We start from the raw sequence: 57,671 nt of genomic DNA on the forward strand, positions 1-57,671 counted from the left end.
GTTCCCACACATCAACACCAAGAATAGGTTGCGCATTATGGACCAGAGGGTTTTCGCCATTAGGCGTTTTCATGATTTCAAGTTTACCATCTTTAACAGCAATCCATGCCCATCCGGAACCAAATTGGGCAACAGCAGTAGCGATAAAATCAGCACGGAATTTATCATAACCACCCAAGTCAGATTCGATAGCTTTTGCTAATTTTTCAGGTAGGTTTTGACCACCCCCCCCTTTTTTCATCCAATGCCAAAAATGATTATGATTGTAGTATTGGGCTGCATTATTAAACAAACCAATATTCTGGCCAAAGCTTTTTTTTACAATATCTTCAAGGCTTTCGTTTTCTAATCCTAAATTTTTCACGAAATTGTTAGTATTGGTCAGATAAGCGAGGTGATGCTTATCATGATGATATTCAAGTGTTTCGCGTGACATATAAGGCGAAAGGGCGTCATAATCATAAGGCAAAGGTGCCAGTTCAAAAGCCATTTAAAAATCTCCTCGATTCTAATTGTTAAGCTCACTTCAAAATCCTAGTCTGCCATTTACAGCACCTAAAATCAAATGTTGAAGTGTGTTTGTATCAATTTAGTTTTCGTGATCATTTCTTTATAAAGATGCTTTTTCTTGCTGTATCTGCTTAATCAATCAAAGTACCATTGATTGATTTAGTCCTACTCCTGCAGGAACGCACAAACCCCGCCGTCTAACAGAAAACACAAATATCTTCAAATTTAAGTTAGTGTACAGAATGAAAAGACACTTAAACAGCTATCGGTTAGTGAACATATTCGCTAAAATATTTCTTCAACATTTAATACTCTGCAAAAATATCTTTATTTAATTTTACAAAGATTTTTTTAGCCTATTCGATGTTAAATATGGTAGAATTTTTGTCAAATTTTTCAATAGGTTGGTAGAGATTTTTTGATCTATTACTCATTTCGTACAGATTTAGAAGATTTCAGAAATCGAATTGTGACTGATAGTGTACGCATATTGGCCAAAATAGGATTTGCCATGATGATCTCATTACATTTGCCCTATATTTTCAGCACAATCTTTGAATGCTGGAAGAGCAAGCTTTTATGCACTGAACAAGTGAAAATCAAGTGCACGGTCAAGAAGACAAAAAATCATTAACACACAAAACTTTTACATTCTCCTTATTTTATCTGAAGAGCTTAAGTGTGAATGCATCAAGAAAAGAGGCCATAATAAGGGATAGTCAACAATAGGCTTTAAATATGGCAGTAAAATATAAATTTAAATTTGATGTTATGGATGGAGGGGGATGAGCAGATAAAATATAAAAACATAAAAAGTGCAAAATAACGGATAGATAATTGACCCTTGTTTTAGGAATCTACATAAGAATAAGTTTTTATTGCAAATTTTGTATCAACGTGTCACTAATGAAATTGCAAAACTCTATGATAAAAAAATAAGAGCTTTGATTTTCAGATATTGCGCACAATCACAGAAATCGCTATAAGGTGCAAAAACAGCTGTGAGCGTGTTTTTTTTGGGGTATAGCCAAGCGGTAAGGCACCGGTTTTTGGTACCGGCATTCCCTGGTTCGAATCCAGGTACCCCAGCCAGTTCCTGATAATAATAATAAGTTATGGAAAAGTTCTGGGATTTATTTCTATTGACTCTTTTACTTATTTCTGTCTATCCTGAACTTATAGCTCATTCTCAGCTTATCCAGATGTGAAACCAGAATTGTCAGTATGGTGCTTTATTCTTATCTTTATTGACCGTATAGGAATGATATACGATAGGGGGGTGGTAATGGCAATTGTGAGTTTCAAACATAAGGGCTTAAAATTATTTTATACAATGGATTCTAGAAAAACTATTTGATCAGATTATGTAAAAAAATTACGTGTTATCGTAACAGCTTTAACAAGTGCTACTGCGCCTGAGATGTGGAAAGCGTTTGCCTTTAAAATGTACCCTCTTAGAATTGAACATGCAGGATTTATATGGGTCAACAGCAATTGGCGTGTTACTTTTCGCTTTATAGGAACAGATATGGGGCTTGTTGATTGTTAAGATTACCATTGATGAAAGAAACAAAAACAAATGATGTATAACCCGGTACATCCAGGAGAAGTTCTAAAAGTAGCTTTTTTGGAAGAAATGGGGCTAACAATACAAAAATGAGCTGACCATTTTATATGACAAAAACTTCTTCAAGAGTGGTTAACGAACATGCTTCTATAAGTACCGAGCTTACAGTTAAATTAGAATTAGCCGATTTTAGTAAAGCGAAATTTTTGTTGGATATGCAAGAAAATTTATAATTTATGGCAAACAATGCAACAGGTGCAACTACCTATTTCTTCTCTGCTGTCTGATGTTATTCAAACGTCACTTTGATTTCGTTAATAATTTTGATGGTATTTTGGTTTGTTTTTTAGCTGCAGCCCCCGTTACTCTAGCTTTTTTGAAGTTTCTTAATTGCTTCTATTCCTAGGCGTTTTCCATCAGCTGTTTTGGTATAAAGGAAGCTATTTTATCTTCTGTCCAACCAAAAAGCATTTTCATTTGTAAAACTGTAGCACCAGCATTGGCTGCACGTGTTGTTGCTGAATTTTATGATCAATGTGTTGACTTTTTTTTAAGATCTGCCGCATTATATCCTTTACGAAACAGGTTTTCAAAGCTTTCTTTAGTTAATTTTTTTACCTTCTTTACTACCACAAATAAATGTTTTATCACCAATAGGATCAATTTGAAGAGTTTCTGTAAGTTCTGGTAAAATAGGAAGAAAAACATCCATTTTAAATTGGCTCTTTTCTGTTTTGAGATGGATAATAGTATCTTTGATGTTTTTTCAGTCGATATAAATCGCATCATTATGATGCAAGCGCGTATAACAAAATATTCAATCCATTGTTGAGAGAGCTTTCTATGGATAATTGATAGTATTTGTCAATAATATCTTCTTCTAGCCATAGAGTGAAGCGTTTTGCGTTAAAGGATTTTAGCAGTTTTAAAAGCAGGATTTCTGTTTAAAAGAGCATTCTCAACCGCTTAAAGCCTGTTAAGAAGTTTTTTGCTGCTGCTGGTGTTGCATGTTTTCTTGCTACGGCATCAAGAATATGTTGTTTTTCTATGTTTTTATAAGTACGATCACCAATATGTTTAGAAACATTGTTCAGAATTCTATACTTAACTTTTTCGTGGTTTTTGATTGATTATGCCATTGCATGCTTTGTAAATATTGATGCAAACACCAATCGAAAGAGTTTTCTGGAAGTCTGGTTTGTATTATTTTATTTAATGGCAAGCATATGATTGTCAACAAATTCTTTCGTTCCATAGGTTTCTTCAACTCGAAGTCATGGTCCATGATTAATACGTACATATTAATTTTACCATGACGTTTATGAATAAGATGTGGTAGACGAGGCTTTGGCATAGCTAAATTTTATGCCATCAACAGAGGGGCAGGGTAGATTGCTACTATATTCTTCTTGTTCGTTTTCCAGTGGAGGAAAATCGTTGATACTATAAACGTGACCTATTGTTGTTGATGCTATGGTTTTATTGAGATGAATGAATAATTTCCCTGTAGGTTTGATTTCTATGAGTTCGCATCCTTGCTTTTTAGCTTTTCTTAAAGCGCGTGCAATGGTTGGCTGGATGATGGTAGGTAGACAATGCGCCATGTCTGTTCCCCTTGATTTTAGGTACAATTCACTTGTGTTATGAATCATACATATGTTGAAAGTTGTGATAAGGGGTGGGGATGCTGGGAGGAGAAAGTATCTCCATAACTTCAAGTGGCTTGTGTCAAGATCTGCTTCATGTCTTGCTCTATTTTTTTTAAAAAGACTTCGATAGCTTTATTGATCTGTTTAATTTGTGTCTCATCACGGCCGATGCGTTTGATTTTCATGCGTGAGCAAGAAGGTCTGCCTACAAAATAAAGGCGGGTAAAAAGTGTACCTAATAAAACAACACGCCTTTTAAAAGAAGCAGTCATTAAATTAGCCGAAAAAAAAAACAATGAACGGTTGTTTTCAGTGGAAATAATTTTTCTCAAACGTTTGCCAATTCGTGCCATCCATTGGGGAGGATCTTTTATGTCAATTCCTAGGTTAGCAGCATCTGAAAGGGTATCAAATGATAATTGTTGATAAATAAGTTGTATCTGGGGTTCAAACTTTATTCCTGCTATGCCTGTGGCAAATTCTTTACCAACGGTGGCAGAAGCACTGAATGTTTTCGTATCATTCAATTTTGCGGTATTCTTGATGAAAGCAGTGGTAATATCTCCGTTTAGCATACCATAGAATTCCAGGATATCGACATATAAACCATTGTTATGTTGTAGACTTCTGTCAACTGTGAGCGTCCATTTGTTGAGTGTACTCTTCGGCATCCTCCATATCTTTTGGGGTGAAGGAGAGTTGCCCATAGGTTTCCATAAGTCCAAAATGTAATATTTTGGCTTTCCATTTCAGCTAATGCACCACCTGCGTGGACAGCAGCATAGCAAATATCAGCTAAAACTTCATTTTGTTTAGCAATGTCGCTGAAACCAGCGTAGAAGAGAGCATTGGGCATCACGACGTAGCTTGCTACTTGTGGGAAGAAGGCTTTCATCATTGAGACAGGGTCAATAAATACATTTTGCAAGGGGAAATCCCAGAAATTTTCATTCTTTTCATCAAACAGGTTTCGTTTAATATTGGCTGATTGATTCATGGCTTGATGTTGGTCCATAGGTCATCAGCGTATATTTATAAGGCAAACTCTTTACTGTGTTATAGTTCTTGGCTAATTTGAAGGAATTTTCCTTCGCTTTATCAGAAGCTTGAATAAGTGAAAAACCACATGTATTCAAAAGAGCAGAAGTATTTTTTTGTACACCGTCATTTCCTAATTGGCTTTTGAAATAGAGGGTTGTTGTGTTTGATGCGTTACCATGAATGATAACTCGATTGGTTTTTTGAGTGATTTTTTTCACTCAATTCTATGTTAAAATAAATCTTTACATTACCGGTTGCATTATAGACTTTTGTGGTATCGAGTTTTCCAGATCCTACATGCAGTGTTTGATAGTAGTTTTTCAGTGACTCATTAAAAGTAATTGTGCTATCATTGAGATTAAGTACAGAAACATCAGAACGTGATCTCTTCTCGATATCAAGCTTTGTCTGTTTTTTTTTGTACTGGTTTTTAAGAGCTATGTTGTGTTGTTTTTTAAATTCAAAAGTATCGTGGGATCATCTATAATTTTTGCTCTACCTTTTAAGGTATAGGAATCAGCGTTCAGGTTAAAAATACCTCTAGGTGGTTTTGTTTCTCTTTCACTTCGCTCAGGTTCTGTAATTTGGCCAATTAATAAAGTATCAACATAAATTAATGAATTTTTGAGGTTAAGTGTGTCCATTTGTGAATTTGTAAAATACCAATACCATTTTCAACGAAGAGCCTTGTATTGGCCAAACTAATCTCTGATTCTGAATATTGATTTCTGATATCTTTTTTGCGCCTCAATCTTATGCTACTGCTCTTTGCTTTCGTAGAAAAAATATCTGTTACATTAATTGTCCGCCATCTGTTACAACAAATGCAGCCTTTTTCCCCTCTATTGTTCTTCCAGTCATCTACGATTTTTCCGTTATAGGCACAGAGTGCGTTACCATTAGATATGACGTAAACATTATCGTCCAAAATGATAGTAGATCTTTGTATAGCCCATATCCCAATGTCATATCCTTGCAAGAATCCACTGGATGCCGTTATTAACGCATCATCAACTGAAAATGAACGTATAGCTTAATTCCACTCGTAATAGTTACGTTTTTTAAAATAGCATTATAATTATTGTTATTTTTTCCGAATTTGCTGACATTAATTTTTACATTTTCCAGCTTAATACTTTCTAATTGAGTATTGGCAGGATCCATTGATAAAGAGTTCAACGCCATTGTTTTCAGCAGTGATGCTCCTCCCTGACATATACCTATACTATTTAGTGTATACTAAAACCTATGTATCCTGCATTAATGGTTATATTATCTAACTGAATAAAGGCATTTTTGTTTTACGCTGCTATTGATGATTTTGAATCAATAGTACCGTTGATTATTTTAATCGTACCATTATCGTATGCAGCAAGACCGTTTACAGATCTTTTAAGTTGTATTTCCATATAATTCAATCGTGATTCTAGGTGCGTTAACATCAAGACTGTTATAGTAAGCAGTTACAACACCACTCTCCCTGGGGTACCAGAATCTATGAGAATTAAACCAATATCATAGATTTTCCCACCGTTTGTGCAGAAATAGATTCATAACTTTTTCCGGAATCCATGATTGTTTTCCTTTCTTGATCTTTAAAAATTTCAGTTTATGTGCTGAGAAACGTTTCTTTATATAAAGGAGGTTATTATTGAAAAGCTTTATATTGAAATTGAGAGAGTGAAACTCTCTTTAAAAATAATAGTGGAAGCAAATGATAGATTGATAAGGAGTTTGCTGTTGGAAGTAAGCTCATCTTTGTACAAGTTTTTACAACATGAGGAAGAGGAGTAGTAGGACGTTATTTGGAAAAAATAAGAAACGACAGTGAGAAAGTTGTTGCGCTTTAGATCTAAAACAGATTTTATACTTTGGCTAAAAACACTGATTGATGCTTTATAAAACTTTTTCTCTTCTTTTCTAAGTGTTTTGGATAAATTAGGGGTGGAGTATTTTGTTGTGCTTGGTTTGAGTAGATAATGTCTTTATTTTCAATACTATTAAAATAGCTGCTGCGATTTATGCTTGAAAGGTTTGTTGTGCGATATCTGCTTGATACGTGTCATTCATTGAGGGTTTCATGTTGGTCTCGTTGAATAAGGAGAGTACTGAATAAAAAATTTTTTGATGAAAAAACAGTTCTTCTTTACAAAATTTTCTCAATGAAATCTGTATTTGCATTTGAACCAGATGAACATAGACGGTGGTGATAAATGTTCTTTTTTCCCGTACAATATTTCTGTTTTTATGATAGTGCTATCGTTTACAATAAAATTGTAGGATGTCTAAATAGGCGAAACAGTTGGCATTGGATTCAGCGATGGAACAGGAGTTCTTGTGGATTTTGGATATAAGACCTACACGCGTTGGTGATAATTTATAAAATATTTAGAAATATCTTTAAAGTTACTCTGGTATTGTAGAAATATTTTAATAAATATAAATCTTAATATATCTACAGAGGTTAATAAAAAAGATTTTATATATTCTATTTTACTTTATTGTAGCTAATAATTTTTGTAATTTATAGTATTGATAGTAATGGATTTATAATTTTTTATTAGTGTATTTATTTATATTAAAAATAATATAATATACTTCTAAGTTTCTACTCATCATCTTTAGAAAGAGAGAGTGAGGCAATTTCTGTATCAAGTGCATCCATAAAGTCGATAATAAAAGTAGCATTGGTACCTAAATCTCTTGGCAAATAACGTGAAGCAGAACGCATATCAACAAAAGTTGTATCCCCTTCATCAGTTAAACGAATGACAATGTCCGAAATAAATCCAAAATAAAAAGTTTTTGCTACTGTTTCAATATAAAACATACTCTCTTCACCTTTAAATGCTCTTTGAGCTACAACAGGCCAATTGTAGGCTTCTAAAACATTGAGAACAGACTCGCGAATATGATCAGGTGAACCGTCATAACGACGTCCCGACATTTCCGGCCATTTCGACATCTGTAAAACCGCTTGCTCAGTTAAAACACTCTTAAGCGGTAACGCATCCCTGGGACGTATCGTGTGGAAAAAAGCTGGTGGTTTTTGTGTATCGGTGGAAATATCATAAAGAGCTGGCAAAGCAAACCAAAATCCGAAAAAAAACACCAATGGCGTAGCAGTTATCAATGAATAAATAATACCTCTTAAAGCTTTCATTCCACCTAGAGCACCATATACCCACAAACTATAAAGTGCTTTTACAGAAAGAAAAAGAGAAATAATAGCACAGCAAACAGAGATTATTATCAAAATCATAAAGTCAGTTACGTTAATCATGGCAAAGCGTTGTAAAAGGATTGAAAATAATAAAATCAGGAATGCCAATCCACCAAAACGGGGGGACCATATTGCTGCCCTTGAGACTAACCGAACATATGTATTCTTCATGAAGTTCTCTTCCCCCCAATTACGGACTAGAAGCAAAATTTCTCTTAGATTTCATATCTTAGAAAGCTACTAGTTACATAAAAAAATAAAGCACTTATTTTTAAAATCAAGTAAGGTCTATACTCCATCAACTTTCTTGCTAATGAGGGTGGATAATTTTTATCTCCTCCATGGATTTATCAATGTAATGGATTAAACTTTATCAGAGCTGATTGTAACAACGCGAAAATAAATTCAAATGACAAGCTTTATGATAAGTGTAATTGCCAAAAAAAATTTTGACACTTTATTCTCATTGTTTTCTTCTGGTTGAAGATAGGTTTTACTATCGAACATGATATGCTTTCAGTGCAATAAGAGCTCCATTGTATTTCACGTTTATTATCGTGCTTATTTGTTATACGGAGTTGTATAGCAGATTATTGTCTCAACAAAAGAGTATTGCACAGATCATTTTGGGTGATTTTTATCGAAAGAAAAAATTCAGATACTAAAAAATTGGAATGAGGATTACAATTCGAATTCTAATGTTTAGCAGATTGTATTTGAAACTTGATATTTGAGTATGCTTTCGTTCAATTGTATAAAGAGTGAGTTTGTTGTACAGTCGTAAGGCAGTATGATTTTATTTATTCAATATTCGACAAGTTGCAGATGAAAAGAAAGCTTCACTTTCTTTCTTTGCAAGTAAAGAAGGGGAAAAGATGCGTAAGATCACAAAACCTTTCTTTAAGTTTTTAGCGATCAAAACTGAATTGGCGTTATTTTTAAGCTTTGACTGTTTGAGTTCTAGGATTTGTATCGACTTTCCAATGATGAGATCAAGTGTAGCATCAGGGGCTGTTCGGTCATTCAGGCTGTAGAAAATAATTCCGTTCTGTGTATAAGCTGCTAGTGACCAAAATTGATTTGTTTTCATAGCCTTTAAATGAACAGGGCCATTTTCGAGATCAAATCTGCAGACTTTAAGAAGGAAGAATGGATCAGTAGTCTTCTGAATAGAATTACGCGCATCCAAGTTAACAAATTGATAAGATGCTCCTGATTTTTTAAGTTCTATCCATATATTATTTTTTGCCCAATAGGGTATCAGAAAGAGAACGCAAATATGGACAATGATAGCGCCAATGACTGTAAGAAGTGAGGCGTGAAAGAATTTAATCACAGTTTATTTGTCCTGATGGAATTTGTTCTACAGATGGCATGATAAGCTTTTGCAATGCCGTTACAGAGATAATTGGGGTATCGTATAGAGTAAGAATAAGCCCGAATTCTCTTTGACTAACTGTCGCAAGCCAATTACCAATTTGCGGTGTTGGTGAAATATTGATGCGTAATGAGCCATCACTTTCATAGATAATATTGTTGGTGTAGAGTTCGAAAGGTATTTTCTTGGATGAAGTGTATGGTTTGAGTGATCTGTCAGCTGTATAAAGTGTAAAGAGGCGGGTTTCAGGGATGTGGCCTTTAAGTAGATAATGGCAATTTGGTTGTAGTAGACGGCCGTGGTTATCTTTCCAAATTTGAAAAATAAGTCCTTCAGTGCGCCCAATTGAAATATCACTTCGTTTGGCAGCACGTGCGCGCGTATATGGATCAGTGTTGGATGTTCCTACTTGAGGATAAGCATTCCATTCTCCAATTGTGAAGCGTCCAAAATGATTAAAGGAATTGAGGACGTAATCAACACTCAGTGTCCCACATAAAATGGAAAAAGCAAAAATGAAAAAGAGAATAATGATCTTAACAAACATGAGTAGGATATTTCAAATTTAAAGTTTTGAAGCTTCGATAGTTTCCCTTTTCAAAGAGATTACAGATGGCTTTTTCAGATCGTTGTTAATCAGACGTAGAATATTCAATGTTTCAGGGGAGAGCGTATAGGGTAAGGGTATTGGGGGGGAGGCAAGTTCAGAATCATTATTGTAAGGACGTGTCAGTGGTTGATAAGGAAGAAGAGAATCTTTAACACCATAGAGTTGTTTGAGCATGATATTTTGGTGTGCAGAGAGCATAATGTTGTGCCATATCATGGCAGGAACACCACCACCAAAAGCCCGATTCATCGGTGAAAAATCATCATTGCCCATCCACACAGCTCCAGTATAATTACCAGTAAAGCCAACAAACCACGCATCACGATAGGATTGTGATGTTCCAGTTTTTCCGGCAACAAGAGTCATGGGGAGAGTGGCACGTTTACCGGATCCTCGTGTTGTAACACCAACCATCATTTGATTCATATAAGCTGCTGATTGACTACTGAGGACTCGATGTGGTTTATTCCCGTTATACTTAAAGTCCCAGAGCAAGTGTCCATCTGTTGTCCTGATTTGCGTAAAACCGTGGTGATTTCCAGCTATTCCTCCATTAGCAAAAACATTAAAACCGATTGCTTGATCCATAGGGGTCATATTGGATGTGCCTAAAACCATGGTTTTGTGTGATGAAATATGTGCATGAATCCCCATATTTTTGATCAAATTTATGATAAATTGGGTACTGCGGTTAAGATATTGATAGGTAAGATAGACAGGCACTGTATTAATGGAAAAAGCTAAAGCAGTTGCTAAATCGATTTTACCGAGATAACGGCCTGAGTTATTTTTCGGTGACCAGCCTCCCCAATTGATAGGAGCATCTAGGACGATTGTTGAGGGAGACAGACCATGTTCCATTGCAGCGGCATAAACATAAGGTTTGAATGAAGAGCCAGGTTGCCGGCCGCCTTGTGTTGCTCTATTAAATTGGCTTTTGTTATAATCCACTCCTCCAACAATTGCACATACAGCGCCGTTATTGTCGAGTATGACGGTGGCAGCTTGTGTGACACGATATTGTTGACCATATTGCTGTAAATGATACGCGATTGATTCCTCTGCTGCTTTTTGAATATTCGGATCGAGAGTGGTTTGAACGATTAAAGTATGGCTTGGAAGTTGGTCCCTCATTTTTTTGACTTCGTCGAATGCCCAATCAAGAAAATAATCAGGTTGAGTATTTTTTATTTTTGGAAGTACTTTGGCGGGATGACGATGGGCGTTGATAATTTGGCTCTCAGTCATAAAACCACTATTAACAAGATTAGCCAGTACCACATTGGCACGTGTTTGAGCGGCAAAAAGGTGACTATGAGGAGCATATTTGGTTGGGGCCTTAAAGAGTCCTGCTAACATAGCGGATTCGCTAAGAGATATATTGCGTATGTTTTTCCCAAAATAAAATTTTGCAGCTGCTGCAATACCGAAATTGTTTCCTCCCATATAGGCACGTTCAAGATAAAGTTGCAAAATTTGTTTTTTGCTGAAATTAGCTTCTAGCCAAAGAGCAAGATAGGCTTCTTTGATTTTGCGTGTTATGGTTCTCTCATTTGTTAAGAACAAATTTTTAGCCAGTTGTTGTGTAATGGTTGAACCACCTTGAACTACACTCTTAGCTTGCATATTTTGGGAAATTGCTCGCGTCAGTCCTTGCAAATCAATACCCCAGTGATCAAAAAAACGACGGTCTTCTGTGGCAAGAACCGCTTTAATAACATAATCAGGCATTTCTTCAATGGAGACAGATACAGCTGGTAATGCACCACGATAACCAATGGGATTCCCGTATCGATCTAAAAAAAGAATGGAAAAATTTTTAGGAGAATACCAATTTTTTTTGGTTAATTCAAAAACAGAAACGCCAACAATAGTAAAAAGAGTAAAACCAATCAATCCTAATGTGAGGGTTTCATCAAGAACTTCGATTATAAATCGTTTCCATCCTTGGATATGAAAACATTGTGAGGTGATTTTTGCCTTTTTCCAGAAGAAACTATTAGCAGAGCGGAGGCGATAAAGTACTGTGTCGAAAAGTGCGTCTAGTTCAATGAGTGCAGGACTATGAAAGGATCTATTTTGTTGTGCTTTCTTTTTTTTAAAAAAGTCAAACATTGAAAGGAAACCTATGACAAAGTGATGTAAACAAACAACTCTGTAATAGTTATATGGAGTAAAAATACTTTTTTCCTATATTTTTGACAAAGAAATAGCTTAATTGAGGAAAAAGTTTACTTTAAGATAACTGTTTTAGCTTCTGTAGATTGTATCTTCATCTTTTATGGCTTGTTTAAAAAATTTTGCTTCTAATTATTGTATAATCTTTGAAGCAGATTTTATTTTGAAGTTATTCAAATTTAGGGTAATATTGAGTGATTATTCTGTTATACAGAATGGAGGGTGTTTCTCATGCGTGATTTTTGGATAGACAAAAAAGACATTGTTCATTCTATATTCACCCAAAATAGATTATAAAATATCTATGATGAAAAAAGTTTTTTTGTTTCTAATGATAGTAGTTTTTCTAGGTACAAATTCTGTTCGAGCGGCTGAGTGTGCTAAAGTTGGAAAGGAACTTGCGACCCAAAAGAAGGCCGTTTTAGTACGTTCAACACCAGTTGTTCAGGAAGGAAGAGATATATGTTTGGTTGTAGTCGTAGTACCTGCCCGTGATGGTAAAAAACTGCGCCGTGTTGAAATTTCGGTTCCCGCCGATTAGTTTTTGGCAGATGTTTTGATGCGTATCTTAATTGTTGAAGATGACCGAAATCTCAATCGTCAATTAGCAGAAGCTGTAAGAAATGCAGGATATGTTTCGGATAGTGCTTTCAATGGTGAAGATGCTTATTTTTTAGGCAGTACAGAGTCTTATGATGCTGTGATACTTGATATTGGTTTGCCGCGTCTAGATGGAATTTGTGTTGTTGAAAAATGGCGCAAAGAAGGTCATCTTATGCCTGTTTTAATGCTAACAGCCCGAGATCGTTGGTCGGATAAGGTGCTTGGCATTGATGCAGGTGCTGATGATTATGTTGTGAAGCCTTTTCATTTAGAAGAATTGATGGCACGGTTGCGGGCGTTAATTCGCCGATCTACGGGTCATGCAACAAGCACGTTATGTTGCGGTAAAGTTTTGTTGGATACGAAAACTTCTCGTGTTTTTGTTGATGGTCAATTGATTAAATTGACGTCATATGAATTCAGACTTCTTTCATATCTCATGCACCATGGCGATAGAATAGTTTCAAGAACGGAACTTACCGAACATCTTTATGATCAAGATTTTGACAAAGATTCGAATACAGTTGAAGTCTTTGTAGGGCGTTTGCGTAAAAAACTTGGGGTGGATTTAATTGAGACCATTCGTGGAATGGGCTATCGAGTAAGAATGCCAGGTGATCAATGAGTGTTCTAAAGAACAATGATTGGCTTAAGGGTGTGTTTTTTCTCGTCAGTAGATCTCTCAGTTTACGCGTTATGATCTTATCAACATTATGGGTTGTTATTTCGCTTTCATCGATTTCTGCAGTCAGTATTTTATTTTATCAGCGTTCAAGTGAACAAAGCCTAGAGCGTATCCTTTCTGCTCAGCTTTACAGTCTTATTGCGACAGTGACTGTGTCACCTGAAGGGGAATTAAAAGGAAATTTGGGGATTAATGATATTCGTTATTCAGATCCAACATCAGGTTGGTATTGGGAAGTTGTTGCTGTATCACCTAACCTAAAAGGAAGACTGACATCTCCATCATTGGGAAGCAGAAAAATATTTTCGCCCAGTGATACTGATATACTTTTTGACAATAAATTTTTTCGTTCTTATCGAATAAAAGGGTTCAATAATCAGAAGTTACAAGTGATTGAAAGTGATGTTGTTCTTGATAATCAGGATCACATTGCGCGTTTTCGTCTCATTGGGAATATTGATGAAGCACATGCACAAGTGCAAGAATTTAAACAAATTTTGCAAATTTTTCTTTGGAGTTTTGGTATAGGCAGTGTTCTTATAAACATTGCGATTATTCTCTTTAGTTTTCAACCTTTGAAGCTTATCCGACAAGCATTGAATGATATTCGCGAAGGTAGGGTTAATTATGTTAATACGGATTTAGTAAGCGAAGTTTTGCCGTTAGTACAAGAGATGAATGCTCTCATTCATAATAATCAGCGTATTATTGAACGGTTTCGGACTCAGGTTGGTAATCTTGCGCATTCCTTAAAGACACCTTTATCAGTTGTTATGAATGAGGCTGATAAAATGTGCGGAGAACAAGCAATTTTATTGAAAGAGCAGACTAAAATAATGCAGGACCAAATAAATCATTATACACAGCGTGCTCGCATTGCTGCGCAGTGCGACAGTGTAATTTATCACACATCTGTTCGCAAAGTAGTTGATCGTTTGGTGCGAGCTATGGAGAAGCTTAATCCTGAAAAACGGTTTCGTTTTGTTATGGATGTCAATGATATTATTTTTTCTGGTGAAAAGGAAGATTTAGAGGAAGTTGTGGGTAATTTGATTGAAAACGCTGCTCAGTGGTCTCGCACCAAAGTTCTAATCTCTTGTTATTTAGAAAAAAATATTGAAGAAGCAAAATTCTTTAGCCTTCTTGTAGAAGATGATGGTTCTGGTTTAACAGAAGAACAAACTGATGAAGCTGTTAAAAGAGGTCGTCGATTTGATGAAGGTAAGCCGGGGACAGGTTTAGGGTTAGCAATTGTTTCTGATATGGTTAAAGAATATGGCGGAAGCCTTTTCTTATCGCGTTCTGATTTGGGAGGTTTATATGCAAAAGTTTTATTACCACGAAGGTAAAAATGTTTTATCTTTGTAGAGCATATATATTAGAATTTATAAAAACGGCAATATTTTTACATGTAATACACAAGACAGAAAATTATTTCAGGATGTTGAAGGGTGACATCTGTTTGTAATCAGAATTTAGAAGTGAAGTTTTATTTTTATGCCTTTATACGTGTTGGAAAAAGTGATGATGAATTTTACCATATTACAGATAAAACAGTGTTTTTCTATCATTTTACATCAGTGTTTTTATAAATAAAGGGGGAGAATAAATTAGTTCCGCTTGTTGATTTTTATATTGGTAACAAAATAATATGTTCTTATTAGTTTTGGCAGCAGTTTTTCTCATTTTTCTGGCGAGTATACTTTTTCTTTCTCTATATAATTATGGGGCCAAAAAAGAATTGAGAGCTCAAGGCATTGAGAGTGAAAGAAGCCGTATGTATTCGGTTAGGTTTGATAAGCCTTACACATATTATAAAAAAAGGCGTACTCTTATAGCTTTGAGTATTTTTTTTGTTCTTCTTATAACTTTGGGCATTTACGGTTTTACAGGTAATCCAGAAGTTAAAAGTTATTTTTTTAGCGAACTCATGGATAAAGAGCCGAAGACACTGAATAAACGTGAACACCTTGTTCGTCTACAAGTACTTTTTTTGCGTTTACCTCATGATGGCAAGCTAGCAGATGCATTAGCAGTAGGATACCTCGAGGAGGGATATTTTCAGGATGCTGTGAACATTTATTTAGAGGCGCTTCGCTTAAATGGAGAATCGGCTCCAAGGCTTGTGGGATATGGGTTGGCATTGATTGGTTATGAAGGCGGAATAATTACACAAGAAGCACAAAATGCTTTCCAAAAAGCAGCAGATTTAGCGCCAAATGATTTTTATCCTCGTTTATTACTAGCGGAAACGCTTCATCAGGCTGGAAAATCTGTACAGGCGGTTCAGTTTTTACAAAATTTTCTTGATACAATGCCTGAGGATTTTACAGGACGATCACATATTGAAGCTATGATCGTTCAGTTACGTGATGCATCTGACTAGAATCTTAAGAAAGGTGACTGTAGTCAGTTTAGAGTATGAAATTAGAGGGGATATCTTAGAGTGTAAAGATATTGATAAAAAGTTGCGCCCATATAGCAGAATATACCATGCGATCTTCAAAAGATAGGGCTATGTGAATAATGAATATTGATATACCGTATTTATAAAAGAATTTTCTTAGAAAGTTTATGAACAGTCAATCATTCCATAACTCCCCTTCATTGAGAGTCATTTTAAAGCAACGAAAAAAAAAGCGATTGCTGATAGTTTTATTTTGTTGTTTGATTATAGCAATTGCAACAAGTCTTATTATGTATGCACTACGTGATGCAGTAAGTTTTTTTCGAATGCCATCTCAAATTACAAAAGAAGATATTTTAATGGGGCGTTCTTTGCGTTTAGGTGGTTTTGTTGAAAAGGGGACTATTGAATATGTTGGAGAGAGGGGTGTTATTTTTTTCGTAACGGATAACGTAAAACATGAAAAAGTAATTTTCAATGGTGCTTTACCTGATCTTTTTCGTGAAGGTCAGGGTGTTATCGTAGAAGGATATTTTGATAAACAGGGTTTTTTTGTAGGTACGCGTATTTTAGCAAAACATGATGAGACTTATATGTCTAAAGAAACAGCTAATCGTTTGAACAAACGTCACAGAGTGGAGAAATAATTCGATTGTGCTTGTCGAGCTAGGACATCTTTTTTTATCTGCTGCCTTTGCAGTGAGTTTATTAGGGGCTTTTTTACCCGCTTTAGTTTTTTTGTGGGGAGAGCGTTCGTTAATGCAAACAGTCGTTCCCCTAACATATATTACTTTTACATTATTATTCTTATCTTTTTTGATTATTATTCATGCCCATATTGTTTCTGATTTTTCTGTTTTGAATGTGGTTGAGAACTCTCATTCAGAAAAGCCAATACTGTATAAAATTACTGGTGTTTGGGGAAATCACGAAGGATCTATGTTTTTATGGGTTTTAAGTCTCGCTTTTTTTAGTACATTGGTGGCGTTATTTAGCCAGCATTTGCCAGAACAGTTTAAAGTACTAATTTTAATGTGCCAAAGCTGGATGACAAGCGCTTTTCTTTTATTTATTCTTTTTATGTCCAATCCATTTTTACGTATTAATCCACCCGCCTTGCAAGGAAAAGATCTTAATCCTCTTTTACAGGATATCGCGTTAGCAATACATCCACCACTTCTTTATTTAGGTTATGTTGGTTTTTCACTTTGTTTTTCTTTTGCAGTAGCTGCATTGATTATGGGATATGTCGATGGACTTTGGGCGCGTTGGGTTCGTCCTTGGCTTCTACTTGCTTGGTGTTTTTTGACATTAGGTATTATGGTTGGGTCTTATTGGGCTTATTATGAGTTAGGATGGGGTGGTTATTGGTTTTGGGATCCAGTGGAAAATGTTGCGTTTATGCCCTGGCTTTCAGGAACGGCTCTTTTACATTCCGCTCTTGTTCTTGAAAAACGGGGAATATTGAAAAGTTGGACTTTATTTTTGTGCATTCTTACTTTTTCCCTTTCTCTTATGGGAACTTTTCTTGTTCGTTCTGGTCTTTTAATGTCAGTTCATAGTTTTGCTATTGATCCAGCACAAGGGCAAGCAATTCTCGCAATTTTATTGTTATTCACAGGAGGGGCTTTGCTTCTTTTTGCTTTGCGTGTACCTGTTTTGACACCGGGAAGATTTTTTCAGCCAATTTCGCGTGAAGGTTTTATTGTTTTAAATAATTTGTTACTCACAACAATAACAGCAACAGTTTTGATTGGTACGCTCTACCCCTATTTTATTGAGGTATTAACAGGGCAAAAAATTTCTGTAGGAGCGGATTTTTTTAACCTTACCTGTGGGCCTTTAATGATGTTATTATTATTATTGGTTCCATTTGGATCAATGATAGCGTGGAAACACGATGATTTTCTCGCAGTTTTTGAACGGCTGTGGTTTGTTTTTGCATTAGTCGCTACAGTTTGTTTTATCACATTTTATGTAGCGTCTTTGCGTGATATTTTTGCTATTTTAGGAATTGGACTTTCAGTTTTTGTTTTCTTAGGCAGTTTAGCTGATCTTTGGGCGAAGAGCGGACATCGCAAGATGGCTTTGTTAGCACGGGTTAAGAAATTTATTGGATTACCATGGTCCGTTTTTGGTGCAGCAATAGCGCATATGGGATTAGGTGTTACATTGTTTGGTATTATCTGTGTCGCAACTTTTGGGCAAGAGCGTATTCTTATTATGCATAGAGGAGATATGGTAACGATAGCAGATAAAACTCTTCATTTGAATGAAGTGCGCGATGAAACTGGTCCGAATTATTCGGCAATGGAGTTTTATTTTACAATATATGAAAATAAAAATACGGTGGGTAAAGTAACAGCATCAAAGCGGTTTTATTTAAGTCAAAATACATCAACAACGGAAGTTGGTATTCAAAATCATGGTTTATCTCAGCTCTATATTGTTCCAGGACGGATAGATGAACGAGGGCTCGTTTTACATGTATGGTGGAAGCCTTACATAATATGTGTTTGGTTAGGGGCATTGATGATGGCTATGGGCGGATGTTTTTCTCTTTTTGGTTATTGGTTCCGCATTGGGGTGCATCAACGGAGAGTCTTTCATTTTAAATTTTCTGAAAAGGCATTGAGATGAAAAAAAAACTATTTTGCACTTTGCTTTTTTTAATTACTGCTTTTTCTTTGTCATTAGCAATAGCAGTGGAGCCAGATGAAGTTTTAAAGGATACAGTTCTTGAAGCGCGTGCGCGTGATATTTCATCGCATTTGCGTTGTCCAGTTTGCCAAAATCAATCAATTGATGATTCGGATGCTTCATTAGCACGTGATTTACGGCTTTTAATTCGTGAACGTTTGAAAATGGGTGAGAGAGATCAGCAGGTTATTGATTTTCTTGTTGAGCGATATGGTGAATTTATCCTCTTGAGACCACCATTTAATAAAACAACTTGGTTTTTGTGGTTATCGCCTTTGATAATTATCATTATTGGTGCAAAAGTCATATTTTTCCGAATAAATGGTACAAGAACGAAAAAGTAATTACTTTAAATGTTGATGAAGAAAAGCAGTCAAGAATATTCTTTCGCTAACACGGATGTTACAGGAAAAAAATAAGGTACATTTAAATTGATATCAGCTTTCTTTATCAGTGATGCATTGTTGTGTCCTTAAACCTTACAAAACTTTAACAATTTAGACAGAAAACGGTAAGATTTGTTATTTTATAAAAGGACGAAATTGAAATATAATATGATTAAATAGGAGCGTATACCAAATGGTTAAAAAAACTTTCTTCACAACATTAGTCGCAGTAAGTTTTTCTGCTGGTTTAGAAACTGCACTGTTTTTTAGTGGATGTGGATCAAGCTTGTGGACGACAAAAGCTCATGCAGATTCTGTATTTAGTTCATTAATACAACAGAAGGGATTTGCAGATATTGTTTCTCAAGTAAAGCCTGCTGTTGTTTCGGTACAGGTGAAGAGCAATAAAAAGAAAAAAGAGTGGTTTTTTAGTGATTTTTTTAGTACTCCGGGCTTTGACCAATTACCAGATCAACATCCTTTGAAAAAGTTTTTTCAAGAATTTTATAATCGTGATAAGCCTAGTAACAAATCTTTGCAACGTTCGTATAGACTACGCCCTATAGCTTTTGGATCGGGCTTTTTTATCTCGTCTGATGGTTATATTGTGACCAATAATCATGTGATTTCTGATGGCACAAGTTACGCTGTTGTTCTTGATGATGGTACAGAACTGAGTGCAAAACTCATTGGAACGGATCCACGAACCGATCTTGCAGTATTAAAAGTAAATGAAAAAAGAAAATTTTCGTATGTCGATTTTGGTGATGATTCAAAGCTTCGTGTTGGTGATTGGGTTGTTGCTATTGGTAATCCATTTGGCCTTGGTGGAACTGTGACAGCAGGTATCGTTTCGGCACGTGGACGTGATATTGGTACCGGTGTTTATGATGATTTCATTCAGATTGATGCTGCTGTTAATCGAGGAAATTCTGGAGGTCCAACTTTTGATCTTAACGGAAAGGTTGTTGGAGTGAATACGGCAATTTTTTCTCCTTCTGGAGGCAATGTTGGGATTGCTTTTGCTATTCCAGCAGCAACAGCGAAACAGGTTGTGCAACAACTTATCGAAAAAGGTTTAGTTCAGCGTGGTTGGCTTGGGGTTCAGATTCAGCCTGTAACGAAAGAAATCTCTGACTCAATTGGTTTGAAAGAGGCTAAAGGTGCTTTAATTACGGATCCATTAAAGGGGCCAGCCGCAAAAGCTGGTATCAAGGCAGGTGACGTTATTATTTCTGTGAATGGTGAGAAGATTAATGATGTTCGCGATCTAGCAAAGCGTATTGCAAATATGAGCCCGGGAGAAACAGTGATCTTAGGTGTATGGAAATCTGGTAAGGAAGATAATGTGAAAGTTAAACTTGATTCGATGCCTGAAGATGAAAGTATGAAGGACAGCTCAAAACATTCAAATGAGCACAGTAATTCAGATGAAACATTGGAAGATTATGGTTTGATTGTTGCTCCTTCTGATGATGGAGTAGGATTGGTCGTAACTGATGTAGATCCAGATTCCGATGCTGCAGATAAAGGAATACGTCCTGGTGATGTGATTGTGACAGTTAATAATAAATCTGTTAAAAAGGTCTCTGATATTACTGGCACTATCAAAAATGCCCAAAAATTAGGACGAAAAGCCATACTTCTACAAGTGCGAACAAATGATCAAAATCGTTTTGTCGCTCTTCCTATTTTCAAAAAATAACACTTGATTAATGGTAGGGCAGAGGTTTTGTAAACTTTTGTCCTACAACGTGATTTGATAAAATAACGGAGATGCCTTTTATGAAGATACTCGTTATCGAGGATGATCATGAGACGGGGCGTTATCTTGAAAAAGCTTTTGGGGAGGCAGGGCATTCGGTTGATGTTGCGTATGACGGTGAAACTGGATACGCTTTAGCTGAAACAGAAAATTATGATGTTATGGTCGTTGATCGGATGCTTTTGCATCGTGATGGTCTTTCTATTATTGCTGAATTGCGTGCTAAAGGTAATGAAACACCAGCTCTTATCCTTTCAGCTTTAGGACAAGTGAATGATCGTGTGATGGGACTGCGTGCAGGAGGTGATGATTATTTGACAAAGCCTTATGCCTTTTCTGAACTTCTTGCTCGTGTTGAAGTGTTGCAACGACGGAAAAATCCTAAAGAAGCAGAAACTGTTTATTGTGTAGGCAATCTTGAACTTGATCGGCTAGCACATACAGTAAAACGGGGTGATAGAAATATTATATTACAGCCACGAGAGTTTCGTTTACTTGAATATTTGATGCGATATGCTGGGCAGGTTGTTACCCGTACTATGCTTTTAGAAAATGTTTGGGATTACCATTTTGATCCACAAACAAATGTCATTGACGTTCATATATCTCGTTTAAGAGCAAAAATTGAGAAAGATTTTGATGTTCCACTTCTCTATACTATACGTGGAGCTGGATACATGCTGAAAGCACCAGATAACAAAATATGAATCGTCTACTCAATATGATGCGCACGACTGCGCTAAGGCTTTCAGCACTGTATATTCTACTATTTGGGTTAGTTGCAACAGGGCTTTCTATTTATATAACGGCATTTTCTGTTTCATTATTAACTGAGCAAACGGAACAGGCTTTACGTGAAGAGTTAAGACGTATCGAAAACGCTTATAATTATGGTGGGCTCCCTTTATTAATACGTACTATTGATTATCGTTCACGACAACCTGGAGCTTTTCTTTATCTTGTTACTGATTCTATGGGACGCGCTCTAGCAGGTAATGTTGCACGTATTGAAGTTGGGCTTTTGAATCATAATGGTTTTCTTTCGAATTCTTTTTTGTATTCGCGTTTTGGAGAACATGGCAAAACAAGTGAACATCGGGCGTTGGCAATTATTGTTAATTTGCCTAATGCTATGAAAATTCTTGTGGGGCGGGACTTAGATGAACCAGAACGTTTTGCAGCGGTTATTCGTAAAGCAGTTGTGATTGCTCTTGCAGCAATGGTTGGAGGGGCTTTACTTATATGGTTTTTTGTTGGTAGACGTGCATTGCAGAGGATTGATCATGTAACGGCTGCATCACAGCGTTTGATGGAGGGTGATTTCAGTGGGCGTTTACCTGTTTCTGGGGTAGGGGATGAGTTTGATCGATTGTCTGCTAATCTTAATGTTATGTTAGACCGCATTGAAGAATTAAATATTGGTTTGCGTCAAGTATCAGATAATATTGCTCATGATCTAAAAACACCGCTAACACGTCTTAGAAATTGCGCTGAAGCGGCACTTTCTGGGCAAAAGAAAAATTTTGAATATCGTCAAGCACTTTATGGTATCATTGCTGAATCAGATCAACTTATTCGTACTTTTAATGCTATCTTAATGATTTCACGCATTGAAGCTAGCAATGCAATTGAGCATCTTGAAACTATGAATATGAAGCTAATCCTTGAAGATGCTGTTGAAATCTACGAACCTTTTGCTGAAGAGTCTGGTGTTTTGCTTCGATTAGGGGAGACATTTGATAAAGAGTTGAAATTGAATCGTGAACTTGTTGCGCAATCAATTTTTAATCTTATCGATAATGCGATTAAATATGCCTCTAAAGGTGGAAGGAGAGCGAAAGTTTGCTTATCAATGGAATATCGTGGTGAACATTTATTAGTTGTCGTTAGCGATAATGGTCCGGGAATTGCAGCGAATAAACGTGACAAAGTAACAGAACGTTTTTTTCGTCTTGAAGAAAGCCGAACACGGCCTGGTTTTGGTATTGGTTTAAGTATAGCAAAAGCTGTCATGAAACTTCATGGTGGTGAACTTTTACTTGAAGATGCTAATCCAGGGCTTAGAGCTGTTTTATTATTTCCTTAAAGGCAATGTACTTAATCGTTCTGTTTTGACACGTAACAACTGTTTTTTTTTAAATATAATGCAATAGAAAGAAAAATTAAACCTTTTTCAAGTGAGTGCAGATAAAAAATGCTTTTTTAAAAACACAGCTTCTCCCTTTACGTCCTCTTGATGAAAGCGGTTCTCAATGGCTAAAAGATATTGAAGAACAAACCAGGAAAGAAAATTTAGAGTCGCTTGTTTTCTCTATTTCAAATCAGGGAAAGCAGATTGATTTTATAAGCGCAGTTATGACTTTATCTCCTTTTTTGCGTGAGGCTTTAATAGCCAATCCCTCGTATCTTACTCCTTTATTACATGTTGATATAGAAACAAGATTGAGCGAAATTATAGATGATATTGTACTTATTGATAAGAGTGAATCTACACATGAAACTGCATTGATGGCGGCTTTAAGATGCAAGAAACGGGAAGCTCATGTTCTAATTGCTTTAGCTGATTTGAGTGGTGTTTTTACTTACGAAATTTCATGCGGTTGGTTGACTCGTTTGGGAGAAGCCGCATTAGGTGTGGCGCTCCGTTTTCTTTTAAGAGAAGCGCATGATCATGGTAAAATAAATTTTTCAAACCGTGAGGATCCAGAAAAAGACTGTGGTTTAATCATTTTAGGGATGGGAAAATTGGGGGCAGGAGAACTTAATTATTCATCTGATATTGATCTTATTGTTTTCATTGATAGAGATATCGCCTCATATTGGTAATCTTTCTGAGAGTATCGATGTGTTCTCTAAAATAGTACGTTGACTAATCCGTATCATTCAAGAACGTACTACAGAGGGATATGTTTTTCGTTTCGATTTTCGGCTTCGGCCAGATCCAGGTTCAACGCCTTTAGCTTTACCAGTAAGGACTGCTTTACGTTATTACGAGGGACGTGGACAAAATTGGGAGCGGGCAGCTATGATTAAGGCACGCCCAGTTGCTAGCGATAAAAGAGCAGGCTTTAACTTTCTCAAAGAGCTTTTCCTTTATGTGTGGCGGAAATATTTAGATTATGCTGCTATTGCGGATATTCATTCGATCAAACGTCAAATCCATGCATATAAAAATTATAGTCAAATTGCTGCTTATGGCCATAATATAAAGTTAGGATGAGGTTGTATTCGTGAGATTGAGTTTTTTGTCCAGACACAACAACTCATTGCTGGTGGGCGTTTTCCTCAATTGCGTGGGCGTCAGACAGTTGCAATGTTAGCAGAACTTCACAAGCTTGGTTGGATTAGTGAGAAAACGAGAGATAGCCTTGTAACAAGTTATGCTTTTTTACGAAATGTAGAACCTCGTATCCAAATGCTTGCTGATGAACAAACGCATATTCTCCCAATTGATCTTTCTCAATTTACTAGTGTTGCATATTTGATGGGCTATCAAGAGACGAGCAGTTTTATCTGCGATTTATTAAAAACGCTTCAAGTTGTTGAAAAACATTATGCGGCGCTGTTTGAAAACGAGCAAGAACTTGGTTTAGAAATTGGCAATTTAGTTTTTACAGGTGAAGAAGATGACCCAGAGACATTAATAACATTAAGCCGTTTAGGTTTTGAAAGGGCGAGTGATATTTGTCGTATTATGCGCACACTTCATTGTGGGCGTTATAAATCTACTCAATCTGCTGAAGCGCGTGAGAGATTAACGGAATTGACCCCAGCACTTTTGAAAGCTTTTGGTGCGACAAAAAGAGCCGATGAAGCAATGTTACGTTTTGATAGTTTTTTACAGGGATTGCCTTCAGGAATTCAGCTTTTTAGTCTTTTGCAATCTAACCCCTCTCTTTTGGATATGTTAGTGCTTATCATGGGGGCTGCGCCACGTTTTGCAGAAATTATTACACGTAAACCCCATGTTTTTGATGGAATGTTAGATCTAACTATTTTTTCAGAGTTGCCAACAAAAACTCATTTAGAAAATCAGCTTGAATATTTTCTTGAAGGTGTAATTTCTTATGAAGAAATTCTAGATCACTTAAGGGTTTTTGCTGATGAGCAACGTTTCTTGATTGGTATTCGAATTTTGAATGGTGTAATTACGGGAGAGAAAGCAGGTTTTGCGTTTACTGCACTTGCTGATCTTATGATTGCAAAAACATTTTCTGCAAGTTCAAGAGGAATTTTCTCGTCTTCATGGCAATATTAAAGGGGGGCGTGTGGGTATATTGGGCATGGGTAAGCTTGGAAGTTGTGAATTAACTGCTGGTTCGGATGTTGATCTTATTTTGCTTTATGAACATGATGAGGATGCGGAAATATCTGATGGAGAAAAACCTCTCTATATTTCTCAATATTATACTCGTTTGACACAGCGTCTTGTTGCAGCTTTATCTACTCTTACAAGTCAAGGAGTCCTTTATACAGTTGATTTAAGATTGCGTCCGTTAGGCAATAAGGGACTTGTTGCTGTTTCTTTTGAATTTTTTAGGAAATATTATCGCAAGGAAGCATGGATATGGGAACATCTTGCTTTGACAAGGGCAAGAGGTATTGCAGGAGATCTTGATTTTTTACAAAAGTTAGAAAATGAAGTTTGTACAATTATTGGTTTTTCTCGTAATAAGAAAGATGTAAAAAAAGCAATATGTGAAATGCGTATGTTGATTGAAAAAGAAAAACCACCAGAGAATCGATGGGGTTTGAAAACGATGCTTGGTGGAATCATGGATCTGGAGTTTATTGCTCAATTTTCTCTTATTACGCATGTGATTGCGTTTCAAATTAGAGCAACTACAGCGGATATTTTGGCCCAATTACCAACAAGTTTTCTTAATCAATCATTTATTTCTGATTTACACCATGCCTATGGCATCTATACAAATTTGAGCCAAATTATGCGACTTTGTTTAAATGATGCTCTTGATCTCAATGATATGCCATCGGGATTAAGCGAACTTTTGTTAAGCAGCGTTGGAGAACCTGATTTGCTGCGTGTTGAGAAATTAATAGAGGAAACAAGGCAATCAGTATGTTCAATTTTTATACAAATCATGAAATATTGAAAATGTGTTTATAAGAAAATTAGACATGGTTATGAGGATGAAATGTAATCGAATACGATGATAGAGTGTAAAAAAAAACATACAAGAGATAGCTATTAATCGTAAAAAAATATTACAATTAGCTCTATTGCCAAAAAAATATTTTTTATAAAATACGAAGTTTATAGTTTCTTTTAGGTCTCTATTGAAAATTTTTTGTAAGTTTTTTTTGATCTAGAATATTAACTTTTTTATTTATTCGATAAAAGAACACTTTATGATTACTAGATCACTAGTTGTATTCTGAATTTGAAAAATACATCCTCTCTTAGTCTCTATAAGTGAAATTGTAATTTTTCATGAATTGTTCGTACTCTCACTTATTTTTGCCGATCAATGCATGATTTTTTATATTTTCTGGTTATATGCCTTACTGGAATAGAGAGAAAAATCTGTTTTCAATTAATTTTTTGAGCTGATTGAAATGGTTTTTATGCTGAATTACTAAGTTCCAAATATTACATTTATTCAAAAAATTAAAATACGCTTTTTTTCTTTTAAGGAAGGTATAGTATTTGTTCATCTTTTTTTTGCTCAATTTATAGTAACCACATTGCATGTTAATAAAACTATATCAAGGGAGATATTTTCATGCACTGAGGATGCTACAGAGCTCTTTCAGAAAAGGATGAGAGTTGGCGTTTTTATTGCCTAAATTAAAAAAAATATTGAAAAAGTTGTAGCTCTCTATCGTTTACCATTTCGGTAACAGAATCATACTGAGCAAATAGGGTAAGAAGTTTTATCGGTTACGTTAAACGGCTTCATTTTCTTTTAAAAAATGAATATTATCACTATCTACATAGTTCAGGAAATGATGGAAAAAAGATTCATGAAAGAAAATAATAAAACTTTCTTGACTAAAATATAGGGAACTTTCTAAGAAGATAAATTCTAAAAAATGACATAATTTGTCAAAGTTTGTTTGGAATTTCCAATTGGAAGATTATTTTTTTATAACTGTGTCATTTTTACTACAGATTTTTTGAAAAAAATATGAAACCATCTGCATATTATGTGTCACATTAGCTTTTAGGGGAGCAATTATGACTACGAAGTATTTAATCACAACATCTATTTTTTCTTTAATTTCAATTTCTGTAGCGCAGGCAGCGGATGTTATAGTTCCAGAACAACCGGTGCCTGTGGTTGCAGTTCCTGCTTTTTCCTGGGCAGGTTTTTATCTTGGTGGCCAAATTGGTAGTTTTTCAAGTAAGACTGCTTTAAGTTATTTAGGAGATGAGAAAACAGGGAAATGGACTCCAGTTAAAAAGGAATTTGTGCCCAAACTTTCTGGTTTTATAGGTGGCATTTATGCAGGTTCCAATTTTGATATCAATAATGGTTTTATTATAGGTATTGATACGGATGTAATGTGGTCTGGTAAAAAAAATACGAAAACTATTACTTCGCCAAAGGTTACGCCGGAAGTCACACCAGAAAAAAAGGTAGAAAAAGTTTCAGAAGGAACAAGTCAAGAAACTTCTGCAGGGGTGACAAATCAAACTGTGTCTCATACTTTAAAACAAAAATGGTTTGGTGCCACACGGGTGAAGGTTGGTTTTACTGTTGATCGTATTATGCCTTATGTTGCAGGAGGTATTGCTTATACGCAGCTTCAAAATATCTTTGAAAAGGAAGCTGATATAACAAAGCAAGACATTGATATTTCTGATTTTTTGCATAATGAAAAAAAGACGATGATTGGTTATACCCTTGGAGGCGGCGTTGATTTTGCAATGACTGATAATGTTATTGTGCGTGCAGAATATCGTTATTCAGATTATGGTAAGAAGAAATTCGCAGATGAAAAAATTGAAATGCGTTACAAAACAAATGATTTTCGTGTTGGTGTAGCGTACAAGTTTTGATTTTTTGTAAGATTAAATTGTCAAAAAGTCTCATTTTCGAATGGGGCTTTTCTTTTTTCAGGTGTGTGCCATAAAGTATTCTTTTATGGTAGTGCTTTTTGTATGATTTTCTTTTATGCTAAAATTATACGCTTTTAAGGTGATGATTATCTGGCTTCATGTAGAGTTATAAAGCTTCAAGGTTAAAGAGAGTTAAACTTTTTATTGTTCTCTTTATATTCCATTCCGTAAAATAGTTAAAGTATGATTTTGAATTAATAACTAAGAAGACAGATTTCAGAATGATTTTACCTCATATTGTAGAGAGTGTGATAAAGAGAGTCACGAAAAAACTCTCTTTCTTTATTTCATTTAGGCTATTCAAAATCTTTTAAAAATATAAAACAAATTAAAATGTTAAACATTTCCCAAAAGAGAATATTTTGTCTAACAAACGTCTCAATAGGAGGGCTTTTGGTGGCAAAATCTCACAGAGGGATTTGTAATATCGCATTGGGAGATACTCTAGAACAATTATTACAGGAATTCATAGTACGTTTTAATGATGTTCAAAAAGTGGATAATGATAGCACATTTAAGAGAGAAGTAGCACATATTATAGAAATGATAGAAAGTCCTAAGTTTGTGAAGAAACATGATTTTGCCTTAGATATAAATGGTACACTCTTTCAGAAGAAAGTATGGACAGTATTATGTGAAGTGCCATGTGGTGAAACAATTTCCTATGAAGCGTTAGCACAACACATTGGTATGCCCAATGCTTTGCGTGCAGTTGCGAATGCATGTGCACGTAACGAATTAGCATTACTCATTCCTTGCCATCGTGTGGTACGCAAAGACGGTTTTATCTCCGGATATCGTTGGGGTACCTGGCGAAAAAAGATTTTACTGCAACGGGAACAAAAGGATAAAATTTAACTTTGTTTAATGGGCATTGTAATCGTTACAGTTGTACCTTTCATTTCTTTAGAGATAATTTCAAGTTTCCCTTTGTGTAGTTCTAGCAAGGAGCGCGAAATGGCTAAACCAAGACCTGAACCAGTATGGGTTTTTGTGAGTTGATTTTCAACTTGTTCAAAAGGTTGTCCGAGTTTTTTGATTGCTGATTGAGGAATACCAACTCCTGTATCTTTAATTCGACAAACAAGGTTATTTTTTTTCTTGAAAGCACAAACATTAATATTTCCGCCAGAAGGTGTGAATTTAACAGCATTGGAGATGAGATTAAGGAAGATCTGTTTCATAGCACGGCCATCAACTTCTGCATGTAGTTCTGGAGCAATATTTGTTGTAACAGAAATATTTTTTTCTTGAGCTTGTGGTGTAAGTGTTCGCACCGCTTCACTAATGATGGGTTCAAGATCAATATTTTTACGATCAAGGGTAAATCTTCCAGCTTCAATTTTGGACATATCAAGGATGTCATTGATAAGAGTGAGAAGATGGTTTCCTGAATTATAAATATCATGCATATATTCTTTATAGCGCTGTGAACCAAGAGGACCAAAGGTAGATTGCAACATGATATCTGAAAAGCCAAGAATGGCATTAAGTGGCGTACGCAATTCATGAGATATATTGGCTAAAAATTCTGATTTAGCTTTGTTAGCACTTTCAGCACGCTCTTTTTCTGCTTTCAGACTTTTATTAAGTTTTTCAACTTCTGTTGCACGTTGTTGAGCATTTCCTCGAGCACGTTTGAGTTCTTGAATAAAAGAAAAAAGACGCCTTTCACTATCTTCAAATTTTTCCTGTTGTTGTTTAAGTTCAGAAATATCTGTACCAATGCAAACAAGTCCTCCATCTTGGGTACGTCGTTCATTAATTTTGAGCCAACAACCATCTGCAGTTTGGCGAATACTGGTTAAGTTACCAGTACCATCGTCTTTGAGAGGATATTCACTGATTGCAGGGCGGGCCATGGCTTCAACGGTTGCACGTTGGATCCCTGATTGTAAAACCTGTTTAGGGATAGCTGCATATTCGCAAAATTTGCTGTTGGACATGACTAAACGTCCTTCTGAATCCCATAGTACAAAAGATTCTGAAATATTTTCAATTGCATCACGAATACGAAGGTCAGCTTGTGCTGTTTCTTCTGCAAGTTGACGCTGTTCACTAATATCGAAGGCGATACCAACCAAATGAAGTTCTTCTTCATCCGTAACTTCAGCACGAATGCGCATCCATACATAATGCCCATCAGCATGACGCATGGGGATATTAATATCAATATGTTTTTTCTTACCACTCATTAATTCTTGCGCAAGATCAAAAAAATTAGCATCGTTTGGATTGATAATAGCGGTAATTTGAGAAATTGAGAGCAGTGCATCTTGAGGTATATAGCCGAGCATTTCATACATTGCTCGTGACCAGTAAACACGTCCGCTTGCCATATTCCAATCCCACAGTCCACAGCGTCCACGCATCATTGCCATATCAATGCGATTTTGAATTTTTTCTGAAATAGAATCTGTTTTGCGTGCTCGTACGATTTGATTGTAATAAGCATAGAGGAGAGCTAAAATAACGCCGCCTGTTCCTATGAACAGTGTCATATTTAACGAGAAAATTTTGCGCCATTCCATATAGGTCTGTTGTGTTTTTTCGCTGATAAAAACACCATATTGTCCATTTTCTGTTTGGTGAAATGAAGCAAGCGCAGGGGCATCTTTTCCTATTGTGATTTTCATGATTCCAGCATGTTTTCCGAGAGATCGTAAAGCAATGCTCTCAGAGGTCAAATCCTGTAAAGGTTTTCCTAAAATCATTTCAGAACTGGATGACGCTAAGACATTACCCTTTTGATCGACTATGGCGATAACAGTGCCATTTTTGATCAGACCTTCGTTATGAAAATTGGTAAGGATATTTTGCAAATGAGTATTAGAAAGAGTAACGACTTTTCCTTTCTCAGTAGTGGCAAGTAACTCACGATCAATTGTATTGGCAATATAAGCAGCTAAGAGAGTGATCGTAGAACGCGTATTTTTATCAATCGTGTAGCGCAAATCATAGATTGAGACAAAACGAATTCCTGCTAGCACAACAAGAAATACAAAAATGACAAATGGAAGTGAACGACGCAACCAAGGTTCAATAAAGAGCAGTTTTTGATAGGACGAGCTAAAAAGCGAATTGATACGCTTTGTCCGCGCTTTATGACTTTGAGCGCTCGATTTTGAATCAGCGTATATCTCCGTTGGCGCATTATATGCGTCCAATTTAGCCATTTCTCATTCCTTTAATTATGAAATAATGTAATTTAAAAACTGCTTCGATATTCATAATAAACCCCATAGGGTGCAATGAATCAAAACATGAGTCCTCTGTCCAGTCTTTTTTTAGAAAAAATAACTTTACTTTTATTGAGTGTGGATTATGGAAATGAAAAGTGACTTTCACATGATCTATAAACAGGTATTTTATAATATTATAACATACTGATTATAAATATTTTTTATTTTAAACCAAGAGACGAGAGATGATCTCAGTCACGTCGCTTGACAATTGAGGAGCTGCAGCAATTGTTTTTAATACAGTTTCAAGTTTTTGTCGTCGAGTGGGTTCTAATTGTCGCCAAGAGCGCATCCTTGTTAATAACCACGAAGCGAGCTGTGGATTTTTCTTGTCAATTTCCAAAATGATTTGGCAAAGAAAATGATAGGACGCACCATCAACTCTATTAAATCCCGTTAGATTATGAGAGACAAAGACACCAATCAAGGCTCTTACACGATTAGGATTATCTTGTGAAAAAAGCGGATACTGCATGAGTTTTCGAACATGATCAAGTGTTGATGCTCCCGCAACCATTGCTTGAATCGAGAACCATTTATCCATAACTAAAGGATCATGCCGATATCGGCTTTCAAAATCATTCAAAGCATTTTGCGCCTGCTCACTTTTATGAAAGCGCTGCACTAAAATAGCTATACTAGCCATACGGTCAGTCATATTATCAGCTGTTGCATATTGTGTAGCAGCACGATTTGGTTCAGCTTCGGCTATGGAAAGATAATCTAGTATAATATTCCGCAATGCTCGTTTTCCAGCTTGCACAGTGTTTGGCGAATAGGGTTCTTTGGTTTGCATTTGCCTATAAATTTTTGTGAAGAGCTCTTTATGTCTATGTGCGAGTGAAGCTAAAAAATGATTTCGCACATAGTGAATACGCTCTGGATCGACATTTTTACCGATTATATGAGCAAGTTCAACTTCGCTCGGTAAACTTAAACAAAATGCGCGAAACTCTGGTTCAAGGTTTTCATCTGTAAGGATATTTTTAATCAATTTTAGCAAAGCAGAGGGCATATCCTCTTTTACGGGCTTTTTCTCCTGAATGGCTTGAATAAGGGCTTGTGTTATCAAATGGTTAAGTGACTGCCAACGATTGAGTTTATTGCTGTCATTTTGTGCAAGAAAGATTAGTTCGCTTTCATTAAATGGAGTTTGTAGATTGATAGGCGCAGAGAAGTCTCTAAGTAGCGATAAAACAGGTTTTTCGCTTAGCCCTTTTAAGATGAATGTTTGGTTTTCTTGGGATAGAAGCATCACATCTGATTGAATATCTGTATCGGATTCATAAGCTAAAGATTCTCCGTTATGTCCTAAGAGGCCAAAAGCGATAGGGATAAGCATAGGCTTTTTTGTATTTTGTTGGGGTGTTGCTAGAATATGTTGTTTTGCATGAATCGTGAGAACACCATCGCTATAATGGTGGTTGATTTCTACAGTAGGCGTGCCTGCTTGTTCATACCACAGCATGAATTGTGAAAAATTTCGTCCAGAGACTTCAGCAAAACAGGCGATAAAATCTTCAATTGTACAAGCTTGCCCATCATGACGTTGGAAATAGAGATCCATCCCTTTACGGAAGAGGACAGGGCCTAAAATAGTATGTATCATGCGAACAACTTCTGCACCTTTTTCATAAACGGTTGCGGTGTAAAAGTTGTTGATTTGGCTATATTGACGGGGGCGCACAGGATGAGCAAGTGGACCAGAATCTTCAGTAAATTGAATAGCTTTCAGTGTTTTTATATTGTTAATTCGCTGTAAGCTGCGGACATTTTGATCTGAGGAAAATTCTTGGTCGCGATAAACAGTTAAGCCTTCTTTTAAACAGAGCTGAAACCAATCACGGCAAGTAATACGATTACCAGTCCAATTATGGAAATATTCATGCGCAATGATGCGTTCGACATTTCTATAATCATCATCGGTTGCTGTTTCAGGATCTACAAGAACATATTTATCATTAAAAATGTTAAGTCCTTTGTTTTCCATTGCACCCATGTTAAAATCGGAAACAGCAACAATATTGAAAACATCAAGGTCGTATTCGCACCCGAAACATTGTTCATCCCAACGCATGGAACGTTTGAGGGCATCCATTGCGTAGGTTGCACGTTGGGTCTTGCCTTTTTCCACATAGATAGCAAGTTTGATATGTCGACCCGATACGGTGGTAAAATGGTCTTCTAGCTTATCAAGATCACCACCAACGAGAGCAAAGAGATAGGATGGCTTGGGATAAGGATCTTCCCAAAGAGAAAAATGGCGATTATTCTCGAGAGTTCCTGTTTCGACAAGATTGCCATTGGAAAGCAAAATAGGGATTTTTTGAGAATCCGCTTCAATTTTTACCGTATAGGTAGAAAGAACATCTGGGCGGTCATAAAAATAAGTAATACGACGAAAACCTTCTGATTCACATTGTGTGCAATAAATACCATTTGAAAGATAAAGTCCCATGAGTTGGCGGTTGCTTTCAGGATTCACTTCTGTGACAAATTGCAATGTAAAAGGAGCAGCTGGTGGGGTAGTAATCTCTAAACGTGAAGGAGAGGCTTTATAAGCATTTCTAGACAATATCTCGCCATTAAGAGCAACAGAAATTAATGTAAGATCATCACCGGAAAGTACAAGAGGTGTTATTTTTTTTGTATTATGACGTGGTTCAAGAAATAATGTTGCTGTGACATAGGTTTTTGTTGGTGCTAAACGGAAGTGCAGTTGTGTTTTAGGTATAGCGTAAGGAGTTTGCTGGTAGTCTTCCAGACGATAAATAGGGACTGATGATTGTTGCATAATTTTTTCCTATTAGTGTTTAAGAGTTACAAATTGAAAGAGAGCTTATGCGTTGAGATAAAGCAGAATTAACGAATTATAAAAGGCTATCTAAGCGATTTTTTACTTCTAGAAAGTCTAGCCACGTGAGCTTTTTCTGACTCGGCGTTCGAAGAAGATAAGCAGGGTGAAAAGTTGGCATAACAGGTATTTTTATGTTGTTCCCGCTTTCATAGATGAGCCATTTACCTCGTGTCCGGATGATTCCATTTTGTGCTCCCGTAAGAAACTGTGTAGCAACCCCTCCCAGTGCTATAAGAATGCGAGGATTAGCTAAATAAATTTGCCGTTCAATGAAAGGGCGGCATAATGCAACTTCTCTTGGCGTGGGTGTGCGATTTCCTGGTGGGCGCCAAGGAATAGTATTAGCTATGTAAACATTATCTCTTGTTAAGCCAATTGATGCAAGAATTTTATTCAGTAACATTCCTGCTTTTCCTACAAAAGGAATTCCTTGTATATCTTCCTCTCGTCCTGGTGCTTCTCCTATAAGCATGAGAGGGCTTCCCGCTGTTCCATCTGAAAAACAGGTACTTTTTGCTGTCAATTTTAATGAGCAGCCATTAAACGCGAGGAGAGCAGATTTTAATTCATCGAGTGTATTCGCATTTTTTGCATTCTCTGTAAAGGAAGGTTCACCTTGCATGGTAGAAGATTTAGAAAGCGGATGAGTGTCTAATTTTATGGATGGTGATGTCTGTTGATTATGAGAAATCTTTACTACTTGTGTTGTTTTTTTTTCTAAAGAAGCAGACTGACTAAAGCGATCAATAGGTAGATTTGTTAAGGCAGTATCTACACCACTTTCTTTATAGAAGCTTAAGAGTTCTTCATATGTGATTGCGCACGGAGTGTGATTTGACATTTTATTTTTTTTAATAACCTCTTTATTAGGAATAGAGCAGATAAACTTATCCTTCAAGCTTTATGATGTGTTTGTGAGTAATTTTTATGTATGAAACAATGATAGTTTTTTCTTGATAGGAAAAAACTATATAAGAGTGTGGCTCGTAGTTGCGTGCATTTTTCAATGCGTGATCTTTTTCGTTAAGATATACTAGAATTATCCTATAATAAAAATTTTTCCTTAAACAAGTTATATAAATTATGAATCTATAATATTTATAAAATAAAAAAAGATAATTTTATAATATTAAATTTATATTTATTATGCATTAAACAAAAATAACCTATCTTTTATGATAAATTATTTTTTTTAAATAAATAATTCTATATTTATTTAAATACATTTATTTTATGGAAAAATAATCATATAATCTGTAAAAATGAGCAATAATATTTAATAAGATTGTGACATAATATTAATTTTAATCACCTTTTTGATTGTGATTTAACAGTAAGCTGTAAATATATTCTTTTGCATTTTTTATAGATTGCGTCATAGATTCATTTAATGCCAAATGTGCCGCAATAGCGCTTGATAGGATGCAACCTGTTCCACGCATTGTTCCCGTTAAGCGCACAGTAGAAATATTGATGATTTCAGTTTTATTAATGAAGCTATCAGTTGCAAGGGGGCCATCTGCATGTCCACCTTTTATCAAGATAGAACGTGGACCAAATGACAGAAGTTTTTTTGCTTGTTGTATTGCTTGCTTATGACAAGATGCCAATGGGGTTTGGCTAAGAAGGGCGAGCTCTTCCCTATTGGGTGTTAAAAGATCAACGTGAGGGAGAAGTTTATTGATCATAATTTCTATGATTGATTCCGTTGACAGTTTTCCCCCTGATGAGGCAAAAAGTACAGGGTCAAGAATAACCGGAATATGAGGATAGTCTTCTAGGACATTACAGATTGCTGCGATAATTGCTTGATTTCCTGTCATCCCGATTTTTATTGCGCTTATTGGATTTGCCTCTAGGGCTGCGCGCATTTGCGCAGCGATGAGTTTTTCGCACATTGGAACAATTTCAGCAACGTGATTATCATCTTGTATGTTAATGCAAGTGATTGCTAAATTTGCTTTTATTTGAAAATATGCAGCTGTTTCTATATCACGAACAACACCAGCACCCCCTGTTGGATCGGTGCCCGCAACAATAAGAATAGAAGGCATCAACGCCATGCTTTTGTCACTTTGATCCACTGTCTTACACGCTCTTCAGGTTTTTTATGGAGAAGAATATCAGTTACAACAGCAGCACTATTGGCTCCTGCTTTCAAAACACCAATTGCGCGCTTTGGTGTTAAACCACCAATGCCGACTAAAGGTAAAGCACTAATCTGCTTTCTCCATTGTTTAATTTTTTCTAGTCCTTGGGGTATCCATTTCATTTCTTTTAAGATTGTAGGATAAATAGGACCAAGGGCAATATAGTCGGGATTAACAGAAAGTGCGATATCCAATTCTCGTTTATCATGTGTGCTAAGACCAAATCTTATACCATTTTTACGAATTGCGGGAAGGTCAGCATTCCTTAAGTCGTCTTGTCCAAGATGAATAAAATTACATTTTTCATCAATTGCTATTGTCCAATGATCATTAATAATTAATTGTGCTCCCCATTTGTCGCATACGTTTTTTGCGCGCTTAATATGTTCACGGATTGTTTTAAGATTTTCATTTTTCATACGCAATTGTATGAGCTTGATACCAACAGGAACTAAGCGTTCAACCCAATCCGCATTATCAACGATGAGATAAAATGGGTCGAGTTTCATGAAAATACTGCTTTTCCAATAATTGGCGTTGAAGGAACGGCTACATTACGTGCTTCGAGAAAGCCTGCTTTATACCCCATACGTCCTGCCTGAATAGCCTTAGAAAATGCTTCAGCCATTAAGACAGGATCAGCTGCTTTAGCAACTGCGGTGTTAAGAAGCACTGCATCATAACCAAGTTCCATGGCAACGGCAGCATGTGATGGACGTCCAATGCCAGCATCAATAACAAGAGTAACATCAGGAAGATAAGCACGGATAGAACGCAATCCATCGGTATTATGTGGGCCTTTTACGGATCCAATAGGAGCACACCAAGGCATAATAACTTGGCAGCCAACGTTTAAGAGCTTTTCAGCAACAATGAGGTCATCTGTTGTATAGGCAAAAATTTTGAAACCTTCACTGTTTAAAATTTGTGCTGCTTCGACTAAGGAAAAAACATTTGGCTGTAAAGTATCAGGATTACCGATAATTTCGAGTTTAATCCAAGATGTTTTAAAGAGATCTCGTGCAAGTTTCGCGGTTGTAACAGATTCTTTAACAGTATAACAACCAGCAGTATTGGGGAGAACTGTTATATCCAGTTCTTTAAGGAATTGCCAAAATTGTCCACCTTGTTTTCCACCGGCGGTTTCTCGGCGTAATGAAACTGTTACAATTTCTGTATTCGATTTATGAATAGCATCGCGAAGAATTGCTGGTGAAGGATATTGCGCTGTACCTAACATAAGACGAGAAGAAAATTTACGTCCGTACAGATTCAGCATAGCTTAGCCTCCTTGCATTGGGCTTAAGATTTCAATTTTATCTTCTTCATTTAAGACACATCGGCTTCGTGCATCTATGGGAATAACTTCTGCATTAACAGCGGTTGCAAGCCAATTTCCTTCATAACCCAATTCTTCAAGCAAGAGATTGAGAGTGATGACTTCTGTTTCGATTGTTTCACCATTGACAAATATTTTCATACTTTACTCCAATGCCAATTTTATCGCTCGTTTTGCCATTTCTGGAGATAAAAGGAAACCATGTCTATAAAATCCGTTAATAGAAATATGGTTACCATATTTGTATACAGAAGGGAAGTTATCAGGATAAGATGGTCGTACACCAACGCCGGATTCAATAATTTCTGCTTCGGCAAAAGCGGGATGCAAAGTATAAGCTGCATTGAGTAATTCCATCATTGATCTTACCGAGATGGCACCATCAGATTCACTTTCAATCATTGTTGCGCCAATCATAAAAATATTGTTTTGCCGAGGAACAATATAGAGAGGAAATCGTGGATGAAGGAGGCGAATTGGACGAGAAATTTTAATGTCTGTGCTGCGTATGAGAAGCATTTCGCCGCGGATACCTCGTATATTTTTGTCTTTTCCTAAACGTGCTATTCCAGTTGCATCAATGATAAGATCAAATTTTTTTTCAGATATTTCTATATCAACAAAACAGGCTCCATTTTTTACAAGATCCTCTTTTAAAGTGATAAGTGCTTGGCGCGGATCAAGGTGTGCTTCATGTTCATAAAAGAGTGCATGGTTGAAACGTTCCGCAAGATCCGGTTCAAGTTGTGCTATTTCTTCACCATTTATAGTTTTATGATGATGTGTACGCGCTGAAAATCGTTCAAGTTCTCCTCTATCCCTTGTAGGTGCGACAACTAAAGTTCCTTTTCGTGTGACAAGATTGGGAAGTGTTTTATGCCACCATTGTATAGCTTTTATGCCAAGGTCTTCAACAATTTGTTTAGCGTTTTCTCTTTCACAGTAAGGTGCTAACATTCCTCCCGCATACCAACTAGCAGTTCCTACAGGAGAATTAGGGGGTGCTGAAACGGTAATAGAAACACCTTTTTGTTGTAACATAAAGGCAACTGTTAATCCCCCTACACCTGCACCTTTAATAAGAATTTTTTTCAATGGTTTACTATCTTCTTTTGAGGATGGCTAACGTTTATATAGAGATCACCATTCTTTTGATATTTTTCCGCCATGGCGACCATACCTTCATCTTTTATTTTTCTTCTGTGTACTGTTTCACGAATATCATGGGAAATACGCATAGAACAAAATTTTGGTCCACACATGGAACAAAAATGCACCAATTTATGAGCTTCCTTAGGCATTGTTTCATCATGAAAAGCGCACGCTGTTTCTGGATCAAGAGAAAGGTTAAATTGATCATACCATCGAAAATCAAATCGCGCACGTGAGAGAGCATTATCGCGTAGTTGTGCTCTTGGCAAACCTTTGGCAAGATCAGCAGCATGAGCAGCAATTTTATAAGTGATTACACCAGTTTTGACATCATTCTTATCGGGAAGTCCTAAGTGTTCTTTAGGTGTTACGTAACAAAGCATGGCAGTTCCAAACCATCCAATCATAGCAGCACCAATTGCTGATGTAATATGATCATATCCGGGTGCAATATCAGTTGTAAGAGGTCCCAAAGTGTAAAAAGGCGCTTCGTGACAGAGATCTAATTGTTGCTCCATATTTTCTTTAATTTTGTGCATTGGCACATGACCAGGTCCTTCAATCATAACCTGTACATCTTTTGCCCAGGCAACTTTTGTCAATTCTCCCAAAGTTTTAAGTTCAGCAAATTGAGCTTTATCATTAGCATCAGCAATAGAGCCAGGACGCAATCCATCTCCTAATGAAAGAGAGACATCATACGTGCGTGCAATGTCACAAATTTCATCAAAATGTTCATAAAGAAAACTTTCTTTGTGATGATGGAGGCACCATTTTGCCATAATAGAACCGCCCCGTGAAACGATACCTGTTATGCGATCAATGGTTAGAGGAATGAAAGGTAATCTTAATCCTGCATGAATAGTAAAATAATCAACACCCTGTTCTGCTTGTTCGATAAGAGTATCACGAAAAATATCCCATGTTAAGTTTTCAGCAATACCTTGTACTTTTTCAAGTGCTTGATAAAGTGGAACAGTTCCGATGGGAACTGGGGAATTCCGAATAATCCACTCACGAATATTATGGATATTTCGGCCTGTTGAAAGATCCATAACTGTATCTGCTCCCCAACGAATAGCCCAAACCATTTTATCAACTTCTTCTGCCATAGATGAAGTAACTGCTGAATTTCCAATATTGGCATTAATTTTAACACGAAAATTTCGTCCGATAATCATTGGCTCACATTCTGGATGATTAATGTTATGAGGAATAATAGCACGTCCGCAGGCAATTTCATTGCGAACAAATTCCGCAGTATAAATTTCTGGTATTGATTCATTGCATATTTTATCCGATTGCGCTTTCTGCTGGTCTTTTACTGTTAATCCTTCATTTTCTCGTATAGCCACATATTCCATTTCTGCGGTAATAATGCCTGCACGCGCGTAAGCCATCTGTGTAATTACTTTACCGTTTTTTGCTCGTAAAATAGGCCGCTTTTGTTCAAAGGCTAGAGGAGGCGTTTTATCATAGAACAAACCATTATCTTCAGGTTTGACTGGTCGTGCAGGATAAGGTTCAGTATCAGCTCTCTTAGAAAGCCAAGGTAAACTAATTGCGGGCAAACCATTTGTAATATCAATGATCATATTGTTGTCAGTATAAGGGCCAGACGTATCATAGATATTTAAAGATTTTTCAGCACTGCCATCTGTCAATGAAATTTCACGCAATGGCACTTGAACATCAGAAAAGAGAGGACTTTGTTGATAAATTTTGCGTGAAGCGGGAAAGGGACTGCAACTGATTGATGGAATATTTTTCTGCATAAACTTTTTCCTTATAGATTCATCATTCAAAAACAGATAACGATGCTAACAGTAATGTACTCAAATCATCAATTACATACGCTTAAAAAGAGCGCATATATTGCCTTATATACATCTCATAAAGCCCAAGAAATTTTATTTTGAAAAAATTGATAAAATATCTTTAAAAATTTGTATTAGACTCTCACTTAATAGAACTTTTATGAACATGAATATGGTTGGCTTAAATACTTATATATTGTCAATCATAAAGATACATTTTTAATGATTTTGGTGAATTTTTTAGAAATGAAGATAGATATTATGATAAATAATTCGCTACAATATTAATTGTTACTTATAACAAAAACAGTAAAATCAATGAGTTATTATAACTTTGAGAGAGCTTATGGTTATTGCTTTGATGAGGTTTTTGCCCTCTATTCTTAATTTTTTGTAATTTATTTGTTAATGTAAGCTAGTGTTTTACGATTAGAACTCTTTGTGTAAAGAAATACCATGTTACTTTTTATCTAGTTCAAAAATGCTTTCAATTATGGTATCGCTGCAGCTTAATTCACAGTACGTGTTACTACTGGTTGTTTAAATATCTTCTCAGTTACATGCTCTATAAATATTTTTTTGCTTAATGCTTTTTCAAAAAACATATGACTGTGTAGCTTCAAAGGCGTTTGCGGCGTTACAAAAGCAATAACTAGCTCTTGTGAAGAGAGGATTACATGTAAAGGAGAATTTGAGTTGCTTCTTTTGCGTTTGGAGATGGTAAAATGTTACCAAAGAATGGAACACTAATAAAACATTGGCTATCCTTGTGAATAAAAATACAGAAATTTTGAATTTAGAATGCCAAAGTGAACAAATTAAAGCAGACATCACGGCAATTATCATGAGTGCAACAGGAAGGAAAAACTAATATAAAGAAACTATGATCAAAGCAGCTAAGTAAACAGATAAAAATGTGTTAACAATATTGATTTTTTTGAAAAAACAGATACTTAAGTGCCTTTTTGCTTATTTATTTGGTATTTGGAAAAGCTTTTAAAGATTCGTAACAAGAAAGAATGAGAACATCATTTAATACATAATAAAATGTATTGAAATTGTTTCTTTAGACCTAATAAATTTCGCTATATGTATACTTATAAAATAACAGAGAAATATTGTCATTGTATTTCCTTATCTTCAATGTTTCTAATATTTTTGCATTAAAATAGTTCATTAATTGCAAGTTTAATCTTTTCAAAGTTGCTTTTTAATATACACACAACTTCCTTTCTTTAATCTTCTACGGAACAGTTTTCGTACATTATAATAAGAGATAATTAAAAGTTTTTGAAATAACAAAAATATTAGAGTGTTAATGAGTTTAATTCAATGTGTAGATGATTATTTATGATTAAAAAGTTGATGGTAAATTATGACGAAACACATTAAGATTGTCCGAAAAACTTGCTCTTATTTTTAAGTAAAAAGTGGTGGACGCAATTTAGAAGAAATGCGGTTTGGGAAAAAACGTTAGTACTATTTTGTGCGCATCAGTTTCAGAATTTACAGAAAGTGTTGAAAAAGAAATTAAAAGAGCAATTAAAAGCTATAATTTTAAAAAAGCTATTACAAGGTTAGTTAGTCATTGATTAAATCACTCAATAGGTACGTAGTTTTTTTTTAATTTTTAGCTTTTGATAGCAATATTGTAAGTATAAAGTTGATGGGATACATTTTGTTCTGTTTGAACTAATCAGGCGGAGTGGATTAACGAGATTGTTTAGCAGGTGCTTATTTTGACACTTTTATATAAAAATGGAGAATATTCGTAATTGCAGTGTTGTTAAAAAGATTTATTGTTCTTGAAAAAAAACTCCACATATAATACAATACGTTAGAAGGGGATTATGTTAAATGTGGAGGGGGCTGAGCGATTACCAGCGAGTTAGTTTTGGGGGATTAGAGTACAGTTTTGCAGAGCATCAGGTGGGGTGTCAGTTTGTGTTTTCTTAGTTTTCGCAGATGACTTTTTTCGATGGAAAAAAGAGCGTATGGTGCGTATTCAATATATCAAGTATGTCATTTCTAGTTCAAGTTAAAGCATGGAAAATTCACTGTATTGAGTGCATCTTTGACGATGCTTTACACTGGGGAGTGTAGATGCTTAAGATAGAGTGCTGATGTTGATTTGGTAAAAATTGGTTTTCTGTAATAAATTTAATGAAACAAGGTGTACTCGGAAGGGTATTTGGTACAGATAAGAACGTGGTGAGATAGTAGAAATGACTTATTTCAAGCTAAAAAGATCCTCTTAGTTTATTTGATATGGAAAGAAATTCAACAAAAAGTATAGCTTATTCTAGCTAAGGATAGAGCGAAATATTGTGTGATGATTGTGTAGCTGCAATTTAATGAATTAAAATTATTGTATAATTTTCAAAACTCATAAATAAAACATTAAAGACAGCGAGCAAAAAATATCGCGATTCTGAATCAAGAATTCCAGAGTGTTAGATTTTCTATTTGGAAGATAAGTAATTTCGATGATGATTTCGTATGATCTACAGTAGAGGATTTTATGAACAATATTTATTCAGCTTTACAACGATAAAAGAGCTTCCAAAATGTAATCATATAACTACAGAAAACAGTCATAGTAAAATAATTCCAAAATTAGGTTATAGCATTGCAAATAAAAAGCATGGATGTTGATTTTATTAAAAAAGCTGTGGTAATTCAGTTCATTTAATCGCAGGAAATGAAAAAACAGAATTTAGAAAATATACATGATACAATAAAAATGATGTATTACACCAATAATAACGGGGGGATCCACACCTTATTATCATTTATAGATTCAATACCATTAATTGAGTGCTCAAGTAAGAAAATAGGTTGGTGCATATGGTTAGCAAAAAGAAAAAAATGCTAAAAAATTTTGAGAAGAAGGGGGAATATTATAATGTCGAATATTTACGATTGGTCACTAAAGGCTGATGAAAATGCACATTCAGATAGTATCATTAATTGGGCAGAAGGTCAGCCGCCAAGTTCTGTCAACGATAGTGCGCGGGCGATGATGCAGCGTGTGCGTGAATATATCTCAGATAATGGCGGTTCTCTTGATTCAACATTTATGGTAAATGCAGAAGATAAAACGACATCAATCATATTAACAACAGCTTCACCTATAGAAAAATATAAAAATGATATCATTATACGTTTTAAAGCCCGCGGTGTAAATATTGGCACGACAACAGTAACTGTTAATAACATAGAAGAGAAACCGCTCTATAAAGTAACTAATGCAGGTGTTACACCATTAGAGGGTGGTGAATTACAAACGAACGCTATTTATGAAATGGTGTATAATAAGGATGTTTTAATGGAAGATCATGATGGTTGGTATCTTTTAAATCCCACACCTCTTCTACCACCAAAAATAGAAACTTTTCCTTCAGGGTTTATTGCGACCTTTGCTATGCAAGAAGTGCCAAGCGGTTGGCTTTTATGTGATGGTGCAGTCTATGAGCGCAAAGATTATCCGAAATTATTCAAGGCAATAGGTGACAAATGGGGAAAAGACAGCGATACAACCTTTAAAGTTCCTGACTTTAGGGGTATGTTTTTACGTGGCTTTGATGATGGTCGCGGTTTGGATGCGGATAGACAGTTTGCAGATCAGCAGCATGATAGTATTAGATCCCATACACATATTGGCACGATTGAAGAGGCTGGTGAGCATACGCATAAGTTTCAGTATTATGGAGTTGGATGGGACTCCGGTGACATTGGCAGGAGGAATCCCTTTTATTACCGTCAATCTAGTACAGGGGTGACACAATCAGCTGGCGCGCACACGCACAATATCAGTCTTTCTCCAACGGGTGAGGCAGAAACACGGCCTGTGAATACAACGGTTGTTTATGCCATAAAATCGTGAGACTTTTGGATAATCAATGATCTCTTGATGATTTATGATATCATAAACGCGGAGAAAATCCGCGTTATTCCTTATAAAAGTCATAAATGCTTCATGTGCCATTTATTAAGATATTTGAGAATGCTAAAAACAATATTTAAATGATTTTTTTTAGGTTGATAATTTTATAAACTCAAACATTATTGCCAACCCAGCTATTATTATCATAACTTAAATTACTGTCGAGCTCTACAAATTCACTATGATCGCCTATTTTCCCATCAAAAAGTCTCAACAGTTTTAATTTGATAAAGTGTGTAACGATCAAATATAATTGTTTCATTTGTTAGTGCAAATTACTTTTATAAGAAGATAAAGATTTAAATAAAATATTTTTAAAAGGAAGGCTCTCTGTGCTCAGGTATTGAGCTAGCATATGCCTCATTTTTATATTAAGAAACACAATCAATATTAAGATTTGATTCATTATCATTTTCAAACTCAGAAACCATCTCATTATAGAGAAATATCACCATAAAGGATAGTAGCATTATCATAAATTTGCACAGCGCTTTCACTTAAGTCTTTAACTTTTACACTAATCAAATATGCATGAATTTTCCAAAATGCGCACCTTATCATGAATCGGCAATTATCCTCATTGATTATTTTCCTTTTTTCAATTTTGAGATGCTTTCTGTTTCTGCATTAAGGCAGTTCTTAAGAAGTGAGCATTGAGTCCTTCCTCAAACGGTTTTTATTCACACGTTATTCTCTTTTATAACATGCAGGGCAATTTTCAAAAAATACGCTATTTCATTAAGGGAGATTCTGTTTGTGGCAAAATAAAAGGAATATCTGCTTGAGGCAATTCAGAAACGTTTAAGGAACAAGAATAAACATCGCGCAGATTTTGTGTTGTCAAAACGGTAGCGGCACTTCCTTCACAATAAACTCTTCCACGCTTTAGCAATATTATTTTATCCGCATAATGTGCGGCAAGATTGAGATCATGAAGAATAGCAAGCACGCCACCACCACGATGGGCAAAATCTCTAGCAATATTCATAACAACAAGTTGATGTTGGATATCAAGGTTAGCAATAGGTTCATCTAATATCATCCAACGAGGGATTTTATTGCAAATAGGATTCCAGATTTGGCAAAGAACACGAGCAAATTGTACTCTAGCTTGTTCTCCACCTGATAATTGGTGATAGAGTCGGTTACCATAGTCAGCTAGTCCAACGCGTTCTAAAGTTTTTTGAGAAAGATTTTGGAATTGTTTTTTTGCAATAGTAAATTGGTTTATGGAGAGACCAAGTTCTACTACTTCATGGACTAAGAATGGAAATACTAACGTTGTTGTCTGTGGTAACACTGCACGCATTGTTGCCATTTCAGAAGTTTTTGTTTGGGTAACATCATGACCATTTAGAGTCATTTTTCCACTATAAGGAATTTCTCCACTCAGCGCTTTGACAAAAGTACTTTTCCCAGATCCATTAGGACCGATGATAACGGTGATAGCACCATTTTTCGCTTGAAGGTCAACATGTTTAAGGATCTGTTTTTTTCCGCGTTGAACGCAGATATCAGCTGCTTCAATCATAAAAAAATTATTCCTCGTTTACATATAAGAATCCAAAGGAAAAAAGGTGCACCAAAAAGTGCTGTAACAATTCCGATTGGTAATTCTGCCGGAGCAACAATTAAGCGTGCAAAGGTGTCGGCAAAAATAAGTAACGTTGCTCCCAAGAGAGCGGAGCAGGGAATAAGATAGCGATGATCGGGACCAATGAGTTCACGCAAAATATGGGGAACAACAATACCGATAAAACCAATGCCGCCACTGATAGCGACCGCACTACCACACATAAGTGCAACAAGGAAAATAGCAATATTTTTGATCCGTTGAATATGGAAGCCAATGTGGCCAGCAACGGCTTCTCCAAGAGCAAGAGCATTAAGGGCACGTGATAAAAAAGGAGAAAAAAGAAGACCAACACAGATAAAAGGAAGAACAAGCCAAACTTTCAACCATGTTGCACCCGCAAGAGAACCAAGGTTCCAAAAAGTAATGTCACGTAATTGTTGGTCATTTGCGATAAAAATTAATGTTCCAACAACGGCACTGCTTAAGGCACCAAGAGCAATGCCTGCAAGAAGCATTGTTGCAATAGATGTGCAACTATGACGTGTTGCTATCGCGTAGAGAACAATTGTTGATAATAGCCCACCAAAAAATGCGCCTATGATAACCTTGTAAGGTTCTAGAAAAGATGCTAATGAAGAAGGAAAGGCAATACCGACAACAATTGCTAAAACAGCTCCAAGACCAGCACCTGATGATACGCCTACAATCCCAGGATCTGCAAGAGGGTTACGGAAAAGACCCTGCATGAGAACACCAGAGACAGCGAGAGCTGCTCCAACCAACATTCCCAAGATAATACGGGGCAATCTTATATCTATAAGTATGAGGTAATCACGCGTTCTACTACTCATCGAAAAATCTTGCGTGAGTATCACGTGAAGGAGATCAATGAAAGAAGCTTTTGATGCACCATGCAAGAGTCCTCCCAAAATGCTGAAGATAAGGAACACTATTAAGCTTAAGAGCAAAATTTTTGCTAAGCTTGCACGGCTTACTCTTTTATTCCCTTTTGTTTTAGATGTATGCACAATGGGTGGAGTGTCTACCATGTTATCAGCTCTTACCATTTTGATCTGCACCATAAAGCATATCAATAAGATCTTTTGATGCATTCGCAGTGCGTGGACCAAATCCTAAAAGATACATAGCATCCATCTGTTTAATATCATGATTTTTTGCTGCAGTCGTTGCTTGAACTGCTGGTATAGTTAAAACTTTATCGATGTTAGTGGATTTTCCACTATGCTTGACAAGTAAAATAACATCAGGATTCGCTTTCAATAACGCTTCACTATTGAGAAGTTTATATCCCTTATAATCAGTGATAGCATTTATTCCACCGGAAAGTTTTATCATACCATCGGCAGCTGTTCCTGTTCCAGATGCCATAACACGTCCATTTTGCACGGATAAAACAAAGAGCACTCGCTTTGGTTTTGTTATTTTTGCCAAAAGAGTATCATTTTCCACGAAAGCACGATTTATTTTCTCAATCAACGCAGTTGCCTGCATTTCCCGATGAAGAGCTTTACCAACAAGACGAATCTTTTCTATAACACTTTCACGAGAATAGTTTTCCGGTATGATGACTATAGGGATCGATGTTTTTTTTAGAATATCAATTGTTGAAGCAGGACCACTTCCTTCGACAAGCAATATACCTTGTGGAGCAAGCGATAAAACACCTTCAGGTGAGAGAGCACGCATATACCCAAGCACAGGAAGTTTTAGTGCTTCTTGTGGATAGACGCTTGTACTATCACGGGCAACAAGTTGATCTTGAGCTCCTAATGCATAGACAATTTCTGTAAGTGAACCGCCAATAGAAACGATTCGCGCATTTTCAGGAAAATGCGTTACAGGTTCAGCAATCACTTGTTTAGAATAAAAGGTGAAAGAAAGCAGTATACAAATAAGAAAACGGTTTGATTGTCTGTGCAAAAAAAGTGTAAACATATTCACTTTACCTTTCTAAGCAACCGCTATTGCGTGGTTTTGGGGCAAACTATTCAATAAAGAGCGCCAATCCTCACGTTCTTTTTGCCCTTCTTTTCGCATACCAAAGAATTGGATAGTCATCTCATCATTTTCATCGAAAACTTCAAGTGAAGTGACATAACCATCACTGGTGGGTTTGCGAACACACCATACATTTTTGATTCCAGGAATGAGTAAATGCAGGTGAAATTTTTGATCGAGAACATTAAGCCAAGGCCCAATTTGCTTAATGTTTTTTATTCGTCCACTAAAAATTTGGATACATCCCTTATTGCCAACAAAGCACATGATAGGTACTTCTTGTTGCGCAACTTGGTTGAGCATAATTTCAATAGCTTCTCTCTTTAGTCCATGAGCAAATTCATTTCCGACGTATTTTACAGCATCATGTCGGTTAATTTTGAGTTCAGAAATAATCCCGTGAAGTTGGTGTACATCAGTCATTTCCCGCCAACGATTGCGAAATTCTTCAACATTCAGCTCTAGGGTATCGCGCTTGTTTGGAATTGGTGTAGGAAGGATACCAAGAACGGGTAACTGATCTTCATGAAGTAACTCATCAACAAGTTTACTCCATTCTACCATATTTGTGGTATCTTTGGAATAGAGTTTAAAAATAGCAACGCCATTTTGATCGAAGAATTGAAGACTTTTTGTAGGCTTTCCAAGAACGATAGCCTCGTATTCAAAACCAAATTTCCATTGTTTTGAAAAAATACGTAAGTCAATTTCACCAAGTGTGAGAGGGATATGTTGGTTTTGAACAATTTTCTCAAAGCATCCTGTGATTTCATGAACAGCATGTTCATTACGTGTCAACGCCATAACTGTTCCAAGTTGAGGAGCATTTTCCAGGAGAACGGCAATATCAATTTGTAGTTTTTTTGCTTTTCCAATTGTACAATAGGCGGCAATAAGTTCTGCTTCAGATATACCAATAGAGATCGCAAAATCACGATCACGCATCTCTTTTTTTTCTTCACGCAAACGAATAATCATTTCGGCTGTATATGACATAGGCTTTCCTTTTATTCAAAGTTAACTTTTACAATTTCTAAAGAAATAGTTTGAACTTTTAAGAGTTCAAACCATTACCCAAGTTGGTCCTATTATCAACAGCAGAACAATCAAAAACAAATAACCCCACCCCTTCAAGCATTTGTAGCTTGAGAAATAACACAACAATTTACTCAGTCATCAATATAATTTTACATTGATCCAATGGTTAACAGAAGCAACTAAAATCTTTGCACGAATGATACTTTAAAGTTACGACCAGGCTGGCTGTAATAATCCTTTGGTGTTGAACTTTTACCATCAGGAAGATCTGATACATTCCAATATTTTTCATTGAACAGATTATAAATACCAGCTCTTACAATAAAACCTTTCTCACCGAATGGTTTCCACCAACCAGATACATCAACAACCTTATAGCCCGGAATTTTTTGATAATCAGAACCTTTAGCGACTTTATCACGTTTAGCAGATGAAGTAACTACAACATCTGCTCCCCAAGTTTCTTTTGCATACCCTAATCCGATAATTGCCTTTAAAGCTGGGATTGAGTTAAGATATTCATTTTTGTCAAGATCTTTTCCTTGCGAATAGGCAAGGGAGAAATTGCTATGGAAACCACTATTAAGAACCCAATGCATTTTTGTTTCAAAACCAAAAATACGTACGTTTGAAAGATTCACATAGTGTCGACGTCCGAATCTAAATTCCTCTGATGACCCCTTATTTTCAGTAGTTATAAAGTTTTTATATTGATTAGTGAAGGCACTAAGTGAACCACCAAAATTTGCATTTCCATATCGTATACCCACATCATATCCATTGCTTGTTTCTGATTTAAGATCAGGGTTTCCTTTTACATAGTAAAGAGGAGGCTTGACATAGGAGAGGTATAGCTCCGAAACACGCGGTGCACGAAAAGCCTGTGCCCATTGTGCGTAAAATGTTACTTGATCACGAACATCCCACTCTATACGTAATTTAGGAGAAAAACGCGAACCACTTCTTTCTGGAGGATATTCGTCAGAAATGAATGCTTTTTCATAAGAAGACGTTTTTTGAGGAGTGTGCTTGTACCAATCATAACGAACTCCTGGTATCAAACGGAAATGATCATCAGCGAAGCCAATTTGATTTTCGAAAGCAAAACCAAAATTGTAGCTGTTTGTATCCGGTGAATCTGATCGATTAGCAGGCAAAAAGGCACATCCTTGCGCATACTCTTGCAAATGACAATTGTCTTTACCTAACAGATAATGATGAAATTGAGATGATAAAATATTAGTAGAAAGCTTTAATGTATGACTTACTGTACCAATATTCACTTTTTTGAGAGCATGAGCGTTGAAACCATAACTAGTATTACGTAGGAAATTATCTCTTAAATAATCTCCTTTTGGTGCTTCAACACGAAATCCATTCATAATATGATGATCAATTTGTCTTTGCCAATAAAGCTGTCCGGCAAATGCATCAAACAGCGAGTCTTTATTGCCACTATAATTATAAGACAAAGAAAAACGCTCACGACGTCTGTTATCTTGATCATAAACGGAACCTGGAGCGTACCTTGTAGATGCATTCAATGAATGCGTATTGATATTATAATCAAAACGTTCCGCGGTCAAACCAAAACGGTGACCGCCATTAAAATATTGATGAATTTTAAAAAGCAAATTATTTTGGTCAAACTGAGCAGGGTTTTTACGTGTACGCTCTCCATAGCCCTCTACAGTTCCCATATTTTTACGTTCATGCCCTTCCACATGAGACCCTTGGAAAAGCAAGAATGTTTGGTTATTACGCACTGCAATAGCTTGATCTACGTGCCAACTGTTATCAACAGAATGATAATCACCCTTTATAAGACCACCCCAATTCTTTTTTTCAGTAATAAGGTCTTCAGGATTAAGGGTACGTAAAGCAACAACACCTCCTAATGCACCGGATCCGTAAAGACTGGAATCAGATCCTTGAATAACATCAAATGTAGAAAGCGCATTAAAATCAAAAGTTGTGTTTCCACCTGTCCCACGCACTATATCATTAAACCATGGAAGAGTAATGCCATCTATTGTTGTGAGAACACGATTTGCATCTAAACCACGAATCACAAAACTGTTATTTCTTGAGTTGTAGCTTACGGAAGGATTAAGGCGACTAACATCATGGACATCACTTATTTGTTTTTCATTAATATCCTTAGCAGTCTTACGATCAGTCAAAATGGTTACCGAGTCCGAGACATCCTCTACTTTTTTCCCTTTAATAATGATGGGATTAAGTTCAGTTACACTACCAAAATTGTTGCTTTGTGCAAAAACAAATGAAGGTATAGAAACCGATAATGCACTTAAAATTGCACAACTTTTATAAATATTTTGTCTTGTTCGCATAACACATCATAACCTTTTGTTAAATCCCAATTTTGAAAACCATATTAAACATGATAAAAACAGTCAAGAAAAAAGTTGCAATTTCAAAATAGCGTGTTTTAATGGAATTGAACGTCGATATTAAGCTTAGAATAACAGCGGAAGAAACGATGAATTTTTCAGATACTAGGTGGTTATTAGCTCTTTGGATTGTTGCGTTTTTTGTCGCTTTCTTTTTGCATATAGTATTAGGAGCACAATTTTATTTTCCGAGTAATGGTGTACGTAATGGTACGCTTTCTTCGACGATTATGCTGACCTTTGCGCAAGAAATTGTCTATCCGGATAATGACGCAAATACGCCGAATCTTGATGCAGGTTTATCGAATTTAAGTACAGAACCAGAAGTGTTGCAGCCTGATTTTCCAGAGCAAGAGTCAGAGATATTGAAATCAGAAGATGAAGTTCAACCAGAAGAGCCTCAGCAGAATGGAGAAAAAAATGATTTTTCACTTCTCAAACCTTTGAAGGAATCTTTTCCTCCAAAAGTAGAGCATAAAGCGTTTATCAAAAAACCAATACCGATATTTAAGACTGTACTAAAGCATTCCATTGTAGAGGCGCGTTCGTCTACTACCAATAAGGTCAGTCGTACAGCAGCGCATGAGGATGCATTGCTAGTGAAATGGTTAGCAAAAGTACAAGCACAACTGGAAAGGCAAAAAAATTATGTTGTAAAACAGCGTACCAGTGGTGAAAAAGGAACGGTGAAGTTAGAATTTAGGGTGCATGAGCAGGGAAATATTTTTTCTAGTCGTGTTGTAGTTTCTGCTGGTGATCCGGAACTTGATCGATTAGCCATGACGGCACTGCAACGTGTTGGTTCTTTTCCACCACCACCACCATCAAAAGTAAATAAAATTATTCGAGTATCCTTAATATTTAGCTGATTTTTACGGTTTTTTTTGTTAGTTTTCACACTCCTTAATGTTTACAATTGCTATGATATTGTGGTCTATAAGTTGATGAAACGGAAAGAACTACTTTTTAGTGGATTGAGGCTTTCTCATTTTCATCGACCGGAAAGAAGATCAGCTTTTATATCTGTTTTTCCAGTAAGTCTTGCTTTGTAAACTCCATAATTTTCCATGACACGCATCACGTAATTACGTGTTTCTGTATAAGGGATGCGTTCAATCCAATCGATGACTTTATCAAGAGGTTGTCCTCGAGGATCACCATAGCGTTTTATCCACTCATTAACACGACGGGGGCCTGCATTATAACCGATAAGGGCCAATATATAGGATCCGTTAAAACGTTCCAATTGTTCGCCTAGAAAATGGGCACCTAACGTAGCATTATAACTGGCATCACTGCTGAATTTTTTTTGTGACCACGCGATCGAATGCTTTTTTGCGAGTGCTTTTGCTGTTGTAGGAAGCAATTGGAGGATACCTTTTGCACCTGCTTTTGATATGGCTGTTGGGTTAAATTCGCTTTCTTGGCGTGCAATGGCATAGATAAGCGCTTTTCCTGCTACGGGAATATTGACAGAGGCTGTTATAGCACCGAGAGGGTGGGAAAGTGCACCAACATTTTTACCTTGGAAAACAGCAGTTTTTCCAATTTTAAGGCTTGTATAATAGTCACCATTTTTTTCTGCCATAACAGCTAAAAGAGCTAATTCGCCGGGACTTTCTATTTTTTCTCCGAGTTCTCTATAAAAAATTTTAGCAAAATCAGCATAGCCGACTGATTCAAGGCGTTGAATTGCTTGAATAGCTTTTCGTGCGTTAAAACGTTGTCGCTCAGCGGTTGTTGGTTTAGGAAAGGAGATTTCTAGCTTTTTTTGATTAAGTCGTGAAGCTGCCATTTGACCATAATAAGTTGCACCAAAATGGGCTGCACGATGAAAATAATGCTGGGCATTTGTCTGTTCACCGAGAACTTCTGCTGTTCGTCCCATCCAATAATATCCACGGGATGCGGAAAGAGCTTTAGAAGATAATTGAGGAATATGCGAAAAATGTTGCATTGCCAATTGAGGATTATGAAGAAACCGTAATGCATACCATCCTGCATGAAATTCAGCATCGACTGCCAATGAAGAGGGCCTAGCAATGTGTGTTGCAACGAGTTGATAAGCAATTTTAGGTTTGTTTAAATCAAGCATTTCGCGAGAAAGAGCCCGTTGTTCTCTCCATAAGGCATGAGGATTCATAAGACGTAAGATATCTTTTGGTATTCTCATCATGCGTGTTGCGGCTTCACCATATTGTCTAGTTTGACGTAGATGGCGAATGTGAGCAAATTGAAGGAGAGGATCTTTTTTCCATGATCGTTCTACAGCGCGTAATTTTTGTGCCGCTTGAGGATCATTTTTTTCGACGGCAACAAAAGCTTTAAAAAGGGATTGAGCATGGGCTAATTTTGCAATGCGTTCTGCTGCATCAAATCGATGTGCATAAAGCATAAATTGCATGCGTTTCAGATGATCGATAGGCTGTAACGCTGCACTTGCATTTTTAAGAACAAACTTTTCTTCTTGTGCATTGAGCTTTGTTTTATACCACCATGGCGCGATGATGTGACGAGCACGTGCGGTTTGCCCAGTTGTGATAAGTGCTTTAGCATATGTAGCCATACCTTGTGCTGTAAGGGGTAAATGATGAGTAAATTTTTGGATAATCACCGGGGCGAAATTCGTTTCGTTAATAAAAGCACGTTCAGCATTGCGTTGCATAGTCGCTATACCAGGCCATCCTTTTAGTTCATTGATGGCATTGAATATTTCTAAGCTTGGTACATTGGCTTGACTTGATATCCCGATTGCCCATGTCAAAATATGGCGATCAAGGTTATTCTTTTCCATTGAATTACGAAGGCTGATAGTTTTTGCAATATTATTGTTTGAAAGTGCATCTAAGCCTGCTTTAAGTTGTTTGAGCGTAGAAGTGTTTTTAGATGTAGAAATATTGTGGTTTGTCGTGTGAATCTGTTTAAAAGATTTTGTATCTTCTTTGTTTATGACAAAGGCGGTAGGACGAATCAAAGGGATTGGTACTTTTCGTTGCAAAAGAGTTGTTTGTGCACAGGCACTTGAAAATAAAATTGTTGTTTCAAGTATAAGTGCAGTAAAGGTTGATACGAAAAAAGAGGCGAAGAATGCATGCATAGAAAAAAGACCTTGAAACCTTACTTTTTTGAAACACTCAAGTCTTTATAAGACACAAGCATGAAAAACGCGTTAATGCGGACTGATATTTTAAAGGAATTTTGGGAATTAAAGGAGAGAGATGCTAATCTCGTAAAAGCTTTTATGGAATTCATCTTGCTTCAATGATAGAGCAAGATTATGCTTTATCATAGATAATTTATGCAAGACGATTAAAAAAAGAAAGCGAACATTACAGGGAGTTTATCATGCTCAAGGGAGCTGTGACCGCGCTTATAACACCGTTTGATGATAATGGCGCTATTGATGAGAAAGCATTTTGCAATTTTGTCGAGTGGCAGATTACACAAGGGATCAATGGTGTAAGTCCTGTTGGTACAACGGGTGAATCACCAACTTTAACTCATGAAGAACATAAGAGGATTATAGAATTATGTGTCGAGCAGGTTGCTAAGCGTGTTCCTGTCGTTGCTGGAGCAGGCTCAAATAGCACAAGTGAGGCTGTAGAGCTTGCACAGCATGCAGAGAAAGCAGGTGCAGATGCAGTCTTGGTTGTCACTCCCTATTATAATAGGCCTAATCAGAGGGGATTATACACACATTTTTCTTCCATTGCGAAAGCGATTTCTATCCCAATTATAATTTATAATATTCCCGGTCGTTCTGTGATCGATATGGCTGTGGAGACGATGAGGGACCTGTGTCGGGATTTTAAAAATATCATTGGTGTGAAGGATGCAACGGGAAAAATTGAACGTGCTAGTGAACAACGTGAAAAGTGTGGTCAAGATTTTGTGCAGCTTTCTGGTGATGATTGTACAACATTGGGTTTTAATGCACATGGGGGGGTGGGGTGTATTTCTGTTTCTTCCAATGTCGCTCCAAAACTTTGTGCAGAGTTTCATGCGGCTTGTTTGCGTGGTGATTATAAGACAGCCCTCAAATTAAATGATCTTCTGATGCCTCTCAATCGTGCGGTGTTTATTGAACCAAGTCCTGCTGGTATTAAATATGCCGCTGCAAAATTAGGGCTTTGTGGTGCTATTGTTCGCTCACCGATTGTTCCACTCTCGGATACCACAAAGAAGATTATTGATGCAGCGTTGCACCGTGCGGGTTTGCTTAAAGAATGAAGTGATATATACTGTAGCCATGAACAAAAAAAAGAACGCGCCAGTACGAAAAATAATTGCGGATAATCGTAAAGCCCGTTTTAATTATGAAATTCTCGATAATCTTGAGGTCGGTTTGGTACTTCAGGGAGCGGAAGTGAAATCTTTGCGTTCCAATCATGCGAATATTGCTGAAAGTTATGCCAGCTTTGAGAATGGAGAATTATGGTTAGTGAATAGTTATATTCCTGAATATACGCAGGCTAATCGTTTTAATCATGAGCCGCGTCGTTTGCGTAAACTATTAATTTCAAAACGTGAAATGGCGCGTTTTTTTAATGCAACTTCTCGTGAAGGAATGACGCTTGTTCCCCTTAAGCTTTATTTTAATGAACGAGGGCGTGCTAAGCTAGAGATTGCTTTGGCACGTGGGAAGAAGCTTCATGATAAGCGTGAAACGGAAAAGAAACGTGATTGGGGGCGTGAAAAAGCAAGGCTTTTAAAAAGGTATGGATGACAGGTCTGGTTTGTATGCTCTTTTTATAATGCGTTTAAGGAGGTTTCAGCAGTGATCGAGATATGTTTTTGCTGCTTCGAAAATCTGATGGAACATAGCATCCGTTAAGCGACCAGTGTTGGTATTATAGCGTGAACAGTGATAACTTGAGAAGATGCGTAATCTGCCGATGTTGTTTATTTGTCCGTGTCCAAAGGGGTGGGTTAAAATTTTTGCATTGAGGGCACGAAGTGTTGAATGATGTGCAATGGTACCGAGGGTGATAACAGCTTTAAGTTTGGGAAGATTTGTTAAAAGAGGCGAAAAGAAATATCGGCAAGTGTTAATTTCTGTACCAGTAGGTTTATTTTCGGGGGGGACACAACGAACTGAATTAACAATTGCTGCATCAATCAGTTCAAGGGTGTCGTCAGCTCTTTCTTCAAATGTTCCTTTGGCAAAACCAAACTTTTTCAAAGTTGAATAAAGCAGGTGTCCAGCATAATCACCAGTAAATGGGCGTCCAGTTCTGTTTGCGCCGCGTAATCCAGGAGCAAGGCCGACAATGAGAAGGCGTGTTGTGTCTGCCCCTTTATAGGGAAAGAATGGGCGCACCGGAGCATTATACCAGCTCGGTTCTTTTATACGCCAGTCGGAAATAAATTTGTGTAAACGCGGGCATAAATTGCAATTTTGCGGTGGTTCTGGGCAAAGCGGTTTTAATTGGCTATTCATGTGAGAAGCTATCAATCATTTTGTATAAATTTTTCCAGTTGTTTATAGGTTTTATGACCGATCATATTTTTATAAACAACCTATAATGAATAACGGTCTTTTTATAACAGAGTTCAACATAAAATTATATTATGGCCGATTATTTTGCAAAGAGAGATACTCTTTAGTGATGTGTTCGATGAATAAGATGTTAATGGGATGGAATTTCTTATTTTTAATAAATATCTTATTATAAAAAATGCACATAAAGCTGTTGTTATTGCAAAAGATTTTTAAGAGTTTAGAATGATTGATATCCCTTTAAAGGATCAAAGTCTCTAAGGAGAAGTATTTTGTCAAATACATGTTTGAATTAGCTCTTCTTAAAACTTTTTTTAAAGTAGTATTGATAACTAGCTCAAAGAGACTATGCGCTTTTCATAAAACTTCCAATAATTTTCTGCAATAAGCTTTTGAATAAAAAAATATTAAAGTTTGTGTTGTTTTTCTTGTGTTTTATTTTGATTATTGTATATATTTAACACTCACTATGAAACTTTTTAATCTTTAAGAAAGAGGCATAAATGGCCCGTGTAACGGTAGAAGATTGTATTGATAAAGTCGATAATCGCTTTGAATTGGTGCTTTTAGCTGGACATCGGGCGCGTCAGATTTCACAGGGTGCGCAGATTACGGTTGATCGTGATAATGATAAAAATCCCGTTGTTGCTTTGCGTGAAATAGCAGAAGAAACATTATCTCCTGCCGATCTGAAAGAAGATCTTATTCATTCATTGCAAAAGCATGTGGAAGTGGATGAGCCAGAAATGGCAAGTGAATTTATTTCTCATTCAAGTGAATCTGGAAGTGTTTTGGGTACTTCTTTGGAAGAGGAGGGCGGTTCATTCGATCATAT

General features: G+C 36.3%; 41 protein-coding genes, 1 tRNA gene and 4 pseudogenes (2 of these 46 cut by a window edge). 20 read left to right on the forward strand and 26 right to left on the reverse strand.

The genetic code is table 11. The features are described 5' to 3' along the window. A protein-coding gene (locus O9A_RS03305; RefSeq protein ID WP_034458763.1) for a superoxide dismutase crosses the window boundary here: on the reverse strand, positions 1 to 490 show its 5' portion. 113 nt of this gene lie to the left of the window's left edge; only the first 490 of its 603 coding nucleotides appear in the window; it begins with the start codon at positions 488 to 490; the stop codon falls past the left edge of the window. A 1,037-nt stretch (positions 491 to 1,527) separates the two neighbouring features. Here O9A_RS03305 and O9A_RS03310 point away from each other — a divergent pair. Both O9A_RS03310 and O9A_RS08600 read left to right on the forward strand, forming a co-directional pair. Further along, positions 1,528 to 1,602 (forward strand) — tRNA-Gln (locus tag O9A_RS03310). A 487-nt stretch (positions 1,603 to 2,089) separates the two neighbouring features. Then, positions 2,090 to 2,386 (forward strand): annotated as a pseudogene (locus O9A_RS08600) (HigA family addiction module antitoxin). Between the two features lie 58 nt (positions 2,387 to 2,444). Here O9A_RS08600 and O9A_RS08660 read toward each other — a convergent pair. The 9 genes and pseudogenes from O9A_RS08660 to O9A_RS03355 form a co-directional block, all read right to left on the reverse strand. Continuing rightward, positions 2,445 to 3,431 (reverse strand): annotated as a pseudogene (locus O9A_RS08660) (tyrosine-type recombinase/integrase). Then, entirely contained in the window at positions 3,397 to 3,681 is a 285-nt protein-coding gene (locus O9A_RS03325; RefSeq protein ID WP_051665561.1) for a hypothetical protein, read from the reverse strand. The pseudogene O9A_RS08660 and the gene O9A_RS03325 overlap by 35 nt, the downstream one beginning before the upstream one ends. 110 nt (positions 3,682 to 3,791) lie before the next feature. Beyond that, positions 3,792 to 4,397, reverse strand: coding sequence for an autotransporter domain-containing protein (locus O9A_RS07400; protein ID WP_195890915.1), 606 nt, complete (start codon positions 4,395 to 4,397; stop codon positions 3,792 to 3,794). Further along, the gene (locus O9A_RS08115) at positions 4,295 to 4,654 is read right to left on the reverse strand and encodes a hypothetical protein (protein ID WP_195890916.1); all 360 of its coding nucleotides are present in this window, start codon (positions 4,652 to 4,654) and stop codon (positions 4,295 to 4,297) included. The genes O9A_RS07400 and O9A_RS08115 overlap by 103 nt, the downstream gene beginning before the upstream one ends. 46 nt (positions 4,655 to 4,700) lie before the next feature. Further along, positions 4,701 to 4,985: a hypothetical protein gene (locus O9A_RS07410; protein ID WP_051665567.1), complete on the reverse strand. Its 285-nt coding sequence runs from the start codon at positions 4,983 to 4,985 to the stop codon at positions 4,701 to 4,703. Positions 4,986 to 7,375: 2,390 nt separating this feature from the next. Then, complete coding sequence (locus O9A_RS03340; RefSeq protein WP_034458767.1) at positions 7,376 to 8,161, reverse strand: DUF1499 domain-containing protein; 786 nt, start codon at positions 8,159 to 8,161, stop codon at positions 7,376 to 7,378. 625 nt (positions 8,162 to 8,786) lie between these two features. Beyond that, positions 8,787 to 9,326 (reverse strand): DUF1254 domain-containing protein, encoded by a 540-nt coding sequence (locus O9A_RS03345; RefSeq protein ID WP_034458769.1) that lies wholly within the window; start codon positions 9,324 to 9,326, stop codon positions 8,787 to 8,789. Further along, on the reverse strand, positions 9,319 to 9,915 hold the full coding sequence (locus O9A_RS03350) for a DUF1214 domain-containing protein (RefSeq protein ID WP_034458772.1): 597 nt from the start codon (positions 9,913 to 9,915) through the stop codon (positions 9,319 to 9,321). The genes O9A_RS03345 and O9A_RS03350 overlap by 8 nt, the downstream gene beginning before the upstream one ends. A gap of 18 nt (positions 9,916 to 9,933) precedes the next feature. After that, positions 9,934 to 12,093, reverse strand: a complete 2,160-nt coding sequence (locus O9A_RS03355; RefSeq protein ID WP_051665571.1) for a transglycosylase domain-containing protein — start codon at positions 12,091 to 12,093, stop codon at positions 9,934 to 9,936. A 367-nt stretch (positions 12,094 to 12,460) separates the two neighbouring features. On the opposite strand from O9A_RS03355, the gene O9A_RS03360 reads away from it, so the two are divergent. The 13 genes and pseudogenes from O9A_RS03360 to O9A_RS03420 all read left to right on the forward strand — a co-directional run bounded on the left by O9A_RS03360 (position 12,461) and on the right by O9A_RS03420 (position 28,644). Next, positions 12,461 to 12,697: a hypothetical protein gene (locus O9A_RS03360; protein ID WP_034458773.1), complete on the forward strand. Its 237-nt coding sequence runs from the start codon at positions 12,461 to 12,463 to the stop codon at positions 12,695 to 12,697. Between the two features lie 18 nt (positions 12,698 to 12,715). Further along, positions 12,716 to 13,384 carry a response regulator transcription factor gene (locus O9A_RS03365; RefSeq protein WP_034458775.1) on the forward strand — a complete coding sequence of 223 codons (669 nt, stop codon included), beginning with the start codon at positions 12,716 to 12,718 and terminating at the stop codon, positions 13,382 to 13,384. Then, positions 13,381 to 14,793: an ATP-binding protein gene (locus O9A_RS03370; protein ID WP_034458777.1), complete on the forward strand. Its 1,413-nt coding sequence runs from the start codon at positions 13,381 to 13,383 to the stop codon at positions 14,791 to 14,793. Before O9A_RS03365 ends, O9A_RS03370 begins: the two co-directional genes overlap by 4 nt. Positions 14,794 to 15,095: 302 nt before the next feature. After that, entirely contained in the window at positions 15,096 to 15,830 is a 735-nt protein-coding gene (locus O9A_RS03375) for a tetratricopeptide repeat protein (RefSeq protein ID WP_034458780.1), read from the forward strand. A 188-nt stretch (positions 15,831 to 16,018) separates the two neighbouring features. Continuing rightward, on the forward strand, positions 16,019 to 16,498 hold the full coding sequence (gene ccmE / locus O9A_RS03380) for a cytochrome c maturation protein CcmE (protein WP_034458782.1): 480 nt from the start codon (positions 16,019 to 16,021) through the stop codon (positions 16,496 to 16,498). A 7-nt stretch (positions 16,499 to 16,505) separates the two neighbouring features. Beyond that, the gene (locus O9A_RS03385; RefSeq protein WP_034458790.1) at positions 16,506 to 18,491 is read left to right on the forward strand and encodes a heme lyase CcmF/NrfE family subunit; all 1,986 of its coding nucleotides are present in this window, start codon (positions 16,506 to 16,508) and stop codon (positions 18,489 to 18,491) included. After that, positions 18,488 to 18,945, forward strand: a pseudogene (locus O9A_RS03390) (cytochrome c-type biogenesis protein). Before O9A_RS03385 ends, O9A_RS03390 begins: the two are co-directional and overlap by 4 nt. 185 nt (positions 18,946 to 19,130) lie before the next feature. Continuing rightward, complete coding sequence (locus O9A_RS03395) at positions 19,131 to 20,642, forward strand: Do family serine endopeptidase (protein ID WP_034458794.1); 1,512 nt, start codon at positions 19,131 to 19,133, stop codon at positions 20,640 to 20,642. An 80-nt stretch (positions 20,643 to 20,722) separates the two neighbouring features. Beyond that, the gene (locus O9A_RS03400; RefSeq protein ID WP_034458796.1) at positions 20,723 to 21,409 is read left to right on the forward strand and encodes a response regulator transcription factor; all 687 of its coding nucleotides are present in this window, start codon (positions 20,723 to 20,725) and stop codon (positions 21,407 to 21,409) included. After that, positions 21,406 to 22,788 carry a sensor histidine kinase gene (locus O9A_RS03405; protein ID WP_034458798.1) on the forward strand — a complete coding sequence of 461 codons (1,383 nt, stop codon included), beginning with the start codon at positions 21,406 to 21,408 and terminating at the stop codon, positions 22,786 to 22,788. Before O9A_RS03400 ends, O9A_RS03405 begins: the two co-directional genes overlap by 4 nt. 101 nt (positions 22,789 to 22,889) lie before the next feature. Next, positions 22,890 to 25,816: pseudogene (locus O9A_RS08550) on the forward strand (bifunctional [glutamine synthetase] adenylyltransferase/[glutamine synthetase]-adenylyl-L-tyrosine phosphorylase). Between the two features lie 1,085 nt (positions 25,817 to 26,901). Beyond that, positions 26,902 to 27,726 carry an outer membrane protein gene (locus O9A_RS03415; RefSeq protein ID WP_034458800.1) on the forward strand — a complete coding sequence of 275 codons (825 nt, stop codon included), beginning with the start codon at positions 26,902 to 26,904 and terminating at the stop codon, positions 27,724 to 27,726. A 393-nt stretch (positions 27,727 to 28,119) separates the two neighbouring features. After that, positions 28,120 to 28,644, forward strand: coding sequence for a methylated-DNA--[protein]-cysteine S-methyltransferase (locus O9A_RS03420; protein WP_034458802.1), 525 nt, complete (start codon positions 28,120 to 28,122; stop codon positions 28,642 to 28,644). Here O9A_RS03420 and O9A_RS03425 read toward each other — a convergent pair. The 9 genes from O9A_RS03425 to thiC all read right to left on the reverse strand — a co-directional run bounded on the left by O9A_RS03425 (position 28,641) and on the right by thiC (position 40,301). Further along, positions 28,641 to 30,962: a sensor histidine kinase gene (locus O9A_RS03425; RefSeq protein WP_034458805.1), complete on the reverse strand. Its 2,322-nt coding sequence runs from the start codon at positions 30,960 to 30,962 to the stop codon at positions 28,641 to 28,643. The genes O9A_RS03420 and O9A_RS03425 overlap by 4 nt on opposite strands. A gap of 232 nt (positions 30,963 to 31,194) precedes the next feature. Further along, positions 31,195 to 33,822 carry an aminopeptidase N gene (pepN, locus tag O9A_RS03430; protein WP_034458807.1) on the reverse strand — a complete coding sequence of 876 codons (2,628 nt, stop codon included), beginning with the start codon at positions 33,820 to 33,822 and terminating at the stop codon, positions 31,195 to 31,197. A gap of 76 nt (positions 33,823 to 33,898) precedes the next feature. Then, positions 33,899 to 34,726, reverse strand: coding sequence for a uracil-DNA glycosylase (locus O9A_RS03435; RefSeq protein ID WP_034458809.1), 828 nt, complete (start codon positions 34,724 to 34,726; stop codon positions 33,899 to 33,901). Between the two features lie 463 nt (positions 34,727 to 35,189). Next, positions 35,190 to 35,948 (reverse strand): hydroxymethylpyrimidine/phosphomethylpyrimidine kinase, encoded by a 759-nt coding sequence (locus O9A_RS03440; RefSeq protein ID WP_034458811.1) that lies wholly within the window; start codon positions 35,946 to 35,948, stop codon positions 35,190 to 35,192. Next, the gene (locus O9A_RS03445; RefSeq protein WP_034458813.1) at positions 35,939 to 36,544 is read right to left on the reverse strand and encodes a thiamine phosphate synthase; all 606 of its coding nucleotides are present in this window, start codon (positions 36,542 to 36,544) and stop codon (positions 35,939 to 35,941) included. The genes O9A_RS03440 and O9A_RS03445 overlap by 10 nt, the downstream gene beginning before the upstream one ends. Further along, positions 36,541 to 37,314: a thiazole synthase gene (locus O9A_RS03450; RefSeq protein WP_034458815.1), complete on the reverse strand. Its 774-nt coding sequence runs from the start codon at positions 37,312 to 37,314 to the stop codon at positions 36,541 to 36,543. Before O9A_RS03450 ends, O9A_RS03445 begins: the two co-directional genes overlap by 4 nt. Before the next feature lie 3 nt (positions 37,315 to 37,317). Then, complete coding sequence (gene thiS / locus O9A_RS03455) at positions 37,318 to 37,515, reverse strand: sulfur carrier protein ThiS (protein WP_034458817.1); 198 nt, start codon at positions 37,513 to 37,515, stop codon at positions 37,318 to 37,320. Between the two features lie 3 nt (positions 37,516 to 37,518). Then, entirely contained in the window at positions 37,519 to 38,469 is a 951-nt protein-coding gene (locus O9A_RS03460; protein ID WP_034458819.1) for an FAD-dependent oxidoreductase, read from the reverse strand. Then, positions 38,466 to 40,301, reverse strand: coding sequence for a phosphomethylpyrimidine synthase ThiC (gene thiC / locus O9A_RS03465; protein WP_034458821.1), 1,836 nt, complete (start codon positions 40,299 to 40,301; stop codon positions 38,466 to 38,468). Before thiC ends, O9A_RS03460 begins: the two co-directional genes overlap by 4 nt. 2,947 nt (positions 40,302 to 43,248) lie before the next feature. Here thiC and O9A_RS03470 point away from each other — a divergent pair. Continuing rightward, on the forward strand, positions 43,249 to 44,229 hold the full coding sequence (locus O9A_RS03470) for a phage tail protein (protein WP_034458823.1): 981 nt from the start codon (positions 43,249 to 43,251) through the stop codon (positions 44,227 to 44,229). Positions 44,230 to 45,019: 790 nt separating this feature from the next. Here the strand turns inward: O9A_RS03470 and O9A_RS03475 are convergent. The 5 genes from O9A_RS03475 to O9A_RS03495 form a co-directional block, all read right to left on the reverse strand. After that, entirely contained in the window at positions 45,020 to 45,820 is an 801-nt protein-coding gene (locus tag O9A_RS03475) for a heme ABC transporter ATP-binding protein (protein WP_034458825.1), read from the reverse strand. Continuing rightward, entirely contained in the window at positions 45,817 to 46,914 is a 1,098-nt protein-coding gene (locus O9A_RS03480) for a FecCD family ABC transporter permease (protein ID WP_034458828.1), read from the reverse strand. The genes O9A_RS03475 and O9A_RS03480 overlap by 4 nt, the downstream gene beginning before the upstream one ends. 4 nt (positions 46,915 to 46,918) lie before the next feature. Continuing rightward, positions 46,919 to 47,821 (reverse strand): heme/hemin ABC transporter substrate-binding protein, encoded by a 903-nt coding sequence (locus tag O9A_RS03485; RefSeq protein ID WP_034458830.1) that lies wholly within the window; start codon positions 47,819 to 47,821, stop codon positions 46,919 to 46,921. A gap of 15 nt (positions 47,822 to 47,836) precedes the next feature. Beyond that, positions 47,837 to 48,880, reverse strand: a complete 1,044-nt coding sequence (locus O9A_RS03490) for a hemin-degrading factor (RefSeq protein ID WP_034458832.1) — start codon at positions 48,878 to 48,880, stop codon at positions 47,837 to 47,839. A 221-nt stretch (positions 48,881 to 49,101) separates the two neighbouring features. After that, a complete protein-coding gene (locus O9A_RS03495; RefSeq protein ID WP_034458834.1) occupies positions 49,102 to 51,276 on the reverse strand; it encodes a TonB-dependent hemoglobin/transferrin/lactoferrin family receptor in 2,175 nt (724 codons plus the stop codon). 149 nt (positions 51,277 to 51,425) lie between these two features. On the opposite strand from O9A_RS03495, the gene O9A_RS03500 reads away from it, so the two are divergent. Beyond that, positions 51,426 to 52,205: an energy transducer TonB family protein gene (locus tag O9A_RS03500; RefSeq protein ID WP_034460182.1), complete on the forward strand. Its 780-nt coding sequence runs from the start codon at positions 51,426 to 51,428 to the stop codon at positions 52,203 to 52,205. Between the two features lie 122 nt (positions 52,206 to 52,327). Here the strand turns inward: O9A_RS03500 and O9A_RS03505 are convergent, their stop codons facing one another. Continuing rightward, complete coding sequence (locus O9A_RS03505) at positions 52,328 to 54,433, reverse strand: lytic transglycosylase domain-containing protein (RefSeq protein WP_034458836.1); 2,106 nt, start codon at positions 54,431 to 54,433, stop codon at positions 52,328 to 52,330. A 248-nt stretch (positions 54,434 to 54,681) separates the two neighbouring features. Here O9A_RS03505 and dapA point away from each other — a divergent pair, with 248 nt between their 5' ends. Both dapA and smpB read left to right on the forward strand, forming a co-directional pair. Next, the gene (dapA, locus tag O9A_RS03510) at positions 54,682 to 55,566 is read left to right on the forward strand and encodes a 4-hydroxy-tetrahydrodipicolinate synthase (protein WP_034458838.1); all 885 of its coding nucleotides are present in this window, start codon (positions 54,682 to 54,684) and stop codon (positions 55,564 to 55,566) included. Positions 55,567 to 55,585: 19 nt separating this feature from the next. After that, positions 55,586 to 56,062 carry an SsrA-binding protein SmpB gene (gene smpB, locus O9A_RS03515; protein WP_034458840.1) on the forward strand — a complete coding sequence of 159 codons (477 nt, stop codon included), beginning with the start codon at positions 55,586 to 55,588 and terminating at the stop codon, positions 56,060 to 56,062. Positions 56,063 to 56,107: 45 nt separating this feature from the next. Here smpB and O9A_RS03520 read toward each other — a convergent pair whose 3' ends face one another. Further along, positions 56,108 to 56,776 carry a uracil-DNA glycosylase gene (locus O9A_RS03520; RefSeq protein ID WP_034458842.1) on the reverse strand — a complete coding sequence of 223 codons (669 nt, stop codon included), beginning with the start codon at positions 56,774 to 56,776 and terminating at the stop codon, positions 56,108 to 56,110. A gap of 563 nt (positions 56,777 to 57,339) precedes the next feature. Here O9A_RS03520 and rpoZ point away from each other — a divergent pair. Then, positions 57,340 to 57,671 carry the 5' portion of a DNA-directed RNA polymerase subunit omega gene (gene rpoZ / locus O9A_RS03525; RefSeq protein WP_034458844.1) on the forward strand. Its footprint extends 67 nt past the window's final position, so 332 of the gene's 399 nt are visible here — the first part of the coding sequence; the start codon lies at positions 57,340 to 57,342; the stop codon falls past the right edge of the window.

The sequence above is a fragment of the Bartonella koehlerae C-29 genome, from assembly GCF_000706625.1.
GTDB classification, from domain to species: Bacteria; Pseudomonadota; Alphaproteobacteria; order Rhizobiales; family Rhizobiaceae; genus Bartonella; species Bartonella koehlerae.

What these genes read in the sequence shown, in the direction of transcription:
- O9A_RS03325 (WP_051665561.1), bottom strand. Translation starts at nt 3,681, where the DNA reads ATGGCGCATTGTCTACCTACCATCATCCAGCCAACCATTGCACGCGCT.
- O9A_RS07400 (WP_195890915.1), bottom strand. Translation starts at nt 4,397, where the DNA reads ATGCCGAAGAGTACACTCAACAAATGGACGCTCACAGTTGACAGAAGT.
- O9A_RS03340 (WP_034458767.1), bottom strand. Translation starts at nt 8,161, where the DNA reads ATGAAGAATACATATGTTCGGTTAGTCTCAAGGGCAGCAATATGGTCC.
- O9A_RS03350 (WP_034458772.1), bottom strand. Translation starts at nt 9,915, where the DNA reads ATGTTTGTTAAGATCATTATTCTCTTTTTCATTTTTGCTTTTTCCATT.
- O9A_RS03355 (WP_051665571.1), bottom strand. Translation starts at nt 12,093, where the DNA reads ATGTTTGACTTTTTTAAAAAAAAGAAAGCACAACAAAATAGATCCTTT.
- O9A_RS03360 (WP_034458773.1), top strand. Translation starts at nt 12,461, where the DNA reads ATGATGAAAAAAGTTTTTTTGTTTCTAATGATAGTAGTTTTTCTAGGT.
- O9A_RS03365 (WP_034458775.1), top strand. Translation starts at nt 12,716, where the DNA reads ATGCGTATCTTAATTGTTGAAGATGACCGAAATCTCAATCGTCAATTA.
- O9A_RS03370 (WP_034458777.1), top strand. Translation starts at nt 13,381, where the DNA reads ATGAGTGTTCTAAAGAACAATGATTGGCTTAAGGGTGTGTTTTTTCTC.
- O9A_RS03375 (WP_034458780.1), top strand. Translation starts at nt 15,096, where the DNA reads ATGTTCTTATTAGTTTTGGCAGCAGTTTTTCTCATTTTTCTGGCGAGT.
- ccmE (WP_034458782.1), top strand. Translation starts at nt 16,019, where the DNA reads ATGAACAGTCAATCATTCCATAACTCCCCTTCATTGAGAGTCATTTTA.
- O9A_RS03395 (WP_034458794.1), top strand. Translation starts at nt 19,131, where the DNA reads ATGGTTAAAAAAACTTTCTTCACAACATTAGTCGCAGTAAGTTTTTCT.
- O9A_RS03400 (WP_034458796.1), top strand. Translation starts at nt 20,723, where the DNA reads ATGAAGATACTCGTTATCGAGGATGATCATGAGACGGGGCGTTATCTT.
- O9A_RS03405 (WP_034458798.1), top strand. Translation starts at nt 21,406, where the DNA reads ATGAATCGTCTACTCAATATGATGCGCACGACTGCGCTAAGGCTTTCA.
- O9A_RS03415 (WP_034458800.1), top strand. Translation starts at nt 26,902, where the DNA reads ATGACTACGAAGTATTTAATCACAACATCTATTTTTTCTTTAATTTCA.
- O9A_RS03420 (WP_034458802.1), top strand. Translation starts at nt 28,120, where the DNA reads ATGTTAAACATTTCCCAAAAGAGAATATTTTGTCTAACAAACGTCTCA.
- O9A_RS03425 (WP_034458805.1), bottom strand. Translation starts at nt 30,962, where the DNA reads ATGGCTAAATTGGACGCATATAATGCGCCAACGGAGATATACGCTGAT.
- pepN (WP_034458807.1), bottom strand. Translation starts at nt 33,822, where the DNA reads ATGCAACAATCATCAGTCCCTATTTATCGTCTGGAAGACTACCAGCAA.
- O9A_RS03435 (WP_034458809.1), bottom strand. Translation starts at nt 34,726, where the DNA reads ATGTCAAATCACACTCCGTGCGCAATCACATATGAAGAACTCTTAAGC.
- O9A_RS03440 (WP_034458811.1), bottom strand. Translation starts at nt 35,948, where the DNA reads ATGGCGTTGATGCCTTCTATTCTTATTGTTGCGGGCACCGATCCAACA.
- O9A_RS03445 (WP_034458813.1), bottom strand. Translation starts at nt 36,544, where the DNA reads ATGAAACTCGACCCATTTTATCTCATCGTTGATAATGCGGATTGGGTT.
- O9A_RS03450 (WP_034458815.1), bottom strand. Translation starts at nt 37,314, where the DNA reads ATGCTGAATCTGTACGGACGTAAATTTTCTTCTCGTCTTATGTTAGGT.
- thiS (WP_034458817.1), bottom strand. Translation starts at nt 37,515, where the DNA reads ATGAAAATATTTGTCAATGGTGAAACAATCGAAACAGAAGTCATCACT.
- thiC (WP_034458821.1), bottom strand. Translation starts at nt 40,301, where the DNA reads ATGCAGAAAAATATTCCATCAATCAGTTGCAGTCCCTTTCCCGCTTCA.
- O9A_RS03470 (WP_034458823.1), top strand. Translation starts at nt 43,249, where the DNA reads ATGTCGAATATTTACGATTGGTCACTAAAGGCTGATGAAAATGCACAT.
- O9A_RS03475 (WP_034458825.1), bottom strand. Translation starts at nt 45,820, where the DNA reads ATGATTGAAGCAGCTGATATCTGCGTTCAACGCGGAAAAAAACAGATC.
- O9A_RS03480 (WP_034458828.1), bottom strand. Translation starts at nt 46,914, where the DNA reads ATGGTAGACACTCCACCCATTGTGCATACATCTAAAACAAAAGGGAAT.
- O9A_RS03485 (WP_034458830.1), bottom strand. Translation starts at nt 47,821, where the DNA reads ATGTTTACACTTTTTTTGCACAGACAATCAAACCGTTTTCTTATTTGT.
- O9A_RS03490 (WP_034458832.1), bottom strand. Translation starts at nt 48,880, where the DNA reads ATGTCATATACAGCCGAAATGATTATTCGTTTGCGTGAAGAAAAAAAA.
- O9A_RS03495 (WP_034458834.1), bottom strand. Translation starts at nt 51,276, where the DNA reads ATGCGAACAAGACAAAATATTTATAAAAGTTGTGCAATTTTAAGTGCA.
- O9A_RS03500 (WP_034460182.1), top strand. Translation starts at nt 51,426, where the DNA reads ATGAATTTTTCAGATACTAGGTGGTTATTAGCTCTTTGGATTGTTGCG.
- O9A_RS03505 (WP_034458836.1), bottom strand. Translation starts at nt 54,433, where the DNA reads ATGCATGCATTCTTCGCCTCTTTTTTCGTATCAACCTTTACTGCACTT.
- dapA (WP_034458838.1), top strand. Translation starts at nt 54,682, where the DNA reads ATGCTCAAGGGAGCTGTGACCGCGCTTATAACACCGTTTGATGATAAT.
- smpB (WP_034458840.1), top strand. Translation starts at nt 55,586, where the DNA reads ATGAACAAAAAAAAGAACGCGCCAGTACGAAAAATAATTGCGGATAAT.
- O9A_RS03520 (WP_034458842.1), bottom strand. Translation starts at nt 56,776, where the DNA reads ATGAATAGCCAATTAAAACCGCTTTGCCCAGAACCACCGCAAAATTGC.